This is a genomic window from Microbacterium sp. ISL-59, assembly GCF_018613945.1.
GTDB classification, from domain to species: Bacteria; Actinomycetota; Actinomycetes; order Actinomycetales; family Microbacteriaceae; genus Microbacterium; species Microbacterium oxydans_B.
In genome coordinates, this window is the sequence record NZ_JAGGPG010000004.1 from 407,034 (window position 1) to 462,566 (window position 55,533).

Consider the following 55,533-nt stretch of genomic DNA (forward strand, 5'->3'; position numbering starts at 1 on the left):
TGTTCCTCAACAACCAGGCCACCGCTCCCGGTGCGGCGCCCAAGAGCGACATCATCAACGAGGAGACCGGCGCGATCTCCTTCGGCGATGGCAAGGACGAGGTCGACACGTTCGTCGACTTCATGTGCCCGATCTGCGGCGACTTCGAGAAGCAGTACGGCGAGCAGCTGCAGGCCGCGGCCGCCGATGGCAAGATCACGCTGAACCTGCACCCGATCTCGATCCTCGACCGCTACTCGCAGAACACCAAGTTCTCGACGCGTGCGGCCGCAGCGGTCTACTGCGTGGCCGAAAAGGCGCCGGAAGCGGCCCTGGACTACTTCAACCTGCTCTTCGCGAACCAGCCGGAGGAGAACAGCGCCGGCCTCACCGACGACGAGCTCGCGGCACTCGCTGAGCAGGCCGGCGGGGGAGCCGCGGCCGACTGCATCGCAGATGGCACGTACATGGACTTCGTCGGGGACCAGACCCAGGCGCACGAGATCGCAGGAACGCCGACCATCGAGGTCAACGGCAAGCGCCTCGACCTGCAGGCCGGCGAGATCACCGAGATGGAGAAGCTGCTCGGTTGATCCGACAGCTCCCCGCCCACGTGCGGTCAAGTTGCCGGATGCCGCCGGAGCGTCTAACATAGATCTTTGGTGCTTTGTGCCTTGATTCGGCGTGTCCGTCGGCGCAGCACCACAATCCAATCACCCACCGCAGATCGACCGATCTGCAGAAGCGTCAGCGAGGCTATGGCTAAGAAAGACGGTGTCATCGAGATCGAGGGCGTGATCTCCGAGGCTCTGCCCAACGCGATGTTCCGCGTTGAGCTCAGCAACGGACACAAGGTCCTTGCAACGATCTCCGGCAAGATGCGGCAGAACTACATCCGTATCATCCCCGAGGACCGTGTGGTCGTGGAGCTCAGCCCCTACGACCTGACCCGCGGCCGTATCGTCTACCGCTACCGCTGATCGGTCGAGAAGTAACGGCCTGCCCCGGTTCGGGGCGGTACGAAGACAGCGAACAGGAAAAATCATGAAGGTCAACCCCAGCGTCAAGCCCATCTGCGATCACTGCAAAGTGATCCGCCGTCACGGCCGCGTCATGGTGATCTGCAAGAGCAACCCGCGTCACAAGCAGCGCCAGGGCTGAGTCCCCGGCGGGACCGCCGATCCGATCGACGGGCCCGAGCTGCGCGGCATCGCTCACGCACATCTCATAACTGAACACACAACGGCAGGATCAGAACCCGCGCGAGCGGGGGACACCTCGGGGCGGAGGCCCGGGCACCGATCCTGTTCCACACCTCCACAACACCCAGGAGAACCGCATGGCACGTCTTGCCGGCGTTGACATCCCGCGCGACAAGCGCGTGGTGATCGCCCTTACCTACATCTACGGCGTCGGCCGTACCCGCTCGGTCGAGATCCTCAAGGCGACGGATATCGACGAGAGCATCCGCGTGAAGGACCTCAGCGACGACCAGCTGATCCTCCTCCGCGACCACATCGAAGGCAACTACAAGGTGGAGGGTGACCTGCGCCGCGAGGTTGCAGCAGACATCCGCCGCAAGGTCGAGATCGGCTCCTACGAGGGCATCCGCCATCGTCGTGGTCTCCCGGTCCGTGGTCAGCGCACCAAGACCAACGCCCGTACCCGCAAGGGCCCGAAGCGCACCGTCGCAGGCAAGAAGAAGGCCCGCTAAGCGCGGCCCCAGGGACTAGGAGAACACTTTCATGGCTGCACCCAAGGCCGCCGCGCGCAAGCCGCGCCGCAAGGAAAAGAAGAACATCGCGCTGGGCCAGGCCCACATCAAGTCGACGTTCAACAACACGATCGTCTCGATCACCGACCCGTCCGGCGCTGTCATCGCGTGGGCATCGTCGGGTGGCGTGGGCTTCAAGGGCTCCCGCAAGTCGACCCCGTACGCCGCAGGTCTTGCTGCCGAGTCCGCTGCCCGCCAGGCCGCGGAGCACGGCGTCAAGAAGGTCGACGTCCTCGTGAAGGGTCCGGGCTCCGGCCGCGAGACCGCGATCCGCTCGCTGCAGGCCGCAGGCCTCGAGGTGGGTTCGATCCAGGACGTCACGCCCCAGGCGCACAACGGCTGCCGTCCGCCGAAGCGCCGCCGCGTCTGATACGCGCCTCGAGCCGCTCGGCCCATTCGTGGTCCGAGCGGCTCGACGCCCGCGTACGGGCATCGACTTCCACAACTCAAAACCTCACCCCACCACATGTCATATAGCGGGCATGTGATCGAAAGGAACACAGAGTGCTTATTGCACAGCGTCCCACACTGACCGAGGAAAAGATCGTCGAGAACCGTAGCCGGTTCATCATCGAGCCTCTGGAGCCCGGCTTCGGTTACACGATCGGCAACGCGCTGCGCCGCAGCCTGCTGTCGTCGATCCCCGGTGCTGCTGTCACCAGCGTTCGCATCGACGGCGTGCTGCACGAGTTCAGCACCATCCCCGGCGTGAAGGAGGATGTCACCGAGATCATCCTCAACATCAAGCAGCTGGTCGTCTCCTCGGAGCGCGACGAGCCCATCACGGCGTACCTGCGCAAGACCGGTTCGGGCGAGGTCACCGCCGCCGACATCTCGGCTCCGGCCGGTGTCGAGGTGCAGAACCCCGAGCTCGTCATCGCGACGCTGAACGAGACCGCGAAGTTCGAGCTCGAGCTCACCATCGAGCGTGGCCGTGGCTACGTCTCGGCGACGCAGAACCGCAACGAGTACGCCGAGGCCGGTCAGATCCCGATCGACTCGATCTACTCGCCGGTCCTCAAGGTCAGCTACCGCGTCGAGGCGACTCGTGCCGGAGAGCGCACCGACTTCGACAAGCTCGTCCTCGACGTCGAGACCAAGTCGGCGATCAGCCCCCGCGACGCCGTCGCTTCGGCTGCCAAGACGCTCACCGAGCTGTTCGGTCTCGCCCGCGAGCTGAACGTCGAGGCCGAGGGCATCGAGATCGGCCCGGCGCCGGTGGAGGCTGTGAACTCCAGCGAGCTGTCGATGCCGATCGAAGACCTCGACCTGTCGGTCCGCTCGTACAACTGCCTGAAGCGTGAGGGCATCAACACTGTTTCGGAGCTCGTCGCCCTGTCGGAGACGCAGCTCATGAACATCCGCAATTTCGGCCAGAAGTCGGTCGACGAGGTGCGCGACAAGCTCATCTCGCTCGGTCTGTCGCTCAAGGATTCGGTGCCCGGTTTCGACGGCGCCCACTTCTACGGCGGCAGCGAAGACGAGTCCTTCTGAAACCCGACCTTTCTGACCAGGAGTTAGACGATTATGCCCAAGCCCACTAAGGGTCCCCGCCTCGGAGGCGGCCCCGCACACGAGCGCCTCATGCTTGCCAACCTCGCGGCGGCGCTCTACACCCACAAGTCGATCAAGACGACCGAGACCAAGGCCAAGCGCCTTCGTCCGCTCGCCGAGCGTCTGATCACCTTCGCCAAGCGTGGCGACCTGCACGCGCGTCGTCGCGTGCTGTCGGTCATCGGTGACAAGGAAGTCGTGCACATCCTGTTCTCCGAGATCGCACCGCTCGTCGCCGAGCGCGAGGGTGGCTACACCCGCATCACGAAGGTCGGCAACCGCAAGGGCGACAACGCTCCGATGGCCGTGATCGAGCTCGTTCTCGAGCCCGTCACCCCGAAGGCGAAGTCGACCAAGAAGGCTGCTGCTGCGCCCAAGGCCGAGAAGGCTGAGAAGGCGGAGAAGCCCGCCGAGGTCGTCGAGGAGGCTCCTGCTGAGGAGGCTCCCGCCGAGGACGCTGCCGAGGCCGGCGCCGAGTCGCAGGCCGAGGGCGAAGCAGCCGAGGCTGCCGCCGAGGACGCTGTCGAGAAGAAGTCCGAGTAAGCACTTCGCTCACGAAGAAGCCCGCCGCCCCGTTTCGGGGTGGCGGGCTTCTTCGTTTCCCGGATGCCGGTGGTCGCACCGGGGGATGTCAGGGGGACGGGGGAGTGACCGAGACGACGATCGAGGTCATCGCGTCGCTGTCGTTGAAGTAGCGATGCGGCTGGCGGGAATCGAAGGTGATCGACTCGCTGCCCACGATCACATACGTCTGCCCGGCGATCTCGACGGTGAGTTCGCCGCTGATCACGAAGACGCACTCGGTCGACGGGTGACCCCAGGGGTGCGTGGAGCTCGCGGCTCCCGGAGGGATGTCGGCGGTGAGGACCTCGAGGTCTCCGCGCCCCGGGGTGAGGCGCTCGTAGACGAAGCCGGCGTCGGACCCGCTGAGCCGATGCCGGGCTCCCGGGCGACTGACGGAGACGTTCGGCGCATCGGGATCACTGAACAGCGTGGCTATCGAGGCTTCGAACACCTGGGCGAGCTTCCGCAGCGAGCCGAGACTCGGATCGGCTGAGCCGCTCTCGATCTGGCTGAGCATGCTGACCGAGAGACCGGACAGGTCGGAGAGCTGCCGCAGGGTGAGACCCTTCGCGGCCCTGAGGGACTTGAGGCGTTCGCCGAGCACGAGATTCATCGATCCTTTCGATCGAACGGATGACTGTTGCATGTTCGATTTCAATGTGATTGTATCTTTTAATCGGATTGAAAATCTCGATCAGATTGAAATCCGTTCCCCGAACGCGCGAGCAACCGGATCAACTTCCCAGAACTCTACTGCGTCCTGCCTCATGATCACAGGAAGATCGACGATGACTTCATCCTTCGCGAAACCCCTCGCCCTGGCCTCATCTCTCGCCGTGGCCGCACTCGTGCTCGCCGGTTGTTCAGCTTCATCGAACAACGCAGCCTCGGGCGGCGGTGAGACCCTCACGGTCGACACCTCGTTCGTGCTGAAGACCCTCGACCCGGGACTCGTCTACGAGCAGACCGGCAACATCATCGTGCACGCGCTGTACGACACGCTCGTGACGTACGAAGGCTCCGACGTCACGACCGTCGTGCCGGAACTCGCCAGTGAGTGGGTGCAGTCCGACGACGGCACGACCTGGACCTTCACCCTGAACCCGGATGCCACGTTCGCCGACGGCTCCGCCGTGACCGCGGACGATGTCGTGTTCAGCCTCACCCGCCTGCAGAACCTCAAGGGATCCTCTTCCCAGACCGTCGAGGGACTGACCTTCGCGGCGGACGGCGACGACACCGTCGTCGTGACCAGCCCGACCCCGAACCCGAACGTCCCGGTCGTCCTCGCGATGCCGGCAGCGAGCATCCTGAACGCCGAGGAGGCGGAGAAGCTCGGAGCGACCGACGCGGCCGATGCAGCCTCCGCGGACACGGTCGGCACGCAGCTCGACGAGGCCAGCCTCGGTTCGGGTCCGTACAAGATCAAGAGCTACGACTCGAGCTCGAAGGTCGTGCTCGAGGTGAACGAGGACTACTGGGGCGACGCCCCGGCGTACTCGCGCGTGGTCGTGCAGAACGTCGACGTGCAGAACCAGAAGCTCACGATCTCCCGCGCCAAGGCCGATGAGATCGCCCTCGACCTCTCGGGCCCGCAGGCCGCCGAGCTCTCCGACGACCTCCAGGTCTCCGGGGTCGCCGACACGTCGTACTTCCTCAGCGTGAACCAGGACCCCGCCGTCTCGGAGATCACCTCCAACCCGGCGTTCCTCGCGGCGCTGCGTGCCAGCGTCGACGGCGCAGGCATCGCTGAGATCTTCGGTGAGGGTGCGACGGCCGCGGCCGGTCTCGTCCCGCCCGCATTCGGTGGCGCGCTCGACGAGTCCGAGGTACAGCCGCAGGACATCGAGAAGGCGAAGTCGCTTCTCGAGGAGGCGGGCATCTCCTCGCCGAAGGTGAACCTCGTCTACCCGGCGATCACGTACCGCGGCGTCGACCTCGGCACCATCGTCACGAAGGTGCAGCAGGACGCGAAGAAGGCCGGCATCGAGATCGAGCTGCAGCCCGAGCCGATCAACGTCTTCCTGCAGTCGCAGTCCGAGGGCAAGAACGAGATCAACTTCTCGCCGAACAGCCTGAACTACCCGGCCGCGGACTCGCTCGTGAACAACATGGCACCCGGTGCGTCGACCTCGACGCGTGCGGGATGGACCGTGGAGCGCGCCGACCCGCGGGCCGTCGAAGCCAGCGACGCCGTGAACGCCGAGGTGACGCCGGAAGGGCGTGCCGAGGCCATGATCGCCTGGCAGAAGGTCATGAACGAGACTTCGCCCTTCGTGGTTCTCGCGAACAACGCCGGCATCGTCGTCGCCACCTCGAACCTGGTCGGTGCCTCATACACGCCGGCAGGCTGGACGGTCGACCTCGCGGCCATCTCCGCGAAGTAGTCCGCCGCGGTCGGCCGCCTGTCCCTCCTGTCGGGCGGCCGACCTCCGGTTCTCACCACCTCACCGAAGGCGAACGAGCAATGCCAGCCCTCCTACAGATGATCGGCCGCCGGCTGATCAGCGCGATCATCCTCCTCTGGGGGGTCACCCTCGTGACGTTCGCGCTCATGACCATCGTCCCCGGGGACCCGGCCGCCGCGAACCTGTCGCAGCAGGCCTACGACGACCCCGAGCTGCGCGCCGCGTTCGAGCAGAAGTGGGGGTTGGACCAGCCCATCTGGGTGCAGTACGGCCGCTACATCGCGAACCTCTTCCAGGGTGATCTCGGTATCTCGCAGCAGACCCACCGCCCGATCACCCAGGACCTCGCGCAGTACATCCCCGCGACGCTCGAGGTGGCGCTCCCCGCCATGATCCTCGCGATCATCATCGCCGTGGCACTCGGCATGATCGCCGCCACCCGCAAGGGCTCGGCCATCGACGGCGGCATCCGCGGCGTGTCCCTCGTCGGGCTCTCGACCCCGCCGTTCTGGCTCGCCCTGGTCGCTCTGTACGTCTTCTTCTACGCGCTCGGACTCGTCCCCAACGGCGGGCGACTGAGCAACGAGTACGACCCGCCGCCCACCGTCACCGGCATGTACTCGCTGGACGCCGTGTTCGCCGGGCAGTGGGACGTGTTCGCCGACGCCGTCTGGCACCTCATCCTCCCCGTCGGCATCCTCACCGCGCTCACCGTCTCGGGCCTGCTGCGCTTCGTGCGCTCCGCCATGATCGAGGTGCTGGACGCCGAGTACATCCGCGCCGCCACCGCGAAGGGCCTGCCGGCGCGGACTATCACCTGGCGGCACGTCTTCAAAGCAGGTCTGCTTCCCGTGCTCACCGTGACCGGGCTGATGTTCGCGTCCCTGCTCGGTGGCGCCGTGCTCGTCGAGCAGGTGCTCTCGTGGCCGGGGCTCGGGCAGTACGCCTACAAGAGCGCGCTGTCGCTCGATCTGCAGGCGATCCTCGGCGTGACGCTGTTCATCGCCGTCGTCTACACCTTGATCAACCTCCTGGTCGACGTGCTCTACACGATCGTGGACCCCCGGATCGGAGCGAAATGACCATCCTGTCCTCCGACCGGCTCGCCGTCGCGAAGGAGCCGCGTCGCCGCGGATTCCGTCGCAGCCGCCGGTTCACCCCGCGCACGTCGTTCTGGACGCCCGTGACCGTGATCTCCTTCGGCGTGATCGCCGCATGGATCCTCGCGGCGCTCCTCGCCCCGGTCATCGCGCCGTACGATCCGCTCGAGACGAGCGGTCCGTTCCTGGACGCACCGTCCGCCGCGCACTGGATGGGGACGGACGACCTCGGTCGCGACGTGCTGAGCCGTGTCATCTACGGCGCCCAGCTCTCGCTGCCGCTCGCCCTCGCGATCGTCGTGTTCTCGCTCCTGGTCGGCGGGAGCGTCGGCCTCGCGGCGGGATACTTCGGCAAGGCGGCGGACAACGTCCTGATGCGCGTGGCCGACCTCGTGCTGGCGTTCCCGCAGATCATCCTCGCCATGGCGGTCGCCGCGGCCTTCGGGCCGAGCGTCGGCAATGCCGTGCTCGCCCTCGTGATCGTCTCCTGGCCGCTGTACGCGCGGATCATCCGCAGCTCGGTGCTCAGCGTGCGCGAGCAGGAGTACGTCTTCTCCGGTCGGCTGCTCGGGTCGACGACCCTGAAGTCCATCGTCAAGGACGTGATCCCCAACAGCGCCGGCCCGGCGCTCGTGATGGCGACGATCGAGCTCGGCAACGCCATCCTCATGCTCGCCGCGCTGTCGTTCCTGGGCCTCGGCCCCCGGCCCCCGGCTGCGGAATGGGGCGCGATGATCGCCCTCGGCTCGCAGAACCTCGGGAACTGGTGGATCAGCCTGTTCCCCGGCCTCGCGATCCTCACGATCGTGATGGCCTTCAACTTGCTGGGAGACGCCGTTCAGGACTACCTGGATCCCCGCTCACGGAATGCGAGGAAGCGATGAGTGACGCGACGCTGCTCTCGATCGAGGACCTCTCCGTCGTCATGCCGACGCCGGAGGGCGAGATCGAGCTCGTGCACGACACGAGCATCCGGATCGGACAGGGTGAGGTCGTCGGCCTCGCCGGCGAGAGCGGCTCGGGAAAGAGCATGACGGCCTCAGCGGTCATGGGCATCCTTCCCGAGGGCGCGACCGCCTCCGGCCGGGTCCTGTTCGAGGGGCGGGACCTGCTGACCCTCAGCACCCGGGAGCTCAACGAGGTGCGCGGAAACCGCATCTCGATCGTGTTCCAGGATCCGACCGCGGCACTGCACCCGCTGCTGCGGATCGGCACGCAGATCACCGAGCACCTCATCCACCACACCGGTGTGAGCCAGAAGCAGGCGCAGGCGCGAGCGATCGAGCTGCTCGATCTCGTGCGCATCCGCGACCCGCACCAGGCGATCACGGCGTATCCGCACCAGTTCTCCGGAGGCATGCGCCAGCGTGCGGCCATCGCGATCGCGCTCGCGTGCGAGCCCCGCCTGCTGATCGCCGACGAGCCCACCACCGCGCTCGACGTCACGGTGCAGGCCGGCATCCTCCGCCTGTTCGACCGCCTGGCGCGCGAGACGGGGGTGTCGATGCTGTTCATCACGCACGACCTCGGGGTGATGAGCGCGATCGCCGACCGGACCTACATCTTCAAGGACGGCACCGTCGTCGAGCACGGTCCGACCACCGAGATCCTCAACACGCCGTCGCACGAGTACACCCGCGCGCTGATCGCATCCAGGGCGCAGTCACTGGCCGCGCAGCGCACCCACCGAGGAGGCGCACGATGAGCGCGTTGGAGATCGATGACGTCGTCGTCACGCACCGCCGGCGCGGAGCCCCGCCCGTGCACGCGGTGAAGGGCGTCTCGCTGACCGTGGAGCGAGGGCAGATCGTCGGACTCGTGGGGGAGTCGGGATGCGGCAAGTCGTCGCTGGCCCGGGTCGCCGTCGGCATCGACCGTCCGACCTCGGGCGCGGTGCGCTTCGACGGAGAGCCGCTGCATCCGCTCACGATGCGCCGCCGCCCGAGTCGCGACCGCGGGCTGCAGATGGTGTTCCAGAACCCGTACGCCTCGCTGAGTCCCCGTCGCTCGATCGGAGCGCAGCTGCTGGACGGTGCCCCCGATGCGCTGGAGCGATCCGCCCGTGCCGCCGAGGTCTCGCGACTGCTGCGACTGGTCGGGCTCGACGAGTCGGCCGCCTCTCGCTACCCCACGCAGTTCTCGGGTGGCCAACGGCAACGGCTCGCGATCGCCCGTGCGCTCGCCGCCCAGCCCAGCGTGGTCGTCGCCGATGAGCCGGTCACGGCCCTCGACGCCTTCTCGTCGGCGCAGATCGTCGAGTTGCTGCAGGGCCTCGTCCGCGAGCTCGGCATGGCGATGCTGTTCATCTCGCACGACCTGTCGTTGGTGCGGGCCATCGCCGACGAGACCGCGGTGATGTACGCGGGTGAGATCATCGAGCGCGGTCCCAGCGAACAGCTGTGGCAGCACGCGCAGCACCCGTACACGCAGCGCCTCATCGATGCCATCCCGGAGATCGGCCCGACGAAGCGGCTGCCGGGCAGAGAAGAAGACCTCGCGGAGGCCGTCGCGGCCCCCGCCACGGGAGGAGAAGCATGATCACCATCGCCGAGGACCGCCGCGTCCTCCTCACCGGAGCCCGCATCTTCGACGGGCGCTCCGAGCACCTGCGGGACGGGCTCGACGTCGTCGTCGACGCCGACGGAGTGATCGCGGGGCTCGGCGCCACCGGCACCCTCGATGCCGGCGACGCACGCGTGATCGACCTGGCCGGACGGGTCCTCAGCCCGGGGCTGATCAACATGCACGTGCACCTGGGGCTCGCGCTTCCCGGGACGGCCGGGGCGGAGATCGCCTCCAAAGGCGACCCCGACCTGCTGCTGGTGATGGCCGACAGCGCCCGACGCACCCTGCATGCCGGCGTCACCACCGCGCGGCTGGTCGGCGAGAGCCGCTACCTCGACTTCGCCCTGCGCCGCGGCATCGATGCCGGGATCGTCGCGGGCCCCCGGCTGTACACCGCCGGACACGCGCTGTGCTGCACCGGTGGGCACGGGTGGGAGTCCGACGCACTGGAGGGCGACGGCGCCGACGACCTGCGTCGACTGACGCGCCTCCAGATCCGTCACGGCGCCGACCTGATCAAGGTCTGCATCTCCGGCGGGATCGCGGGAGAGCACGAGCAGATCGACACCCCGCAGCTGACCGACGACGAGATGGCCGCCGTCATCCAGACCGCGCATGACTGGGGCCGCAAGGTCACCGCGCACGTCGGACCGTCCGAGACGCTGCGGCGTGCCATCGAGCTCGGCCTGGACTGCGTCGAGCACGGCTACGAGCTGACCCGTGAGGTCACCGACCTGATGAGCGAGCGCGGCGTCTGGTACGTGCCGACGATCACGGTCAGCCGCTGCGAGGAGTTCTTCGACGCGCAGGGCGTGCCCACCTGGATGAAGGAGCGCGCGCTCGGTGCGGGGCCGCGTCACTGGGAGAGCCTCGAGAACGCGATCGCGAGCGGGGTGCGCATCGCCATGGGCACCGACATGCCTCCCGCCGCGGACTTCGACGGCACGACCGCGACGGTGCGCGAGATGGAGTTCATGGTCGACGCGGGAATGACCTCGCTGGACGTCATGCGCTCGGCCACCTCGTCCGCGGCAGAACTGCTCGGCGTCGACGATCTCGGTGTCGTCGAAGTCGGTGCGCGCGCGGACTTCATCGCCACGGACGCGGACCCGACAGCGGATGTTGCCGCGCTGCGCGGAATCGACTGGGTCATGCAGGGCGGCGCCGTGCTGCGGGACGACCGGGCCGGACGGTGAACACCCCGACCTCGGGCACCTCGACCTCGGGTACCTCGACCGTGCGCATCGCCGACGAGTACGTCGCGACACTCGCCGACCACGAGCCGGCCGCCGCGCAGGCGCTGGGCGTCACCGCGCAGGATCGACTGCCCGATCTCAGCGCCGACTGGGCGGTCGAACGTCGAGCGCTCGCCGTGCGCACGCGCGACGCCCTGGCGACCGTCGAGCCGACGACGGAGGATGCAGCGCTGCACGCCGCTCTTCGCGAACGCATGGACAGCGACATCGCCCTGTTCGACACCGGCTTCACCGCACGGCTGCTCGCACCGCTGGCGACACCGGTGCATCTGGTGCGCGAGGCGTTCGACGACGTCACCGTCACGGATGACGCCGCCGGCGACGAGATCATCACTCGCCTGTCGGGGGTGCCCCGGGCGCTGACCCAGCTCGACGACCGCCTGAAGTGGGCGCGCGCGGCGGGGGAGCGCGGCGAATTCATCGGCACCGGCATCGCCGCGGAACGGCAGGTGCGTGAAGTCGCGAATCAGATCGCGGGCTGGATCGACCCCGACGGAGTCGACTACTTCCGCTCCCTCCGCGCGACAGATCTGTCCGCCTCCCGCCGCATCGCCCTGGATCGTGCGGCACTCGCGGCGACCGAAGCGATGGCGGGCTTCGAGCGGATGCTGCGCGACGAACTGCTTCCGCACGCGCCGCAGCAGGATGCCGTCGGCGAGGGCGTCTACCGCGCCACCGCCCAGAGCTTCCTCGGCACCGAACTCGACCTCGACGAGGTGTACGACTACGGCTGGCACGAACTCGATCGACTGTGGCGGCAGGCACGCGGCGTCGCGGGAGAGATCCTCGGCACCGGCGCGCCGGCAGACGTCTCGGTCGCTGCGCGCACGCTCGCGCAGGACCCGGGGCACCGCGTCGATGCGGATGACGTCGTCGGCTGGCTGCGCGATCGCCTGGACTGGACCCTGGATCGGGTCGACGGCACGGCCTTCGCGCTGCCCGCGGACGTGCGCGATGTCGACATCGTCGTTCCGCGGGCCGCGAAGGGCGTCGTCTACTACACGCCCGGAGCGCCCGACGGCTCGGTGCGCAGCAAGATCGTCTGGACGATCCCCGCCGGAGCGACGTCGGTGCCGACCTGGCAGGAGCTCACGAGTCTCCACCATGAGGGCGTCCCCGGGCACCACCTCGAGCATGCGGTGAACCGGGCCAATGCGTCCCTGCACCCCTGGCAGCGCTACCTGTGCGAGATCCACGGGTATGCCGAGGGCTGGGCGCATTACTCGGAGGCGCTGTCGGACGAGCTGGGTCTGCTGCGCGATGCCCCGGAACGGCTGGGGATGCTGCTCGGACAGCTGTGGCGCACGGTGCGCATCGTCGCCGACATCGGGTTGCACACCGACCGGCCGCTGCGACGCAACGAAGTCACCGACCAGACGGGGTGGACGCCGGCGATCCCCCGCGACTTCCTGGTGCACTACGGCCTCGTCGATCCCGTGACCGCACGGTTCGAGGTGGACCGCTACCTCGGCTGGCCGGGTCAGGCCCTGGCATTCAAGGTCGGCGCGAAGCTCTGGGCCGAGGCGCGCACGGCGAGCACCGCATCCACACTCGACTTCCACACCCGGGCCCTCGCGCTCGGACCGATGGGGCTCGCGCCGCTGCGCGAGCGTCTGCTGCAGGATCTGACGAAGGAACACGCATGACCACCACCGCCGAGCTCGAGAGCTTCATCGTCGCGCTGTACGAGGACCTCGCCGACCGCGCCGCGTTCGACGCGCGCCTCGCCGATGACGTGACGGTGTGGGAGACCCCCTGGCCGACGCTCATGCACGGCATCGCCGAACTCGACGAGCTGCGGGGTCCTGCTGCCGACCCCGACGAGCGCCGGCGGACGCTGCCGAGCGTCGTGCCGACCGGCATCGTCACGAGCGACTTCGGTGACACCGGGGTGATCCGGTACGTGCTGGAGGTGCGCCCTGCGGCGGGCGGGCCGCTGGTCGAAGTGGTGCGCGTCACGGATGTGGTGCGCCGAGACGCGGACGGATGGCGCATCGTGCACCACCACGCCCAGGACATGCCGGTCGAGTGAGTCGGACGAGTCGGAGCAAGGAGAGACAGATGGACCGCAACACCGTCGACTGGCACGGGTACATTCCCGCGATCACCACCCCGTTCACGCGCGAGGGGGAGCTGGATCCCGTCGCGTTCGAGGGGCAGATGCAGTGGCTGGCCGCGCAGGGGATGCACGGCGTCATCCTCGCCGGCACCTCCGGCGAGTGGTTCAGCATGACCGAGGCCGAACGCGCTGAGCTCTTCACCCTCGGCGGTCGTTTCCGCGCGGACATGCGCGTGATCGGCGGCTGCAACGCGTTCACGGCGGCTGAGGCGATCCGGCATGCGCACGCGGCGGAGGAGGCCGGGCTCGACGGCATCCTCGTGACGCCCCCGCCCTACATGGTGCCGACCCGCGAGGAGATCGTGGCCTTCTACCAGGAGGTCTCCGACGGCACCTCGCTCCCCGTCACCGTGTACAACTGGCCGCGTGGCTGCATCGTCGACCTGAGCCCGGACCTCCTGAGCGAACTGGCGGACATCGAGAACGTCGTGGCGATCAAGAACTCGACCGGCGACTTCCGGGCTTTCCTCGACGCCATGTATCTCGTGGAGGATCGCGTGCGCTACTTCGGCGTTCCGACCAACGCGCTGGGAGCAGACCTCGCAACCCTCGGCCACGGTGACGGTCTCATGGGCTCCGGAGCCCCGCTCGGCAACGACCACCCCGGCTTCTGGGATGCGCTCGCCGCGGGGGATCGGGCGCGGGCGATCGAACTCGGCGCTCGCGATCGCGTGGTCATGACCAGCTGGTTCGGGCCGGACTACGGTGCGCAGTTCGGAAACCAGCAGGCGATCATGAAGACTGCTCTGCGCCTGCAGGGCGTTCCGGCCGGTTTCGTCCGCCGCCCCTTGCTCGAACTCTCGACCGAGCAGGTCGAGCGTGTCCGCACCACGCTGGAGGGGCTCGGCATCGCGACCGTGCCGTTGTCGTGACCATGCGGTACGACGCGGTCGTCATCGGCGGTGGCCTGCTCGGCGGGGCACTGACCTGGATGCTGGCACGCGAGGGCGCCTCCGTACTGCTGCTGGAGAAAGACCAGTTGAACCAGCACGCCTCCGGCCAGAACGCCGGCAGCCTGCACTTCCAGCTCGAGTATCGGATGGTCGAGAACGGGTGGGAGTCGGCGCGCACCGCCGCCGCAGCCATGCCCCTGCATCTGGATGCCGCCGAGGCCTGGACGCGGCTGGGAGATGAGCTGGGCGAATCGGTCGGCGTCGTGCAGCGCGGCGGCTTCATGCTCGCCGAGACGGCCGAGCAGGTCGCGGTGCTCGAGCGCAAGGTCGGTCTCGAGCAGGAGTGGGGGCTGGATGTCACCCTTCTCGACGGCGATGAGGCGCGGCGCATCGCGCCGTACCTGTCGGAGTCCGTGCTCGCCGCCGCCTTCTGCCCGATCGAGGGCAAGGCCGAGACTCGCACCGCGGGGCCCGCGCTCGTGCGGGGTGCCGTGAAGCTCGGCGCAGAAGTCCGCACACACACCCGCGTGACCGGGCTCGAGCGCGACGCGCACGGCTGGAAGGTGACCGCCGCCGGTCCGGACTCGACGCTGAGCATCCACGCCGACACGGTGATGATCGCAGCGGGGGTGTGGACCACGGAACTGGGCGCGCTCGCCGGGGCCGACCTGCCGACCATCCCGCTCGCCCTCATGATGAGCGTGAGCGCGCCGGTCGAACCGTTCATCGGACACCTGATCCAGCACGCCGGCGCCAAGCTCTCGCTCAAGCAGACGCAGAACGGCACGGTGCTGATCGGCGGGGGCTGGCCCGCGGCACTCAGCCGCAGCGCGGGCTCGCCGGATCTGGAGACGCGTCCTCGCCTGCTCCCGGAATCCATCGTGGGCAATGCCCGCGCGGCGATCGGAGTGGTGCCGGGCACAGCTCGACTGCCCATCGTGCGTTCCTGGGCGGGGACCACGACGATCACCCCGGATCAGCTGCCCCTCGTGGGAGAGGTGCCCGGATGCCCGGGGATGTTCGTGGCCACCGGGGGATCGGCCTTCACACTCGGGCCGAGCTTCGCCCGTTCCCTCTGCGACCTGGCTGCCGGTCGCACACCTCACATCGACCTGCGGCCCTACGCCCCGGACAGATTCGGAGTCATGGCATGAACGACCAGCCCCTCGCCGATCGCGCGGTGCCGCGGCGGCTGGACGTGTCCTTCGTCGTGGACGGACGCTCCGTGCGCGCTGCGGCGGGGGAGACCGTGGCGGCGGCGATGCTGGCCGAGGGCGAGCGGTGCTTCGCCCGGCGGGGCGGCGAGCAGCGCGCGCCGCTGTGCAACATGGGCACCTGCTTCGAGTGCGCGATCACGGTCGACGGCGTGCCGATGACCCGCACCTGCCTGACAACCGTCCGCGACGGCATGAACGTGCGGACCGACGCATGAGCGCCGACCTCTACGACCTCGCGATCGTCGGGGCAGGACCGGCCGGTCTGGCCGCAGCGCTCGAGGCGCACGCACAGGGCCTGCGGACGCTCGTGATCGACGAGCAGCGCGCGGCGGGGGGACAGATCTTCCGTCAGCCGCCGACCGAGTTCGACGAGCCGGTGCGGTCTCCGGTCGGATACCCCTGGGCGGCGGATCTGCTCGCGGATGCGGCCGGGGCCACCGGCGTCGACTGGTGGTTCGAGTCGACGGTGTTCGGTGTGCTCGACGCGCGCTCGACCGGCCGCGACGACTTCGAGGTGCTCGTCACGGGCCCTCAGGGTTCGCGGCGCGCGCACGCCCGAAGGCTGCTCGTCGCCACCGGCGCCTACGACATGCCGGTGGCGATCCCCGGCTGGACGATGCCGGGCGTGCTGATGGCCGGCGCGGCACAGGGACTCCTGAAGGCGCAGCATGTGCGGGCAGCGGGTCCGGTCGTGCTGGCAGGCTCGCATCCGCTGATGCTGATCGTGGCCGCCCAGCTGGTCCGTTCGGGGGCCGACGTGGCCGAGGTGGTCTTCGCCCGCGGACTGCCCTCCCTGCGCGAGCTGTTCCTCGCCGCTCCGGCCGTGCCAGGGCATGTGCGTCTGCTGGCCGAGCTCGCCGGCTGCGTGCTCACCCTCGTGCGACACGGCGTCCGGATCACGACGTCGGCGGTCCCCACCGCGATCATCGGCGACGGCGGTGTGACCGGCATCCGACTGGCGAAGGCCGACCGAGCGTGGCGCGTGCGCGGCCCCGAGCGCGAGGTTCCGGCGCGGACCGTCGTCCTCGGATACGGGTTCCAGGCCTCCACCGAGCTCGCGCGTCAGCTCGGATGCCCGGTGCGGTGGGACTCGGCCGCCGGCGGGTGGCTCGTGGATGTCGACGGCACCTTCGAGACGGGCGTTCCCGGGGTCTTCGTCGCGGGTGAGCCCACGGGTGTCTCCGGGGCCGAGCAGTCACGGGCGGAGGGGGCCGCGGCGGCGGCAGCGATCGCCGCCGGTCTCGGCAGGCCCGTGGACGCCGTGCGCGCTCGGGCGATCGAACGGGACCTGCGCCGCTCCCGACGGTTCGCCGCGGTCGTGCAGCGGATGTTCGCGCCCGAGCGCCCCGGCCTCACGGCACTCGCGACGCCGGCGACGACGGTCTGCCGATGCGAGGCGATTCCGCGGTCCGACGTCGACGGGTTCCTCGAGGCGAACCGGCATGCCGACACCGTGGATGCGGTCAAGCTGAGCTGCCGCACGGGTATGGGCCCCTGCCAGGGGCGCTACTGCGAGACGACTGTGGCCGGTGCGGTCGCCGCCGCGCGCGGCGGGGCGGTCTCCGACGCCGGTCGCTTCGCCGCCCAGCTGCCCGTCAAGCCGGTGTCCCTGCAGACGTACGCCGACCTCTTCGACGCGGACTGAGCGAGGTCGGCGCCCGGGTGGGCGCCGACCGGCGTCAGCGGATCCGCAGATCCTTGCGGAGGATCTTCCCGGAGCTCGACTTCGGGATCACGTCGATGAACTCGACCTGTCGCACCTTCTCGTGCGGGGCGACATGGGCGGCGACGTGCGCCATGACGGCATCCGCGTCGAGGTCGGCGTCCGGCTGCCGCACCACGAACGCCTTCGGCACCTCCTGGCCGTCGTCGTCGAGGGCGCCGATAACGGCGGCGTCGGCGATGGCAGGGTGTTCGAGCAGCACCGCCTCCAGTACGGCGGGGGCGACCTGGTACCCCTTGTACTTGATGAGCTCCTTGAGCCGGTCGACGATGCGATAGATGCCGTCGTGGGTGACGGTCGCGACATCGCCGGTGTGCAGCCAGCCGTCGGCGTCGAGCATCTCGGCTGTGGCATCCGGACGGTTGAGATACCCGACCATGACCTGCGGCCCGCGCACCCACAGCTCGCCCGGCTCGCTGGCACCCTCGGCGGGCACGGCCACGTCTTCGCCCGATTCCGGGTCGACCAGTCGTGCCTCGGTGTTCGGCACGAGCGGGCCGATGGCCGAGCGGTCGATGTCGCCGCGGGTCTCGGAGGTGAGGTTCACGGCCGGGCTGGTCTCGGTCATGCCGTACCCCTGGGTGACGATGCAGTCGAGCCGGCTCGCCACCGCAGACGCCAGCGCCCCGTCGAGGGGAGCGGCTCCGGAGAAGATGACCTTCACCGCCGAGAGGTCGTACTGGTCGACGATCGGATGCTTCGCCAGTGCGACCGCGATCGGGGGCGCGACGAACACCCAGGTCGTCCGATGCTCGGCGATGATGCGGAGGAACTCGGGCAGATCGAACTTCGGCATCGTGACGAGTCCCGCGCGCTGTCGGAGCGCGAAGTTCAGCAGCACGGTCATCCCGTAGATGTGGAAGAAGGGAAGCACCGCGAGGAGGCGGTCGCTCGCGCCGACGCCGAGAACGGGTCGGCACTGCGACACGTTGGCCACGAGGTTCCGATGCGTGAGCATCACGCCCTTCGGTCGTCCGGTCGTGCCGGAGGAGTAGGGCAGGACGGCCAGGTGCGTCGCGGGATCGAACGACACCTCGGGTGCGGGATGCCCCTCACCCAGCAGCGCCGGCAGCGACGGATGGCCCTCCACTCCGTCGAGGACGATCACGTGATCGGCCGCGAAGCCGAGCTTCTTCGCAGCCGCCAGAGCCCCGGGGAGCAGCGGTGAGACGGTCACGAGCCACGTCGCCCCCGCATCGGTGAGCTGATTCGCGATCTCATCTGCGGTGTAGAGGGAGTTGATGGTCGTCGCGGTCGCCCCCGCGCGGAGGATGCCGTGGAACACCGTCGCGAACGCGGGGATGTTCGGGCACAGCACGCCGACCGTGGTCCCCACACCCACCCCGCGGGCGGCGAGGGCTCCCGCGAAGAGGTCGATCTGCCCGACGAGCTGCCGGTAGCTGGTGGTCGCTCCGCTCACCCCGTCGATCAGTGCGATCGAGTCGAGCTCGGTCTCGTCGAGCCCGCCGAAGAGGAACTCGTGGATGGAGACCTCGGGGATCTCCACATCGGGATAGGCGCTGCGAACCATGAGATCTCCTTCGATCCGGGGGTGTCGACGTCGTCGTCGAATGCGATCCAGTGTCGCACATAACGGCACCGGGTCCCAGGGTTCGGGAGAGGTCAGACGGCGCCGTTCAGCCGGTACCGCGTGCTCGGTCGACCCTTCGTCGTGTAGTCGAGCGTGCGGATCGCTCGACCGGCGCTCGCGAGGTGCTCGAGGTAGCGTCGCGCGCTGACCCGGGAGATGTCGAGGTCCTCGCCGATCTCGGTCGCCGAGGCATCCGGGCGTGCCGCGAGTGCCGCGACCACGCGATCGAGCGTCTCCGCACTGAGCCCCTTCGGAACGCCGAACCGCTGACGGAACGCGATGATCGCGTCCGCGGCCTCGACGCGGCGGACGACGTCGTGCAGCTCGGTGTGATCCCGCAGCAGCAGAGTCGCCCCGATGCCGCCGCCGCCGTCGGCGTCGCTGCCGGTGCTCCGGGCGACGAGCACATGCGAGCCGACGATCACGGGCCGCCCGGCCGCCTCGCCCTCGCGGAGCACGGTCGTCAACTCCTCGCCCAGCACCTCCGCGGCCGGCGCCCCGTCGAGGTCTGCGGCATCCCGGCCGAGGAAGCGGGCAGCGGCGTCGTTGACCAGCGTGATCCGTCCTGTTCCGTCGACCGTGACCACGCCTTCGCTGAGGCCGTGCAGCGTGGTCTCCTGGTTCTTCACGAGCGCGGCGATCTGATGGGGCTCGAGCCCGTAGATCCGACGACGGATGATCGAGGTCACCCACGCCGAGCCGAACACCCCGAACACGGCGGCGGCGAGCATCGCCGAGATCAGCCAGGCGAGGTTCGCGGTGAACTCCTCATTGAGCTCCGACTCGAGGATCCCGACCGACGCGGTGCCGATGACGGTGCCGTCGTCGTCGCGGATCGGGACCTTGACCCGCCAGGACGTGCCGAGCGTGCCGGTCTGCGTGCCCACGTAGACCTCACCCGAAAGAGGGATCGAGGGGTCGGTGGAGACCTTCTCCCCGATGCGGTCCGGATTCGGGTGCGAGTAGCGGATGCCGTCTTCGTCGGCCACGACGACATACGCGAGATCGGACGCCTCGCGGATGACCTCGGCGATCGGCTGGATGGTGGTCGACGGCTCTGGATCGTCGAATGCATCGAGGACGGTCGGCAGCGCCGCCACCGACTGGGCCACTGCCTGCATCCGGTCCTTGTAGGCCTCGCGAAGAGCCTGCTCCTGGAACGCTCCGGCCACGATCCCGGTCGCGAGGGTCACCAGGAACACGATCAGCGCCTGGAGCAGGAGCAGCTGCACGCGGAGCGTCATCTTCGAGGCCACCTGATCATTGTCGCGCCTGCGCGAGGACCCCGCGAGCGGGGGAGGACACCGTCTCCGACCAATAGTTCCGAAACTCCGACCAATGGTTTCCGAAGCTTGAGCGGCGGCACGCGAGCTTCCACTGTTGACCCCACAGCAGCACGAACGCTCAAGGAGGAGCGCATATGAAGAACGCACGCATCGCCACCCTGACCGCACTCGCGGCGGTGGCGGCATTCACACTGACCTCGTGCGCCGGAGGCAGCGCAGCGAACGACGGCGGCGGTGAGGCCGAGGCCGCCGCCGTCACCGACGTCTCGATCGTCGTCCCCGCAGACCCCGGCGGAGGCTGGGACCAGACCGGCCGTGCCGTGTCGCAGGTGCTCACCGAGGAAGACATCGTCAGCTCGGCTCCCGTGACCAACGTCGGCGGCGCCGGCGGAACGGTCGGCCTGGCCCAGCTCGCGAACGAGAAGGACCCGAACACCCTCATGGTGATGGGGCTCGTGATGGTCGGCGCCGTCGAGACGAACGCCTCGGCGGTGCGGATCGAAGACACCACGCCGATCGCCCGCCTCACGGACGAGCCGCTCGTCGTGGTCGTCCCGGCGGATTCGAAGTACGACACCCTCGAGGATCTGGTGGAGGACGTGGTCGACAACGGGCAGTCGGTCACGATCACGGGAGGCTCGGCGGGAGGGGCCGATCACATCCTCGCCGGGCTGATGCTCGAGGAGGCGGGCCTCGACGGCGCGGAGATCGCGGAGAAGTTGAACTACACCCCGAACTCCGGCGGTGGCGAGGCGGTCCCGCTGCTCATCGGCGGCAAGGTCGCGGCGGGCATCTCCGGCGTCGGCGAGTTCGCGCAGCACATCGAGAGCGGCGACCTTCGGGCGCTGGCGGTCTCGAGCGAGGAGCCGGTCTCCCAGCTCCCGGACGTGCCGACCATCACCGAAGAGGGCTACGACGTGGTGCTCACCAACTGGCGCGGGGTGATCGCGCCCGGGGGCATCTCCGACGGCGAGAAGGACGAGCTGGTGCGCGTGATCACCGAGCTGCACGACTCCGAGGCCTGGACCGATCAGTTGGAGACCAAGGGCTGGACGGATGCATTCCTGGTCGGCGCGGAGTTCGATGAGTTCCTCACCGGGGACATCGAAGAGGTCACCGCGACGCTGAAGAACATCGGTCTGGTGCAGTGACATGACGGTCCCCGCATCGTCGGGGACCGAGGAGCGGGGCGTGCGAGACGGCCATGACGGCCGGCTCGCACGCCGTGCTCCCTCCGTCCCCATCGGCGAGCTCGTGTTCGCCGGCATCATGGTCGCCCTCGGCGTCTTCGCTGTGGTCGGCATCTTCCTGATCCATGTCCCGGTCGGCATGAAGGCCGGGCCGACGGTCTTCCCGATCTTCGTCTCGGTGATCCTGCTCGCCTCCGCGGTCGCCGTCCTGATCGGCGTGCTGCGGGGGGAACGCGGCGGGGCGGAGGACGAGGAAGACGTCGATCAGAGCCTCCCGACCGACTGGGTCACCCTCGCCAAACTGGCGGGACTCGTCGTCGCGCACCTGCTCCTGATCGAGCCGCTGGGATGGGCGCCCGCGGCCGCCCTGCTGTTCGGCGGAGTCGCGTGGTCGCTCGCCGCCAAGCGGTGGTGGATGGCGTTCCTCATCGGCATCGTCGTAGCCCTCGTGATCCAGATCGTCTTCGGCGGTCTGCTCGGTCTGTCACTGCCGTGGGGTCCTGCTCTCGGCTGGCTCGGAAGGATGTTCTGATGGACAGCTGGACCCTGCTCCTGGAGGGCTTCGCGACGGCGCTGCAGCCGCAGTACCTCGCGTTCGCCTTCCTCGGCGTCTTCGTCGGCACCGCGGTCGGAGTGCTCCCGGGCATCGGCCCCGCGATGACGGTGGCGCTGCTGCTTCCCCTCACCTATACGCTCGATCCCGCCGCGGCGCTCATCACCTTCGCCGGCATCTACTACGGCGGCATGTACGGCGGCTCGACGACGAGCATCCTCCTCAACACTCCAGGTGAGTCGGCGTCGATCGTCACGGCGATCGAGGGCAACAAGATGGCCAGGATGGGGCGCGGCGCAGCGGCGCTCGCCACCGCGGCCATCGGATCGTTCATCGCCGGCACCCTGGCGACGCTCGGGCTGACGTTGCTGGCGCCGCTGCTCGCGCAGTTCGCGGTGAACCTCGGGCCCGCCGACTACGTCGCGCTCATCGTGATCGCGTTCATCACGGTCGGCGCGCTGATCGGCAGCTCGATCTCGCGCGGCATGCTCTCGCTCGGTGTCGGCCTGTTCCTCGGACTCGTCGGAACCGACTGGCTCTCCGGGCAGCAGCGGTACACGCTCGGGCTCCCGGCCCTGTCCGACGGCGTCGACATCGTCCTGGTCGCGGTCGGCCTGTTCGCGGTCGGGGAGACGTTCTACATCGCCGCGCGGTTGCGGCACGGCGGCGTCGATGTGATCCCCGTGACCCGCGGATGGCGGTCGTGGATGACCAAGGCCGACTGGCGCCGTTCGTGGAAACCCTGGTTGCGAGGAACCGCGATCGGCTTCCCGATCGGCACCATCCCGGCCGGCGGCGCGGATGTCGCGACCTTCCTGTCGTATGCGACCGAGCGCAAGCTGTCGAAGCACCGCGACGAGTTCGGACGCGGTGCGATCGAGGGCGTCGCAGGCCCCGAGTCGGCGAACAACGCGGCCGCCGCCGGTGTGCTGGTGCCGCTGCTCACGCTGGGCCTGCCGACGACGGCCACCGCGGCGATCATCCTCACGGCGTTCCAGTCGTACGGCATCCAGCCGGGGCCGCTGCTGTTCGAGAGCCAGTCGAACCTGGTGTGGGCGCTCATCGCGAGCCTGTACATCGGCAACGTCATCCTGATCGTGCTCAACCTGCCGCTCGTGGGCATGTGGGTGAAGCTGCTGCAGATCCCGCGGCCGTACCTGTACGCGGGCATCCTGCTGTTCGCGGTCTTCGGGGCGTATGCGCTGCACAGCTCGCCGACCGACATCGTGATCCTGTTGATAGTCGGCATCCTCGGCTACTTCATGCGGCGATACGGCTACCCCGTGGCACCGCTGGTGGTCGGGATGATCCTGGGGCCGATGGCCGAGGAGCAGCTGCGCAAGGCGCTGCAGCTGAGCCAGGGCGATCTGAGCACGCTGGTCATGCAGCCGTTCGCGGCGATCGCCTACGGGGTGCTCGCGCTCCTGATCGTCGGCGGGCTGTGGCTGCGTCGACGGCAGCGCCGGTACGAGCAGGCGCTGACGGAGTCGATCGCGGTGCCCATCAAGGCCGACTCGGAGGTCTGAGTCCGAGGCGGTGGGTTCGAGAGGGGAGGAGGCCGCGAGTAGGCTGATCCGGTGAGTGACGTACAGGCCCCCGCGCGAGGGCCTCGCGCCTACGCAGCATTCATCGGGATCGGCCTTCTCGCCGGTCTCCTCTCCGGACTCTTCGGCGTCGGCGGCGGCACGGTGATCGTCCCGCTGCTGGTGCTCCTGCTGCACTTCGACCAGCGCCTCGCGGCGGGCACATCGCTCGCGGCGATCGTGCCGACCGCGAGCGTCGGCGTCATCTCTTACGCCGCGACCGGTTCGGTGGCCTGGATCCCCGCCATCATCCTGGCGGCGGGCGCCGTGGTGGGTGCGCAGATCGGCACCCGCCTGCTGCCGCGCATCTCGCAGACCGCGCTGCGGTGGGGCTTCGTCGGCTTCCTCGTCGTGGTGATCGTCAGCCTGTTCCTCGTGATCCCCTCGCGGGACGCCGCCTTCGAACTCTCCTGGCTGACGGGCATCGCGCTCGTCGGGGTGGGCGTCGGCACGGGCATCCTCGCCGGGCTGATCGGTGTCGGCGGCGGCGTGATCGTGGTCCCGGTGCTGATGCTGGCCTTCGGCACGAGCGACCTCGTCGCCAAGGGCACCTCGCTGCTGATGATGATCCCGACGGCGATCTCCGGCACGGTCGGCAACCTCCGCAACCGCAACGTCGATCTGCTCGCAGCGGCTCTCATCGGCGTTTCAGCCTGTACGACGACCGCCCTCGGAGCGTGGCTGGCGACGATCGTCGACCCGACGCTGGGCAACATGCTGTTCGCGGCATACCTCGTCGTGATCGCGGTGCAGATGGCGATCAAGGCAGTCCGAGGGCGCAAGCGCGGCTGAACATCCCGTGGATGAAAGGATCTTCATCCACGACTCATCTGCGCATCATGATCGACGGGCATCATGGGGTCATGACCACCCCACGCCGCCTTCTCGTCACCGGAGCGCTGATCGCGATCCCGGTCGCCTTCGCGGTCGGGAGCGTCGTGCTGGCGCAGATGCCGCCGTCGCCGCAGATCCCCACCGAGCCCGTGTCGGTCCAGCTCGCGCCGCCGGTGCCGAGTGAGAAACCTGCGCCCGCGCCCGCACCGGCTCCTGTCGTTCCTGCTCCGGCACCCGCACCGCCGCCTGCGCCTGCACCCGCGCCGGCCCCACCGGCCGGTGACGACGATGATGACGGCGGCAGCGGCGGCGACGACGATGACTGACGCCCCCACCCTGCCCCTCGACCTCGGCGAGCCCGTCATTCCGGCTCGTTCGGAGACGCGCGTGGTGCCGCAGGGGCACGCCGCCTCCGGTGCTCCGCTGCGCACACTACGCCGGCGCACCCTGCCCGCCCGCTGGCGGATCACGCTGTGGATCATCCTCAGCACCGCCATCACGCTCCTCGCCGTCGGAATGATCGGCCGTAGCATCTTCCTCGCGGGGGTGGAGCAGTCGGCCAACGCCGAGATCGAACAGGAGGCCGCCGAGTTCTCCCGATTCGCGGAGGATGCCGCGGCAAGCGGCCACACCACGGCTGAGGAGCTGGTCGGCGAGTACGTCGACCGACAGTCCGTGCACGAGGACGAGGTCGTCATCGCCACCGTAGACGGGGCGGTGGTCGCGGTCGCGAACGGCCGTGTGGAGGCGACGGATCCCTCCACGCTCTCGGCCATGCCCGGCGCGGAGGAGCTCGTGACCGCGCTGCTCGGCGAGACCGCGACCTCCGGTGCGATGGACTCCCCGGACGCGGGCCCGTTGCGTTGGGGCCGCCTGGACTTCACGACCGGTGATCGCGACGGCGCCGTGCTGATCGTGCAGTACACGCAGGAAGCCAGGTCGCAGGTCGATGCCGGTTTCGCCACTATCGCGTGGGTGGCGCTGATCGGCATCCTGCTCAGTTCCGGTGTCGCCTGGCTCGTGGCCGGCCAGATCCTCGCACCCGTGCGAGAGGTCTACCGGGTGGCCCGCGATATCGGCGAGCATGACCTCTCCGCGCGAGTGCCGGTCGAGGGGACCGACGACATCGCCGCCGTGGCCACGACCTTCAACCAGATGCTCGACCGTCTCGAAGCCGTGCACGCCACGCAGCAGCGATTCGTCGATGACGCAGGGCATGAGCTGCGCACCCCGATCACGATCGTGCGCGGGCAGCTGGAGCTGCTCAGTGAAGACCCGGAGGAGCGCGCGGCGACCCTGCGACTCGTGAGCGACGAACTCGACCGGATGAGCCGGATCGTCACCGACCTCCTCGTGCTCGCCCGTGCGGAGCAGCCCGACTTCGTGCGGGTCGCGAACTGCGACATCGCCGCCCTCACACTCGACATCGAGGCGAAGGCACAGAACCTCGGCGATCGCCGGTGGCAGCTCATGGAGGTGGCGGAGGGCACGGCGGCTCTCGATCCTCAGCGGGTCACCCAGGCCGTGCTCCAGCTCGCGGCGAACGCGGTGCAGGTCACCGAGGTGGGCGACCGCATCCTCATCGGCTCGCGCTTCGACGGCGACGGGACAGAGCGCCGGTTGCGGTTGTGGGTGCGCGACTCCGGGCCCGGAGTCGCGGCTGCGGATGCCGAGCGCATCTTCGAGCGCTTCGCCCGTGGTGACAGCTCCGGCGCGCGTCGCGGGTCGGGGCTCGGACTCGCGATCGTGCGGGCGATCACCGACGGACACGGCGGTTCGGCCTGGGTCGACAGCGTGTTCGGCGAGGGCGCCACCTTCGGTATCGACCTTCCGGCACCCACCAGCGCGCGGCTCGACGCCGCGGCAGAGAGGAGCGAGTGAGATGCGCAGCATCCTCATCGCCGAAGATGACCCGCACATCACCTCGTTCGTCCGCCGGGGCCTGCGGGCGGCCGGCTACGAGACCGCCGAGGCGGCCGACGGGCACACCGCGCTGCTGATGGCTCGCAGCGGCATGTTCGACCTCGTGCTGCTCGACATCGGGCTCGGCGGCATGGATGGCTTCGACGTGCTGGCCAACCTGCGCGGCGAAGGCGTCGCGACACCCGTCATCATCCTCACCGCCCGCGACTCGGTCATCGACACGGTGCGGGGCCTGGAGAGCGGGGCCAACGACTACGTCACCAAGCCGTTCCAGTTCGCCGAGCTCATCGCCCGTGTGCGGCTGAGGATCGGCGACGGCGAAGGTCGTGCGGGCGGTCCGGTGCTCACCCACGGCGACGTGCGGGTCGATGTGCGGGCCCGCACGGTCGCGGTCGACGGAGACATGCGCGAGCTCACCTCGCGGGAGTTCGCCCTGCTCGAGGTGTTCCTGCAGAACGCCGGTCAGGTGCTGTCACGCGACCAGCTGATCGGGCACGTCTGGGGGATGGACTTCGATCCGGCCTCCAACGTGGTCGACGTGTACGTGCGGGCTCTGCGCGGCAAGATCGGCGTCGACCGCATCGAGACCGTGCGCGGGGCGGGATACCGATTCCGATGAGCGATCACACCGACACCACGAGCCGGGCGGCCGAGACGACGACGGTCGAGCGCACGCGCTTCGCGACGATGCCGCCCGAGCGACAGGGGCTGCCCGTCGGACGCCGATCCGTGCGCCCTCGACTCGGACGCGCGAGCATCCTCCGCCTGGTCGCACTCGGACTCGTGCTGGTCGCCGGGGCCGGGATGGTCCTGGCCGCGCTGACTCGGTCATCAGGAGACAGCGCGCCGACTCTGCCGATCGCGGTGACCCTCACCGTCTTCCTGCTCGCCGTGTGGGCCTGGACCTCGACGCGGCTCGACGACACGCTCGTCGCCTTCCTCGCGGCGATCGCCTTGATCGTCACCGGGGTGCTGCCGGCGAGCGACTTCTTCGCCTCCCTCGGCGACGAGACCATCTGGCTGCTCATCGGAGCGTTCGTGATCGCCTCGGCCGTGTCGTCATCGGGGCTCGCCCTGCGCGGCGCCTCGCACCTGCTGCGGTTCGCACGGGGGCCGCGGAGCCTGTTCCACCTCACGACGGTCGCGCTCACGCTCACCGCCTTCGCCGTGCCCGCGACGTCCGGGCGTGCGGCGCTCGCCATACCGGTGTACACCGCGGTCTCGGCCGTGCTTCCCGGACGCGAGCGGGTTATCCGCGCCCTCGCCCTGCTGATGCCGACCGTGGTGCTGCTCTCGGCCGTCGCTTCCCTGCTCGGCGCGGGAGCGCACATCGTCACGGACCAGCTCCTGCGGGCTGCGGGTGAGGAGGGCTTCACGTTCCTCAGCTGGCTCTGGCTCGGGGTGCCGCTCGCCGTGGTCTCCTCGCATCTGGCCTGCGAGATCATCCTCTGGCGCTTCACCCGCCGTGCCGACCGCGCAATCCCCCTGCGCATGGATGCCGCGGAGATCGGCCGTTCCGCGTCGACCGCAGTGACCGGGCCGCTCAGCATCCTGGAGCGGCGAGCGGTGCTGCTGCTGGGTGCGGTGATCCTCCTCTGGGCCACTGAGCCGCTGCACCACCTGTCGCCTGCCCTGGTCGCGCTCCTCGGGGCCGTCGCCGCCGTGACACCCGGGATCGGCTGCCTGACCTTCCCCGCCGCGATCAAGCGCGTGCCGTGGTCGCTGCTGCTGTTCCTCGCGGCGACCCTCGCGCTGGCCTCTGCGCTCACCACGACGGGTGCTGCCGCGTGGCTGAGCTCGTCGGCGCTCGCCCCGCTGCGTGGACTTGGAGCTGCCGGGGCCGTCGCCTTCATGCTCGTGGTCATCGCGATCTCGACCGCGGCGCATCTGCTGATTCCGTCCCGGTCGGCACGCTCCGCCGCGATCATCCCCGTCGTGATCGCGCTCGCTCCCGCACTCGGCGTCTCCCCGATGGCCGCAGCCTTCGCCTCGACCGCCGCGGCCGGGTTCTGCCATACGCTCCCCAGTTCGGCGAAGCCGGTGGCGATGTTCGCCGACCCCGACATCGTCAGCGGAGGATTCACCCCGCACGATCTGCGCCGGCTCTCGGCGCTCCTGGCTCCGGCGATGTTCGTGCTGGTCGCGGTGTTCGCCCTGTGGGTCTGGCCGTCGATGGGGTTGCCGCTGCTGCTCTGATCCGGAGCGTCCTCACCCCGTCACATCCGCTTCACTCCGCGTGCGCCGCCGGTGCACCGGTGCTCGTCGTGCCCGCATGCCGGGCATTCGTCGCCCGTTCGGGCGCAGAAGGAGGAATCATGTCGATCCACACCCCGCAGCGCATCCTGGTCGCACCGAGTGGGTTCAAGGAGAGCCTGAGCGCCGAGGCCGTCGCCCAGGCGATCGCCGCCGGCGTGCGTCGGGTCATCCCCGGAGTGCAGGTCGACGAGTACCCGGTGCCGGATGGCGGGGAGGGCACCGCCGCCGCGCTCGCCGCCGCCACCGGAGGGGAGCTCATCGCGGCACGGGTCACCGGTCCCGTCGGTGACCCGGTCGATGCGCACTGGGCACGGCTCGGTCAGCATGCCGACGGGACCGCCGTCGTCGAGATGGCATCCGCCGCAGGCCTCAGGCTCGTGCCCCGTGACCGCCGCGACCCCGGGGAGACCACCACTCGCGGAGTCGGTGAGCTGATCGCGGCGGCTCTGGACGCCGGGGTCGAGCGGATCGTGGTCGGCTGCGGCGACTCCGGTACGAGCGACGGCGGTGCCGGGGCGCTCGAAGCGCTCGGCGTACGCATCCTCGATAGCGACGGCGTGCCCCTCGCCGCGGGCGGTCGACACCTTCGAGATGCGGCGAGCCTCGATCTCGCAGGGTTGCACGCTCGCATCGGAGAGGTCGAGATCGTCCTCGCCTGCAACATCCACAACGTACTGTGCGGCCCGCGCGGGGTGGCCCGGGTGTTCGGCCCGCAGAAGGGCGCGACGGCGGAGCAGGTGGACGAGCTCGCGACGGCCTTGGACGTCTGGGCAGGATTGCTCGAGGAGCAGAGCCCGTTCGGAGCGTCGATGGATGTGCGCACCGGCGGCGGCACGGGGGCGTCGGGTGGACTCGGGGCAGGGTTGGCTGCGGTGCTCGGTGCGCGTCTCGCCCCGCGCTTCGAGGTGCTGCTCGACAGCGGCCTGCTGCCCGAACCGCTCGACGAGCTGATGGCGGTGGCCGACCTCGTCATCACCGCCGAAGGCGCCATCGACTTCCAGACCCCTCGGGGCAAGGTGCCGGCCGAGATCGCGATGCGCGCACGGATCGCCGGCGTCCCGGTGCTCGGCATCGCCGGATCTCTCGGTGTGGGCGCCCCGACCGTGCACGACATCGGGATCGACGCGATCGCCTCGATCATCACCGTGCCGATGCCGCTCGAACAGGCGGTGGAGCACGGCGACGCCCTGCTGCGCGACGCCGCCGAGCGCTGCATGCGCATGGTTCTGCTCGGATCGGCGATGTCAGCGCGCGCGGCCTGAGCCCGGCGGAGCCTGGCACGCAGCCGGGCCTCGGTAGGATCGAGGGGTGGCAGTGAACCAAGAACTGGTCGGCCGGGAGTTCCCGCCGACGGCCCCCTACCTCGTCGGCCGCGAGAAGGTGCGCGAGTTCGCGCGCGCCGTCTTCGCCGATGCTCCGCAGCACACCGACGTCGAGGCGGCCCGCGCGGCCGGCTTCTCCGACGTCGTGGCGCCGCCGACTTTCGCGATGGTCATCCAGGACCTCACGCTCCAGCAGCTGCTGGCGCAGGAGGACTCCGGGATCGTGCTCGCCCGCACGATCCACGCCGAGCAGCGCTTCACCTACACGCGCCCGATCGCGGCGGGCGACGAGCTCACCGCGCAGCTGCGCGTCACCGGCATCCGGATGATGGGCGGCAACGCCATGATCACCAGCGAGGCCGCGATCACCGACGCCGCGGGCGACCATGTCGTCACGGCGACGAGTGTGCTGCTGGTGGGCGCCGAGAGCACGGACGAAGGGAAGGCCGCCTAATGGGCTACACCGTCGGAGACGTGGTCGCCGAGCGCACCGTGCATCTCACCCGCGAGTCGCTCGTGCGCTATGCGGGAGCATCCGGAGACTTCAACCCCATCCACTACCGTGACGATGTCGCCGCATCCGTCGGGCTTCCCGGCGTGCTCGCGCACGGCATGCTGACGATGGGCATCGCCTCGTCGGTGGTCGTCGCCGCCCTCGACCCGGCCACGAAGATCCTCGACTATGGGGTGCGCTTCACCAAGCCGGTCGTCGTCGACCCGGTCGATGGTGCCGACATCACCGTCGTCGCCACGGTCGGCGCGGTCGATGAAGAGGTCGCGCGCATCGACCTCAAGGTCACGTTCGGCGAGACCACGGTGCTCGTCAAGGCGCAGCTGCGCGTCGCTGTCTGATGCGGGCGCTCTGATGCGGGAGATCGAGCCGGTCCGCCTGGCCGAGCTGACCACGCTGCGCACGGGCGCCGCGCCCGAGCGGATGCAGGAGGCGACGACGACCGCCGGTCTGATCGAGGCGCTGCGCGACACCTGGGCCCGCGGTGACGAGTGGTTCGTCCTCGGTGGCGGTTCCAACCTGTTCGTCGGTGACGAGCCCTTCGAAGGCACCGTCATCCGCGTGCGCACCGAGGGGATCGAAGAGATTTCTTCGCCGCACCCCGGTCGCATCCGGCTGCGCGCGCAGGCCGGGCACTCGTGGGACGACCTGGTCGCCTACGCCGTCGCCCATGGCTACGCGGGTCTCGAGGCCATGAGCGGGATCCCCGGCACGGTCGGCGCGTCCCCCGTGCAGAACATCGGCGCGTACGGGCAGGAGATCCAGGAGACACTGGTCGAGGTCGAGCTGATCGACGAGTCGACCGGCGAGATCTCGACCGTTCCCGCGGCCGAGCTCGGACTGGGTTTCCGCACCTCGGTCCTCAAGCACCACCACGGCAGTGTGCCGCTGCGGCGCGCCGTGATCCTCTCTGTCACCGTCGACCTGGCGATCGCCGGAGAGCGTGTGGTTCGCGGCGAGCAGTTGCGTCGCGCACTCGGGCTGACCGACGACACGCCGGTTCCGCTGAGCTGGGTGCGCGAGCGCATCCTCTCGACCCGCGCGTCGAAGGGCATGCTGCTCGACGATGCCGACCCCGACACCCACGGCGTCGGCTCGTTCTTCCAGAACGCGATCGTGACGGCCGCGGTGGCCAGTGCGCTGCCGCCGGAGTGCCCGCGTTGGCCGGTGGCCCCCGACCTGGATGCCGTGACCGTGATCCCGCTCGCGTCCTACGACGGGCAGGTGCCGCTGTCGAAGCCGACGACCGTCTCCGACGTCAAGGTCAGTGCGGCCTGGCTGATCGAGCAGGCCGGCATCCGCAAGGGGTTCAAGCTGCCGCGCTCGCGCGCCGCCGTCTCGACCAAGCATGCGCTGGCGCTCACCAACCGCGGCGGCGCGACCGCGGGCGAGGTCGCCGAGCTCGCGCGGTTCATCCAGAGCCGGGTGCACGCGGAGTTCGGTCTCGTGCTTCAGCCGGAGCCGGTGCTGGTCGGCGTCGACCTGTAGGGCGATCGACCTCTAGGGGTCGGCGGTCGCGGCTACACTCGCGGCATGACCGGACTCATCCCGTACCTGCTGTTTCCCGGCAATGCCGCAGAGGCGCTGCGTCACTACCGGGCCGTGTTCGGCGGTGAACTGCAGTTGCTCGACTACGCCACGGCGGGCCGGCGCGACGGGCCCGGCGATGCCGTCGCGCACGGCCAGCTGAGCGGACCGGTCGAGCTCGCCGGGGCCGATGCCGGAGCCGACGACGACGCCGTGCAGATGAGCGGCATGTTCCTCTCGCTCCTCGGCACCGCGGATGCGCTGACCCTCACCGCGTGGTACGACAAGCTCGCCGCCGACGGCCGCGTGATCGATCCGCTGCAGAAGCGCCCGTGGGGAGACTTCGACGGCACGCTCGTCGACCGCTACGGCATCCGCTGGCTGATCGGCTTCCACCCCGAGGACTGAGGTGTCCCGCTGCCGAAGTAGGGACGAGACGACGGCAGGAAGATCAACACGACCGCCGCGGTGGTGAGGGCGAGGGTCGCGAGGCCGACCGGGAACTCCCAGGTCGTGGCCGTTGCCGCCGGAACGTAGAGCGCGAGCGGGAGCGGGAACAGCAGGGTCGCGTATCGGGCCCACGACTTTCGTCTTGTGACGAGCACCGTGATGGTCGCGTAGACGACCACCGGGACGAAGGGGAGCACACTGAGCAACTGTCGCCACTCTCCTCCCCAGTACCAGAGGAAGGGAGCGACCACGAGGGAGAGGAAGAAGACCAGCACGGTCACCGTGATCAGGATGGCGAAAGCCACCCGCAGAGTCACCGGCATCCGACCATCACGCTGCTCGCCGTTCGTCATACCTCCAGTATCGCTGGCGCTCGCCTCAGGGCAGCGACAGCCAATCGGCGTGAGCCTGAGCTCCCTCGTGTAGATGACGAAGATCCCTCCCGTCTGCAGAGGGGAGGGATCTTCGTCGGTTCAGCGGGTCAGGCGAACAGTCGCTGCAGGCGCTGCACGCCCTCGAGCAGCTGGTCGTCGCCCAGGGCGTACGACATGCGGATGTAGCCCGAAGGGCCGAAGGCCTCGCCGGGGACGACCGCGACCTCGGCCTGGTCGAGGATGAGGTCGGCGAGCTCGAGCGAGGTGGTCGGCGTCACGCCGCCCCAGGTGCGGCCGAGCAGACCCTGCACGTCGGGGTACACGTAGAACGCGCCGAGCGGGTTCGGCACGACGAGGCCGTCGATCTTCGACAGCTCCGACACGATGAGCTTGCGCCTGCGATCGAAGGCCTGACGGAACTGTTCGGCCTCGTCCTGCGGTCCGTTGAGGGCGGCGATGGCGGCCTTCTGTGCGACGTTGTTCACGTTGCTCGACAGGTGCGACTGCAGGTTGCCGGCGACCTTGATGGCGTCGGCCGGGCCGACCATCCAGCCCACGCGCCAGCCGGTCATGGCGTAGGTCTTGGCGACGCCGTTGACGAGGATCGTCTGCCCGGCGACCTCGGGGACGGCCTCGACGATCGAGGTGGCCTTGACGCCCTCGTAGGTGAGGTTCTGGTAGATCTCGTCGCTGATGATCCAGATGCCGTGCTCGAGTGCCCACTCACCGATGGCGCGGGTCTCTTCGTCGGTGTAGACCGAGCCGGTGGGGTTCGACGGCGACACGAACACGAGTGCGGTGGTGCGTGCGGTGCGAGCGGCCTCGAGCTGCTCGACCGTGACCTTGTACTCCTGGTCGGCACCGGCGAACACCTCGACGGGCGTGCCGTCGGCGAGGCGGATGGCCTCGGGGTAGGTGGTCCAGTACGGCGCGGGCAGCAGGACCTCATCGCCCGGGTTCACCACGGCCTGGAAGGCCTGGTAGACGGACTGCTTTCCGCCGTTGGTGACGATGACCTGGCTGGGGGAGACCTCGAGGCCGGAGTCGCGCAGCGTCTTCGCGGCGATCGCCTCGCGCAGCGCCGGAAGGCCCGGAGCCGGCGTGTACCGGTAGCTCGCCGGGTCGGCCAGAGCAACGGCTGCGGCATCCACGATGAACTGCGGCGTCGCGAAGTCGGGCTCGCCGGCGGCGTACGAGATGACGTCCTTGCCTTCGGCCTTGAGGGCCTTGGCCTTGGCGTCGACCTTGAGAGTCGCGGACTCGGCGATGGCGGACAGCTTGCGGGAGAGAGGAGCGCGTTCGGTCACGATTACGAGCGTACTCGGCTCGATGCGGCCGGAGAGGTGTGGGATACCGCCAAGATCCGAGGTTCTTTCGGGTTCGGCAGGTCAGCCGGCGACGAGTCCGTGCGCCTGAGCGACGGCCGGGAGCGTGATGCGTCCGCCCTGCACGTTCAGGCCCGCAGCCAGCGCCGCGTCTTCGGAGGCCGCGCGCTCCCAGCCCTTGCCGGCGATCGCCGAGACGTAAGGGAGGGTCGCGTTCGTCAGTGCGCGGGTCGCGGTCTCGGGAACAGCCCCCGGCATGTTCGCGACGCAGTAGTAGATCGAGTCGTGGACGGCAAAGGTCGGGTCGTCGTGCGTGGTCGGGCGCGAGCCCTCGAAGCATCCGCCCTGGTCGATCGCGATGTCGACGAGCACGGAGCCCGGCTTCATGGCGGCGACCATGTCGTCTGTCACCAGCTTGGGGGCCGCGGCTCCCGGGATCAGCACGGACCCGATCACGAGGTCGGCCGTCTTGAGCTCTTCGGCGATGTCGTAGCGACTCGAGGCGCGGGTCTCCAGCGCTCCGCCGTAGCGGTGCTCGAGTTCGCGCAGACGCGGCAGCGAGACGTCGACCACCGTCACCTTCGATCCGAGGCCGAGCGCGTTCGCGGCGGCGTGCTCTCCGGCGACGCCGCCTCCGATCACGACGGTCTTGGCGCGCGGAGTGCCGGCGATGCCGCCGAGCAGCATGCCGCGTCCGCCCTGGGAGCGCAGCAGCGAGTACGAGCCCATGACGACCGAGAGCCGCCCGGCGATCTCGCTCATCGGCACGAGCAGCGGCAGGCTGCGGTCGGTCAGCTGCACGGTCTCGTAGGCGACGGCGGTGGTTCCGGCATCCACGAGCGCCGTGGTCAGCGCGCGGTCAGCGGCGAGGTGCAGGTAGGTGAAGAGGGTGAGGTCCTCTCGCAGGAACCCGTACTCCTGCGCGATCGGTTCCTTGACCTTGATGACGAGGTCGGCGTCGCCCCAGGCGTCGGCGGCGGTCGCCACGATCTCAGCGCCGGCTGCGTGGTAGTCATCGTCCGTGATGCGCGAGCCGAGGCCCGCGCCGGACTGCACGAGCACCCGATGGCCCTCGTGCACCAGCCGGTCGGCGCCGGCGGGCGTGAGGGACACGCGGTTCTCGTTGTTCTTGACCTCGGTGGGGACGCCGATCTTCATTGATCCTCCTGGGTTGATGCGGTGCGGCACCAGGATCGCAGAAACATCGATGGAACAACAGAATCACTGAAGATGATTCGTGAAGACGCGCCATCGTGAATAATGCTTCGTATGGAGACGACTTCAGGAGCCTCGGAGCCGAACAGTGTTCGGGCACCCGCCCTCGATGCGATCGATGCGCGGATCGTGCAGTTGATGACCGCCGACGGGCGCATGACGAACGCCGAGCTCGCCGGTCGACTCGGCGTCGCCCCCTCGACCGCGCACACCCGGCTGCGGGCTCTCGTCGACCGCGGCGTGATCACGGGGTTCCACGCGAGTGTGGACGAGCGGATGCTGGGTGCCGGGCTCCAGGCCGTGATCGGCGTCACGCTGCGCCCGAGCGGACGGCGCGAGAGCATCGTGGAGTTCGCGGACCGTGTGCGGGTGCTGCCGCAGGTGATCCAGGTCTTCTTCCTCGGCGGCGACGATGACTTCCTGCTGCACATCGCGGTCGCCGACTCGTCCGAGATGCGCGAGTTCGTGCTCGAGCATCTCTCGGCACAGAGCAGCGTCGCCTCCACTCGCACGAGCATCGTGTTCGATTATCACCGCAACTCGGTGGCGGCGTCTTTCCGCTGAGTCCGCTCGGGCTTCAGGCTCCGTACGAAGCGGGGAGCGCGCAGTAGTCGGCGAACCGTCGCACCGGCTGCGCGGGATCGCTCACGTCGACGATCGACCCGGCGACCGTGTGCGGCGGCTCGTCGCCGGCCAGCTGCCACACCGCGTAATTCCACATGCCCCTCGTGCGCTCGCCGAGCAGACCGGCCGGCCCCGAGACGAGCAGGATTCCGTCGTTGGTGGGGTCTTCGCGGAACGTGGTGACCACCGCACGCACACCGGATTCATCGCCCTCGGCCGAGTGCTCGCGGACGACCTGCTGCCCCGCCTTGGTCAGCGCCGCTGCGAGGTCGTCGGCCGCCCGTCGCGAGCGCTCGGCATCCGCCCCGGCGACCGCGAGCAGCCGACGGCCGCGAGGGTAGAAGTGCAGGAACTCGGTGGCGATGTCCGCCCAGACGTCGGTCATGTCTCCAGGCTACGCCTCGCCCGTTGCGCCGGCCCCGGAAACGGAAGAGCCCCCGGGCCGCGGTATCCGCCGCAGCCCGGGGGCTCTTCCGCGCGTTCAGTCCTCGTCGATCAGGAACCGGCTGTAGGCGCCGAGGGTGAGGAAGGTCGGGAACTCCTCCTGCAGGGCGACCTCGCGGAAGATCTCCGCCGCGTCGTCGTAGCGGTCGCCGTGGCTGCGGGTCGCCTGTGCGAGCACCTGGGTGATCAGTCCCTCGATGTACTCGGCCGTGATCGGGGTGCCGTCCTGCGTCGATCGGTCCTGATGGATCCACTGCCACACCTGCGAGCGGCTGATCTCGGCGGTCGCGGCATCCTCCATCAGGTTGTCGATCGCCACGGCGCCGAGTCCGCGCAGCCAGGCCTCCAGGTAGCGGATGGCGACCGAGACGTTGTCCCTCACGCCCTGCGCCGTGATCGGCCGACCGATGTGCAGGTCGAGCAGGTCGCGTGCCTCGACGTGCACGTCGTCGCGCTGGCGGTCGACCTGGTTGGGGCGGTCGCCCAGCACGGCGTCGAACTCCGCCTGAGCCGTGGGGATCAGGTCGGGGTGCGCGACCCACGTGCCGTCGAAGCCGTCGCCGGCCTCGCGCTTCTTGTCGGCCGTGACCTTCTCGATCGCGCGCGCCGTCACCTCGGGGTCGCGGCGGTTCGGGATGAACGCGCTCATGCCGCCGATCGCGAAGGCTCCCCGCTTGTGGCAGGTCTGCACGAGCAGGTCGGTGTACGCCCGCATGAACGGCACGGTCATCGTGACCTCGCTGCGGTCGGGAAGCACGAAGCGTGCTCCACGGCCGCGGTAGTTCTTGATGATCGAGAAGATGTAGTCCCAGCGGCCGGCGTTCAACCCCGCGCAGTGATCGCGCAGCTCGTAGAGGATCTCGTCCATCTCGAACGCGGCCGGGAGGGTCTCGATCAGCACCGTCGCGCGGATCGTGCCGTGCGGGATGCCGATGTACTCCTCGCTGAACGAGAACACGTCATCCCAGAGCTTCGCCTCCTCGCTCGACTCGATCTTGGCGATGTAGAAGTACGGTCCGCGACCGCCGTCGATCAGCGCCTGGGCGTTGTGCAGGAAGTAGAGGCCGAAGTCGACGAGGGAGCCGGATGCCGAGGTGCGACGACCGGCGCGATCGATGAACGCGATGTGCTTCTCCGGCAGGTGCCACCCGCGCGGACGCATCACGATCGTGGGCGTGCGCTCCGCCGTGACGCGGTACTCCTTGCCTTCCGGCGAGGTGAACGACAGCTCGCCGCGGATCGCGTCACGGAGCGACAGCTGCCCCTCGATGACGTTCTTCCAGGTCGGGCTCGTGGCATCCTCCTGGTCGGCGAGCCACACTCGCGCGCCGGAGTTCAGAGCGTTGATCGTCATCTTCGGGTCGGTCGGGCCGGTGATCTCGACGCGACGGTCCTCGAGCCCGGGACCGGCGCCGGCGACCCGCCAGTCGCGGTCCTCACGGATGTGCGCGGTGTCGTCACGGAAGCGGGGGTCGTGCCCGTTGCCGATCTCGAAACGGCGGCGCATCCGGTCGGCGAGCCGGTCGTGACGGCGGGAGGCGAACCGGTGGTGCAGCTCGGTGAGGAAGGCGATCGCCTCGGGGGTGAGGATCTCCTCGTAGCGGTCGCGGATGGGGCCGGTGACCTCGATCGCCGGACCCTGCTGGGTCGTCTGGATCGGAGCCGTGATCGGGGGAGCGGTGGGAGTGGTCATGATCGTGTGTCCTTTGCGTTGCGTTGCGTTGCGTCGCGATGCGAAGAAGGCGGCGGGGATCAGTGGAACTGCGCGGCTTCGGTGGAGCCGGCGAGGGCGAGCGTCGCGCTGTCGGGGTTGAGCGCGGTGGAGATGACGTCGAAGTATCCGGTGCCCGCCTCGCGCTGGTGCTTGGTGGCGGTGTAACCGTCGGCTTCGGCGGCGAACTCGGCTTCCTGCAGCTCGACATAGGCGCTCATGGCGCGATCGGCGTAGCCGCGGGCGAGGTCGAACATCGAGTGGTTCAGGGCGTGGAAGCCGGCGAGCGTGATGAACTGGAACTTGTAGCCCAGGTCAGCCAACTCCTGCTGGAACGTCGCGATCTCGGCGTCGGACAGGTGCTTCTTCCAGTTGAAACTCGGAGAGCAGTTGTAGGCCAGGAGCTTACCGGGGAACTGCGCGTGGATCGCGGCTGCGAAGTTGCGCGCGAGCTCGATGTCCGGCTCGCCCGTCTCCACCCACAGCAGGTCGGCGTAGGGGGCGAACGCCAGACCACGGCTGATGACCGATTCGAGTCCCGGCTCGATCCCGTAGAAACCCTCCGTCGTGCGCTCGCCGGTGGTGAAGTGCTGGTCGCGCTCGTCGACGTCGCTGGTGAGCAGGTCGGCGGCGAGGGCATCCGTGCGGGCGATGATGACGGTCGGGACCCCGGCGACGTCGGCGGCGAGGCGGGCGGCGTTCAGGGTGCGGATGTGCTGCTGGGTGGGCACGAGCACCTTGCCTCCGAGGTGGCCGCACTTCTTCTCGCTGGCCAGCTGGTCCTCCCAGTGGATGCCCGCGGCACCCGACTGGATGAGCGACTGTGCGAGCTCGTAGGCGTTCAGCGGTCCGCCGAAGCCCGCCTCGGCGTCGGCGACGATCGGGGCGAGCCAGTCCTGCGTGATCTCGCCTTCGGCATGCTCGAGCTGGTCCTGGCGGATGAGGGCGTTGTTGATGCGGCGCACGACCGCCGGCACCGAGTTCGCGGGGTACAGCGACTGGTCGGGGTAGGTCTGGCCGGCGAGGTTGCCGTCGGCAGCGACCTGCCACCCCGAGAGGTAGATGGCTTTCAGTCCTGCCCGCACCTGCTGCACGGCCTGACCGCCGGTGTAGGCGCCGAGCGCCCGGACGTAGTCCTCGGTGTGCAGGAGGTTCCAGAGGTTCTCGGCGCCACGGTGGGCGAGGGTCGACTCTTCGCGGACCGAGCCACGGATGCGGATGACGTCTTCTGCCGAGTAGGTGCGCTCGACGCCGTCCCAGCGGGGATCGGTATCCCAGATCTCCTGGAGCTCGGCGGCCGTCTGAACCTGGTCGCCGGCTCGCAGACCGGCGGGGCGGGGCGTCGGGGTGTGGGCGGTGTTCGTCATGGTGTCTCCTCGGTGGATCCGGCGGCTGTGCCGGTGTGGCGTGGTTCCACTGTGCGTGAAGATCGGGACTCTGAACCGCCTGTTTCGAAGAGAAGATCGGTCGAAATTCTGTTTCTGTGACAGAATCTGCCGCATGAGCACCATCGACGCTGCAGAAGAGACCGACGCCCTCACGATCGGTCGCCGCATCCGCCGACTCCGCACGGCGAAGGGCATGACGCTCGACGACCTCGCCTCCGCCGTCGATCGGGCGCCGAGTCAGATGTCGATGATCGAGACCGGCAAGCGCGAACCCAAGCTCACGCAACTGCAGGCGATCGCCCGCGCCCTGGGTGTGACGATCGACGCCCTGCTGGAGGGCGAGCCGCTCGACGAGCGCAGTGCCGTCGAGATCGCCCTGGAGCGCGCGATGAAGGGGCAGACGTTCCAGGCCCTGGGTATCGAGCCGTTCCGCATCGCGAAGAGTCTGCCGACCGATGCGCTGAAGGCCCTGCTCGCGCTGCACGGGGAGATCGACCGGCTCAGGGACGAGCGGGCCGCGACGCCGGAGGAGGCCAGGCGGGCGAACGTCGAGCTGCGGCACCTGATGCGCCGGCAGGACAATCACTTCGCCGACCTCGAGGCCAAGGCCGCAGAGATCCTCGCCGCGGTCGGCCACCCTGGTGGCCCTCTGACGCAGCGCACCGCATCCGAGATCGCGGCCTACCTCGGCTTCACCCTGCACTACGCGCCCGACCTTCCGCAGACCACCCGCAGCGTCGCCGATCTCGCGAACGGGCGGCTCTACCTGTCGAGCAGCGTGCCCGCGAAGGGCGATGCCCGCACCGCGGTGCTGCAGGCGCTGTCGAGCCGCATCCTCGGACACTCCGAACCACGCAGCTACGCCGAGTTCCTGCGGCAGCGCGTCGAGACCAACTACCTGACGGGCGCGCTCCTCATCCCCGAGGCGCATGTCGTCCCCGCGTTGAAGGATGCCAAGCAGCGACGGGCGATCTCGATCGAAGACCTGCGCGATGCGTACTCGGTGTCGTACGAGACCGCCGCGCACCGCTTCACCAACCTCGCGACGCGGCACCTCGACATTCCGGTGCACTTCCTCAAAGTGCACGAGTCGGGCACGATCACCAAGGCGTATGAGAACGACGACGTGAACTTCCCGACCGACCGCCTCGGTGCCATCGAGGGACAGATGTGCTGCCGCCGGTGGACCTCGCGCGTCGTGTTCGATGAGGACGACCGCTTCAATCCCTATTACCAGTACACCGACACCGGCAACGGCACCTACTGGTGCACTGCCAGGGTCGAGTCGTCGAGCGAGGGGCTGCACTCGGTGAGCGTGGGCGTGCGCTTCGACGACACCAAGTGGTTCGTGGGGAGGGACACCTCGCACCGGGGCGTCTCGAAGCACTCGGTGGAAGTGTGCTGCCGTCGGGCTCCCGCCGAGCTGGAGGACCGCTGGCGGGAGAACTCCTGGCCGAACGTGAAGACGCCGCGCACCCTGCTCGCGACGCTGCCGACCGGGGCGTTCCCCGGGGTCGACACCACCGACGTCTACGAGTTCCTCGAGGCGCACGCCCCGCGCTGACCGCGGGCGGCCTTCACGCTGCCGGAGCGCATGCTCCGGCGTTCGTCAAAACTAGTTTGATCTTGCTTAGTCAATCTTGACTATGTTACTTTCAACGAGCCATCAATGACGAACGGCCGAGAAGGGACCCTCATGGCTACTTCCTCTGCGGAAACCCGATTCCGCATCACTGCCACCCTGACGTGCGTTCTCGCCGCCACGCTGACGCTCGGAGCATGCTCCGCGCAGACGCCAGGCGGCGATTCCGCCCCCACGAGTGCGAGCGACACCGACGCCTGCAAGCGCAATCAGGATGCCGGCACCATCACCTACATCTCCGGCTACGGCTACTCCGCCAGCGCCGGTCAGCTCGACGTGTTCCTCGCCGAGGAGCTGGGCTACTTCGACGACCTCTGCCTCGATGTCGAGATCAACGCCTCCGGCGCGAACGGGCAGCAGCTCGTCGCATCCGGTCAGGCGCAGTTCACGGCGCTCGGCTCCGCATCCGATGTGATGCTGGCCGCGGCGAACAGCAAGAACCTCACGGCCGTCGCCACCTACGGCACCACCCCGCCGTTCTCCATCTTCGGCAACGAGAAGCTCGACAGTCTCAAGGATCTCGAGGGCGGATCGCTCGGGTACTTCATCAACCTGACCCCGATCGCCTCTGCCATGCTCGACGAGGCCGGTGTCGACGTCTCGAAGGTCGAGATGGTCAAGATGACCAACTACGACCCGACCGTCGTGGTGCGCGAGCAGGTCGACGCGATCGTCGGCTACGCCTCCAACCAGCCGCAGTCCCTCAAGGCGCAGGACCTGCCGTTCAGCGAATTCCTCCCCTCCGACCTCGGCGTCGAGGGCACGTACAACGTGATGGAGGTCAACTCCCGCTTCCTCGACGAGCACCGTGAGGTCGCCGCCGACTTCATGCGGGCGAGCCTCAAGGCGCTCCAGTACTGCCTCGACGAGTCGGACGCCTGCATCGACAAGCTCGCGAAGCTGGCCGAGAACAACAACCAGGGCGCCGCGTTCCCGCGCGACCAGCTGGCCCGCACGTGGGAGGTCGAGTCCGCGTGGGTGCGTGAGAGCGCCGGCGGAAACCCCGGCGTGCAGAACGAGTCGATGTGGGAGCCGGAGTACGCGCTCGTCGAGAAGTACGGCGACGTCAAGGACCTGCCCGCGATCGCCGACATGATGGACGCCGACCTGGTCGCCGACCTCTACGACGGCGACACCCTGACTTGGCCGGCGAAGTGATGTCGGTCGCGCGGGGAGCAGGCGTCGAGGTCAGAAACGTCACCAAGTCCTTCGGCGTCGACGGCGCTCAGGTCACGGTGCTCGACGATGTGAGCCTGACGATCGGCATGGGCGAGTTCGTGTCGGTGATCGGTCCGAGCGGCTGCGGCAAATCCACGCTGCTCAAGGTGGTCGCCGGCCTCCTCGACGCCGACTCCGGCACCGTCACGATCGACGGCGAGAGCGTCACGGCGGCCTCGCGCGACAAGAAGATCGGCCTCGTGCCGCAGTCACCCGCACTGCTGCCGTGGAAGACGGTGCGCGAGAACGTCGAGCTGCCGGTGCGCATCAACGCCAAGGCGAACTCCGGGCGAGCGCTGCGCGACCCCGAGGAGCTGCTGTCGACGTTCGGGCTCGGACAGGCGATGAAGAAGTATCCCGGTCAGCTCTCGGGCGGCATGCAGCAGCGCGCCGCGATCGCCAGGGCGTTCGTGTTCGACCCGGCCATCATGCTGATGGACGAGCCGTTCTCTGCCCTCGACGAGATGAACCGGGACTTGCAGCGGATCGCGCTGCTGGAGTTCTGGCAGTCGAACCGCAAGGCCGTCATGTTCGTCACGCACTCGGTGCCGGAGGCGATCATGCTCTCCGACCGCATCGTGGTGATGGCCGCCCACCCGGGGCGCATCGCCCAGGTGATCGACGTGAACCTGCCGCGACCACGCGACGAGCAGTCGTATGCCACGGAGGAGTTCCGCGAGATGGAAGCAGTCGTGCGCGATGCGCTGCGCGCGCAGACGGAGAAGGCCCATGTCTGAGCTGACGATGAGAGACACGACCGCGACCCTCGCGACCGCCCGCTTGAGGGCCCAGCCGCATCGGGGCATCCCCGCCTGGCTGCGCTGGGGATCGTGGGGTCCGACTCTGATCACGTTCGTGATCGCCGCGCTGCTCTGGCAGGTCGTGGCCTGGACCAACCCGTATGTGCTCCCGACGCTGGAGGCGATCGGCGGCAGCCTCGTCGATGACGCCGGCATGTACTGGTCGAACTTCCTCGTCACGCTGCTCGAAGTGGTGGTCGGCGCCTCCGCCGGTATCCTCGCCGGTTTCCTGCTGGCGGTGGTCATGGCCGAGTTCCAGATCATCGAGCGGGCTGTGATGCCGCTCGTGATCATCGTGATGGTGACCCCGATCGTGGCGATCGCCCCGGCGCTGGTCGTGGCCTTCGGGTTCGGCATGGTGCCGAAGTTCATCGTGACGGGGCTCGTGGTCTTCTTCCCGATGCTCGTGAACTCGCTGGCCGGTCTCCGCGATGTCGATCAGAAGGCGATGGATGTCTTCAAGACGCTGCACGCCTCGAGGTGGGAGATCTTCCGGGAACTGCGATTCCCCGGCAGCATGCCCTATGTGTTCGCAGGGCTCCGCATCGCCCTGCCGCTCGCGGTGGTCGGCGCCGCGGTCGCCGAGTTCGTCGCGGCAGGCCAGCAGGCCGGTCTCGGCTCGCTCGTCACCACCTCCGCTGCACAGGCGAACCTGCCCGTCACCTGGGCGAGCATCGCCCTGCTCTGTCTGCTCGGTGTGCTCCTGATCATCGTCCTCGCCCTGGTGCGCAAGCGCGTGCTCTGGTGGAGCGACGGCGAGGTCACGGCCAAGGGCTGACACGGCATCCGGATCCCGGGGCGGGCGCTCCACCCGCCCCGGGGTTCCTCCGGCGTGCCCGGAACCACTCCAGAACGACCAGAACCACCCACAAGGAAGGCACCCGCACATGACCGATCAGAACACCGTCAAGCAGCTGCGCCTCGGCCTCTTCGAGAACGCCCAGGCGAATGACTCCGGCACCGCCACCTGGCGTCACCCCGACAACGGGCGCTACCTGTTCGACAAGCTCGAGTACTGGCGCGACACCGCACGCATGGTCGAAGACGCCGGGTTCGACTTCCTGTTCCTCGCGGATGCCTGGGGCTGGGCCGACGTCGCGGGCGAGCGTCCCGACATCTGCTCGACCGAAGGGCTCGACCTGCCGCGGCTCGACCCGGCGATCATCCTCGCCGCCCTCATTCCCGAGACCACGCGTCTGGGCCTCGTGGCCACCGGCTCGACCCTCCTCGAGCCGCCCTACTCGTTCGCTCGCCGGATGGCGACGCTCGACATCCTCTCCGGCGGCCGCATCGGCTGGAACGTCGTCACCACCGGCACGGCCGACACCGCGGTGCAGGGCTTCGGCGTGCCGATGGTCGGTCATGACGAGCGCTACCTGATGGCCGACGACTTCATGCAGGTCGTCTACAAGCTGTGGGAGCAGGCGTGGGAGGAGGGAGCGCTGGAGCGCGACAAGTCCGGCCGCTTCGCCGACCCGTCCAAGGTGCACCGGATCGCGCACGACGGCCCCTACTTCCGTTCGCACGGTTACGGCAACACGTCGCGCTCGCCGCAGGGCACCCCGGTGCTATTCCAGGCAGGGGCGTCGCCCGCCGGCCGTGAGTTCGGCGGCAAGCACGGCGAGGCGATCTTCGTCGGCAGCGGCTCCGTCGAGCAGCTCCGCGCACACTCCTCGGCGATCCGCGAGGAGGCCGTGAAGAACGGACGCGGAGCCGACGAGGTCAAGATCATGTCGGCGTTCGCCGCGATCGTCGGCAGCACGGAGGAAGAGGCGCAGCGCAAGTACGCCGAGGTCGCCGACGCGCAGAACCCGGATGTCACGGTCGCCTCGTACGCCTGGTTCACCGGCCTCGACCTGTCGGCGTACGCGCCGAACACGCCGATGTCCGAGCTGAGCACCGAGCTCTCGCAGACGCAGGTCGCCCGCTTCGCCGACAAGACCGTCGGCGACGTGCTCGGCGACTGGCACGCGCACGGTGTCGGCGCCCGCCCTATCGTGGGCACCCCCGAGCAGGTGGCTGACCGGATGATCGAGCTCGCCGACGGGGCCGACCTCGACGGGTTCCTCTTCGCCCCCGTCATCCCGCCGGCATCGACCGTCGACTTCATCGAGCATGTGCTGCCGATCCTCAAGGAGCGCGGCGCGATCGTCGAACCCTCGTCGGAGCCGCAGTCGCTGCGCGAGCGTCTGATCGGCACGCCGACCCCGGCACTCGCCGGTTCGCACACCGGATCGCAGTACCGGCGGACGATGTCGCGTGTCTGACACCCTCACCGGTGTCGCCGTCGTGGGGAGCGCGAACCTCGACCTCGTGGTCGAGGTTCCGCGCCCCCCACGCGTCGGCGAGACCCTCCTCGGGCGAGCCGGCGGACGCTTCTCCGGCGGCAAGGGCCTGAATCAGGCCGTGGCATCCGCCCGTAGCGGGGCGCCCACGGGATTCTGCGCCGTGGTGGGAGCGGATGAGGCAGCCGACCTGCTGCAGCAGACGCTGACGGAGGCCGGAGTGGTGGCCGCTCTCCGCCGCAGCGATACCGCACCGACCGGGGTGGCCCACGTGCTCGCCCTCGATGGCGGGGACAACAGCATCATCGTCGCGGCCGGCGCCAACGGCGACCTCACACCGGAAGACGCGGTCACCGGGATCGCGGGAGCTGCGGTCGTGCTCGCGCAGCTCGAGGTGCCGGTAGAGAGCGTCGCTGCCGCACTGCGCGCGGCTCGAGCTGCCGGCGCACTGACGATCCTCAACGCCGCCCCCGCGCATGCCGCGACGATCAGGATGCTCGGCGATGTCGATGTCCTGGTCGTGAACGAGACCGAGTGCGTCGAGCTCGGCGGCATCGACCGACTTCACGAGGCCGGCGCGCAGACGGTCGTCCTCACACAGGGTGCCGGGGGAGTGACGCTTCACCGCTCGGGAAGAGGTCCCGTGCACGTCGCCGCCTTCCGGATCGACCCGGTGGACACGACGGGGGCAGGCGATGCCTTCTGCGGTGCGCTCGCCGCTGCGCTCTCCCAGGGAGAGGGGATCGAGGAAGCTCTGGTCCGCGCCTGCGCCGCCGGAGCCGTCGTGGCTCAGCACCGCGGGGCGACCACGCCGGCGCTGACGCCCGGATCGATCGCGACACTCGTCGCGTCGCGCTGAGTCGCTACTGCGTGGGGGCCGCGGCGGGTGCGGCCTCTTCCGTCTCGCCGGCGAACGTGTACTCCCCGCCGCGCAGACGCTCCAGAAGGTCGAGCAGCCACTGCTTCTCGGCCGTGAGCCGCGCCGTGGACAGGTCGAAGATCTCCCGCACGTACTTCGGGGTGGTCTCGGAGCGCAGCGTGTCCTGCACGTCGAAGCCGTTCTGCGTGATGATGGCGTCGCTCTTGATGAGGCGGTGCTCGAGACCGGCGATGACCTCCTGCCGACTCAGCACGAACATGAACGAGGCCACCGTCATGATCGCCTGGGTGTCGAAGGCCGCCACGTTCCAGAGGTTCTCGCGCAGCATCCGCTGCAACTCGACCTCGCCGGACGGCGTGATCCGGTAGGTCGTGCGTGCCGGGCGCTTGCCTTCCGCCTCGGTGCCGCTCTCGGCGATGTAGCCGTCGACCTCCAGGGCGCGCAGCGCGTTGTAGATGGATCCGGGCTGGATGTGCGCCCATTCATCGACGTGCCATGTCATGAGCTCGCGGCGGAGGAAGTACCCGTGCACGGGCTGGAACTGCTTCACGGCGCCGAGGACGACGAGGCGGGTGGTCGACATGCCCCTCATGCTAACGGCTGCGATCTCAGATTTCGGTTGTTTGCATGATCAAAGTTGCCTACAATCAAAACTAGTCAAAGTTGACTAACGAAAGGAAGCCGAAATGACGTCTGCCGTGACCGACGCCCTGCCCCGCGACCTGGCCCTCCGCCGGGCGTTCTCGGTGTACCCGACCGGTGTCGTCGCCCTCGCCGCGCACCTCGACGACCGTGCCGTCGGGATGGCGGTCAACTCCTTCACGTCGATCTCGCTCGAGCCCGCCCTCGTCGCCATCAGCGCAGCGCGGACCTCGAAGACCTGGCCGCTGCTCCGCGAGGTGCCCGAGCTCGGCATGAGCGTGCTGGCCGCGCATCACGAGCCGCTCAGTCGCTCGCTCTCGGCGCGTGAGGGCGATCGCTTCGGCGGGCATGACTGGCAGCGCACCGAGGGCGGCGCCGTGCTGATCTCGGATGCCGCGCTCTGGCTCACCTGCCGCCTGCACAGCACCTTCGACGGCGGGGACCACGAGATCGCCCTGTATGAGATCGCCGACATCACGCTGTTCGACGACGTGGAGCCGCTGGTCTTCCATCAGAGCCGCTATCGGTCGATCGCCGGGTCTGCGAGCGCGTGAGCACTTCGCCGTCCGCGATCGTCGTCGGCGTGGTCGTGCCCGGTGACGGGCGGGGGCGCGAGCTCGGCTTCCCGACGGCGAACCTGGCGCTGGACGGCAGCGACCTGCCCGCCGATGGGATCTACGCGGCGTGGACGCGTATCGACGACGAACCGGAGGTCTGGCCCGCGAGCGTCAGCGTCGGGACGAATCCGACCTTCGCCGGCGACCGGGAGAGGCGGGTCGAGGTGCATCTGCACGATGTGAACCTCGATCTGTACGGCCGGACGCTGGCGGTGACGCTCGTCGCCCGGCTGCGGCCCACGCTGCACTTCGAGGGGGTCGATGCGCTGGTCTCGCAGAGCGCGGACGATGTCCGCCGCTGTCGACGGCTGCTGGCCGGTCGCGGACCGGCTGGGGTTGCCTGAGAGCGACGGTCGCCGCAGATCGAGTACTGTTTTACATTTCACTCCTGTGGTACTTTCTCCGCATCACCGACGATCCGGAGGAACATCCATGCTCGCCCGCAAGAAGACCGCTCTCCTCACATCCACCGTCGTGGCCCTCACCCTGTCGCTGACAGGGGTGTCCTCGGCGTACGGCGCCACCGGCTACGCCACATCCGAAGTCGCGGCCGCGACGAGCGTCGGCGTGCGGGCTGCGGGGGACGAGGCCGCTCTCGATCCTCGCCTCGCGTCGTCGACCGACCTGGAGCTGCTGCTGCTCATCATGACGGGGCGCGGAGTCCTCGCCGATGCGCACCCCGAACTGATCGCCGAGCTCGGCATCACCGTGTCCACGCAGACCGAGGCAGACGGGATGGCTGCCATCGCCGCGCAGTTCCTCGCCGCGTCCCCCGCATTCTCCGCGACCCGGGCGCCCGCGATCAGGAGCACCGACCCGGCCGTGAGGGACCAGGGCATCTCCGGATTCATGACGGACTTCATGGCCTATGTGATGTCGCACTGCCGGCCCTCGTGCACCGTGTGACCAGTCGGCTCCGACCGCAGCGGACGCTCACTCCGTCGAGCGACCGCGGGGCAGTTCGTGTCGAGCGCCGTCCTCACTGCGGCGACGCCCCGGTGGCGGCGCCGCCTTGTCGGGGCATACGGGTCGGGGGACGCTCCAGCGTGCCGTTGTTCCGCGGTCCGTCCGCTGATCCAGCGTGAACGTGCCGCCATGCAGCGCGGCGCGCTCCGCGAGGTTCTCGGTCCCGCCGGGGTCACCGAGGGACTCGGCGATGCCGTCACCGTCATCCTGCACCGAGACGACCACCTCCTTCTCCGAGACGGCGACGCTGACGGCGCAGCTGCTGGCCTGCGCATGGTGGGCGACGTTGGCGAGCGCCTCGCGGATGACGGCGACCACATCATCGGCGAGCTTCCCGGTGACGACCGGATCGACCGGACCCACGAAGGTGACCGTCGGCGCGGACGGCAGCGCCGGAGTGAGCTCCGTGATCACATCGAGCGCCCGTCGGCGCACGGGACGATCCTTGCTCTTCACCCGGCGCGTCCGGAGCGAGAATATCCCCGAACGGATGTCGGTGATGGCCGCATCGATCTCCGCGACGTGCTGCTCGAGTTCTTCGGCGTGAGCGGGGTCGGTGGCGGCGAACGCCTGCAGGCTCATCCCCGTCGCGAACAGCCGCTGGATGACGTTGTCATGCAGGTCGCGGGCGATGCGGTTGCGCTCTTCGATGATGTCGAGGTGCTGCCGATCCTCTCGAGCCCAGGCGAGCGAGGTCGCGAGACCCGCCTGGGCGACGAAATCGGAGATCGCGTCGATCTCGTTCGGAGAGAAGTCGCTGCCGGATGCCGCTCGCGTGACGCACAGGGCTCCGATCGCATGCCCGGCGGCCACCAGGGGGACGGCCACCGTGGGTCCCGCGGCATCCTGGTCTCCTGCCAGGCTGGTGTGGGTGGCCTCGTCGGTGAGGCTCCCGCTCACCACGCCTCCACTGGCGATGGCGTGCGCGGCGACCGAGCTCGCCGCCGGGAGGACGCCGTGTTCGTACGCGGCGGACAGCGGACCTCGAGCAGCGTCGATGCGGAGGTGGTCGGCATCCACGTGGACGACGATCGTCACGAGGTCGCAGGCGACCACGTGGGTGACGCGTTCCGCCATGACGTCGAGGATGTCCTCGCGCTGAGGGGTCAGGAGCACGGCGCTCACATCCGAGAGCGCTCGATTCAGGCGCTGCTGGCGACGAGCCTCCTCGGCCTCGCGCGCGTTGTGGACGGTGATTCCCGCGGTCACGGCCATCGACTCGATGAGCTCCTCATCCTCGATCGTGAAGACACCGGTGCGGCGGTTCGACAGCACGAGGACGCCACACACCTCGCCGTGGCTTCGGACCGGAACCCCGAGGAACCCCTCCATGACAGGGTGATGCGGAGGGAACCCTGCGGATCGAGGGTCATCGCTCATCTGGTTCAGACGGATCGTGCGGCCGCTGTCGACCACCGCGCGGAACAGCGTCCCAGGTTCCGGCGGATCGGCGATCGCGACCGCAGTCCGCTGATCGATGCCCACGTGGATGAAACGCTCGACGGTGCCGGCCGCATCGATCACGATCAAGGCGCCGTAGCGGGCTTCGATGAGGTCGGCGGCGGCCCGGACGATGCGGGTGAGAACCCGGTCGGCGTCGAGCTGGCCCGCCGTGTCCGGCGAGAAGCCGACCAGACCGCGGAGCTGACGGCGGGTGGCGAGAAGTCGAGGTGCGCGTGTCGCGGGAGCGTCGTCCCCGTCATCCTGCTGGGGGCCGGGCGTAATATGCGTCTGTCGGCATCTGTCCTGCATCCCTCCACCTTCCCCGGAGACCGACCGGTCTGCAACGCTCAGCCGGTATATGGCAGGCGCGTCGCCGGCGGGGATCCCGATACCGGAGGTCCGCACACCCGATCGAGCCGGGACCATGGTCCCGGTCGTGGCCGCGCAACGCCCGTTACGGTGCCAGAGACGTGCCCCGGCAGACCGGATGCGCGAGCGGGTACAGGAGAGTGTCGGGCATGATCGCAGTGTTCCTGGTCGACGATCATGAGATGGTGCGCCGGGGCGTTGCGGGTGTGATCCAGGCCACTCCGGATCTCGAGGTCGTCGGCGAGGCGGGGGGCTGTCGGGAGGCGACGAGGCGGATCGCGGCCACGCTTCCCGATGTCGTGGTCCTCGATGTACACCTGCCGGACGGCAGCGGGATCGACCTGTGCCGGGCCATCCGGCAGCGGCACCCGGGCATGCGGTGCCTGATCCTCACGGCCTACGACGACGACGACGCGGTGATCGCGGCCGTGATGGCCGGGGCGGACGGGCACCTGCTCAAGACGGTGCGCGCTGCGGACCTTCCGGAAGCCGTGCGCGCCGTCGCTGCGGGCCGTCGGCTGCTCGATCCCGCCACGGTGCGTCGGGCGACGGGCCAGGTCGCCTCGGGATCCACGGATTCCGCTGATCCGCGGTTCGCGTCCTTGAGCATGCGCGAACGGCAGATCCTCGCTCTCATCGCCGACGCCCTGACGAACCGGCAGATCGCGGACCGCCTCGGCCTCGCCGAGAAGACGATCAAGAACTACGTCACCTCGATGCTCGGGAAGCTGGGTTTCACGCACCGGACGCAGGCGGCGGTCTTCGAACTCTCGCGGATGCACGACGAAGGCTGACGAGCTGATGGCCCTGCCTCGGCGTTCGAGTGCCGGCGCGGTGGCGTGCGCGGACCGAAGCCCTCCCGGCGGGAGGTCGAGGGACGAATGGCCCTACGGTGCTGCCTTCTTCTGAGTGAGGGTGGCAGAGGACGATCCGGAGCAGGGAGAAGGGACGAGACGGTGAGTAGGGCGATGCACAGCGACTCCGTGAGGCTGCGGAACGTCTGGGCGGAGCGCGGTGCGAACGACGATGGGGGCGTTCGTCCGGTGATGGGGACTGCGTGGGTGGCTTGTGGGGGAGCCGTCCGAGCGGTCGCGGGGCTGTGCGCGTGGCTGTGGGAGCTGCGCGGATGGCTGTCCGGGGTTGCGGACGGCGGGGGAGCCGTTCGGGGGATGCGGACGGTTGTGGGAGCCGTCCGGGGATGAACGGATGGCCGTGGGGGCTGTTCGGGCGGCGAGGGGCGGGTGGGCCGCCCGCCCCTCGCTGGTCACCCGCGGGTCGTGCGCGGCTCAGTCCCGGGCTGTCTGCAGGAGGGTCCACAGCTCGGCGCGTGCCGGGAATGCCGAGAGGTCGATGTCGAGCAGGCCCCCGGCCTGAGCGATGCGGGACCGCAGGGTGTGCCGATGCACCCCGAGGGCTGATGCGGCGGGTTCGGCCCTCGCATCGTGCTCCAACCAGGTGCGCAGCGAGCGCTCCAGCTCGGCCCCGGTGCGGGCATCGTGCTCGCGCAGTGGCGCGAGACGCGACTCCGCGACGAGACGCGCTTCATCGGTCGCCAGCGCGGTGAGGATGCTGGAGCCCACCGTCTCGGAGTATCGGGCGACCCCGTGCGTTCCCTGTTGGCGAAGAGCAGTCAGAGCCTGCGCGTGCGCGCGGGCGAACGAGTCGTAGCCGTCGGGATCGGAGACGCCGATGCGGATGCCGAAGCGCGTGGCGACCTCGTCGAAGAGGCCTTCCTCGCCGGCGGAGACGCACATGGTCACGCCGTCCTCGGACTCGGCGAGGAAGACGGGAGTGCCGTGCTCGGAGCGATGCCGCTCCCACCATTCGCCCAGCGGGCCGGCAGGGGCATCCGCGGCGACGGCCACGATCACCGGAGCAGGGGGCAGGCCGCCGAGCACTCTTCTCGCCAGCGTGGGATCGTCGGCGAGCAGGGAGCCGAGGAGCTGGGCGTGCAGGCGCCGCCGGCTCCGTGCGAGCTGTTCGCTCTGCTCCATCGCGAGCCCCGCCATGGCGATCACCGACGTCACGACCGACCGCGCCTCCGGGTCGAGCGCGTCGAGCGCCAGAGCGATCACTCCCCGCAGGTGCCCGCCGCGGCCCACGGTGAACAGCATGAATGCGTGATCTCCGAGAGTGAGCGACTGACTCGCTTCCAGCCCGCGCGTGAGGATCTCCATCACCCGCTCGCTCAGGGCGTCGAGTAGCTCGGCATGGAGGCGGTCGCGCGGGTGGGCGGCGACGACCGCCCCCGCCGCATCGAACATTCCGGCCCAGACGTCGAGTCGTCGTCCGAGTTCCGCGATGGTCGCCTCGAGCCCGCTGGGCCGGAGAGCCGCCAGGGCGAGGGCGCGCTGGGTGTCGAGCGCCCAGGACCGTCGGGCGTAAGCCTGGGCGGCGATCGCCTCGGAGTGCGCGCGGGCGACCGCGATGAACGGCGTGCGGTACGGCACCGCGAACAGCGGCATCCCGTGCGCGGCGCACGAGGCGACGAGCTCCTCCGGAATGCCGGACCGATGCACCTCCGTGCCGAAGCCGAGCCCGAGGACCCCCCGTTCGGCGAGGCGTCCCACGTAGGTGTCGATGTCGACGGCCTCGTCGAACTGCGTGCCCGTGGTCAGCAATGCGAGGTCCTCGGAGAGGAAGGGGGTCGGGTCGGCCAGGTCGGAACTGTGCACCCAGCGCAGCGGGCGGTCGAGAGCCCCCTCCGGCAGGTCTTCTTCGAGGGGTACGAGTGCGAGCCCGAGGTCCCGACGGCGGAGCAGCGCCCGCAGCGTCGGCTGGTCGGGTTCGGTGGTGGCCATGATGAACCTCTCGGCTGTACAGTCTGGCGAACGCTTCGCCTAGATTGTACAAGGTGGCTAGTGCGAGGGGCTCTGCTGCCGCCGTACGCTCGCGAACATGGCACTCCTCGACACCGCAGCACCCGCAGTCCCTCTCGGCGGACCCGACCTCCCGCAGGAGCGTCGCCTGGTCACGGACCTTCCCGGCCCTCGCTCGGCCGAGATCCTCGCACGCAAGGCGGATGCCGTCGCGGCCGGGGTCGGGCACACCGTCCCGATCGCGGCCGTGGCTGCCGGTGGCGGAGTGATCGTCGACGCGGACGGCAACTCGCTGATCGACCTGGGCTCCGGCATCGCCGTGACCACGGTCGGCAACGCGCACCCCAAGGTCGCCGCAGCCGTGGCCGCCCAGGCCGCGCAGTTCACGCACACCTGCTTCATGATCTCGCCGTACGAGTCGTATGTCGGCGTCGCCGAGGCGCTCAACCGCATCACCCCCGGTGACTTCGCGAAGAAGAGCGCCCTGTTCAACTCCGGGGCAGAAGCTGTCGAGAACGCGATCAAGATCGCCCGCAAGCACACCGGTCGTCAGGCGGTCGTCGCCTTCGACCACGGCTACCACGGCCGCACGAACCTCACCATGGCGCTCACCGCCAAGTCGATGCCGTACAAGAGCGGCTTCGGTCCGTTCGCCCCCGAGGTCTACCGCGCACCGATGTCGTACCCGTTCCGCGACGGGCTCGATGGCGGCGACGCTGCGGCTCGCGTCATCCTGCAGCTCGAGAAGCAGATCGGCGCCGACAACCTGGCCGCTGTCATCATCGAGCCCATCCAGGGCGAGGGTGGCTTCATCGTCCCGGCCGACGGCTTCCTGCCGGCGATCGTCGATTGGTGCCGCGCGAACGGCGTCGTCTTCATCGCCGATGAGGTGCAGACCGGCTTCGCCCGCACCGGGCACATGTTCGCGAGCGAGATCTTCGGCATCGAGCCCGACCTGATCACCACGGCCAAGGGCATCGCCGGCGGCCTCCCGCTCGCGGCCGTCACCGGCCGCGCCGAGATCATGGACGCCTCGCACTCCGGTGGCCTCGGAGGCACCTACGGCGGCAACCCGATCGCCTGCGCCGCCGCCCTCGCCTCGATCGACGTGTTCGAGAACGACGGCGTGATCGAGCGCGCCCGTGAGATGGGCGCGATCCTCACGCAGCGTCTCACCTCGATCCAGCAGAACGACCCGCGCGTCGGCGACGTCCGCGGCCACGGCGCGATGATCGCCGCCGAGTTCGTCGATCCCGAGACCCAGGCTCCGGATGCCGCTCTCACGGCCGCGGTCGCCAAGGCCTGCATCGCTCAGGGTGTCATCGTCCTCACCTGCGGAACCTACGGGAACGTCATCCGCTTCCTTCCCCCGCTCTCGATCGGCGACGATCTGCTGAACGAGGGACTCGACATCGTCGCCGCGGCGCTCGCCGCGGCGTGACACCCCTGTCCGGTCGCGACCCCGATCGGGGGATTTCGGGTCGCGACCGGCACTGTTTCACCCAACGAAGGAGTTGCAGATGGCTGAGATCACTCGCGACGTACTGATCATCGGTGCCGGAGCCGCAGGGCTCACGGCGGCGAACGACCTCCGCAAGGCCGGCCTGTCGGTCGCCGTGCTGGAGGCCCGTGACCGCGTCGGCGGGCGCCTGTGGACCGACGTGATCGAGGGCGCCATGCTCGAGATCGGCGGCCAGTGGGTGTCGCCCGACCAGGCCGCGCTCAAGGACACGATCGAAGAGCTGGGGCTCGAGACCTACAGCCGCTACCGCGAAGGCGACAGCGTCTATGTCGGCCCCGACGGGAAGGCACACCGCTTCACGGGCGAGATGTTCCCGGTGGCGCCGGAGACCGAGGCCGAGATCGCCCGGGTCACCGAGATCCTCGACGCACTCGTCGCCGAGATCGACCCGGACCGTCCCTGGGCCCACCCCAGCGCCGAGGACTGGGACACGATCACCTGGGACGCCTGGCTGCGCTCGCAGACCGACGACGACGAAGCCGTGCGCAACCTGGCCTTCGCCACCGGCTCGGCGATGCTCACCAAGCCCACGCACTCCTTCTCCCTGCTGCAGTCGCTGCTGATGGCCGCGTCCGCCGGTTCCTACTCGAACCTCGTCGATGCCGACTTCATCCTCGACAAGCGAGTGGTCGGCGGTCTGCAGCAGGTTCCGCTGCGGCTCGCTGAGCGCCTGGGTGACGACGTACTGCTGAACCAGCCCGTGCGCGGTCTGGAATGGTCAGACACCGGCGTCATCGCCACCACCGACGAGCACACCGTGCGCGCCCGCCACGCGATCCTCGCGCATGCGCCGGTGCTCTACAGCCGCATCGCGTTCGATCCTCCGCTGCCACGCCGACAGCACCAGTTGCACCAGCATCTGTCGATGGGCTTCGTCATCAAGGTGCACGCCGTGTACGACCGGCCGTTCTGGCGTGAGCAGGGCCTCAGCGGCACCGCGTTCAGCCCGTACGAGCTCTCGCACGAGGCCTACGACAACACCAACCACGGCGACGAGCGCGGCACCCTGGTCGGCTTCGTCTCCGACGCCAACGCCGACGGCGTGTTCGAACTATCGGCTGAGGAGCGCAA

The 55,533-nt window shown here is 69.2% G+C and carries 57 protein-coding genes (2 of these 57 running past the window's edge); 45 read left to right on the plus strand and 12 right to left on the minus strand.

Features of this window, described 5'->3' with window-relative positions:
• From J7E45_RS15565 to rplQ, 7 genes are all read left to right on the plus strand, one after another.
• Positions 1-572, plus strand: the 3' portion of a protein-coding gene (locus J7E45_RS15565; RefSeq protein ID WP_091029557.1) for a thioredoxin domain-containing protein. It extends 91 nt beyond the left edge of the window; the window shows 572 of its 663 coding nt (coding positions 92-663); its start codon lies beyond the left edge, outside the window; the stop codon is at positions 570-572.
• 165 nt (positions 573-737) lie between these two features.
• Entirely contained in the window at positions 738-959 is a 222-nt protein-coding gene (gene infA / locus J7E45_RS15570) for a translation initiation factor IF-1 (RefSeq protein WP_017201569.1), read from the plus strand.
• A gap of 64 nt (positions 960-1,023) precedes the next feature.
• Positions 1,024-1,140, plus strand: coding sequence for a 50S ribosomal protein L36 (gene rpmJ, locus J7E45_RS15575; RefSeq protein ID WP_005050492.1), 117 nt, complete (start codon positions 1,024-1,026; stop codon positions 1,138-1,140).
• A gap of 178 nt (positions 1,141-1,318) precedes the next feature.
• A complete protein-coding gene (gene rpsM / locus J7E45_RS15580; protein WP_091029560.1) occupies positions 1,319-1,693 on the plus strand; it encodes a 30S ribosomal protein S13 in 375 nt (124 codons plus the stop codon).
• 31 nt (positions 1,694-1,724) lie between these two features.
• On the plus strand, positions 1,725-2,123 hold the full coding sequence (rpsK, locus tag J7E45_RS15585; RefSeq protein WP_091029563.1) for a 30S ribosomal protein S11: 399 nt from the start codon (positions 1,725-1,727) through the stop codon (positions 2,121-2,123).
• A 134-nt stretch (positions 2,124-2,257) separates the two neighbouring features.
• Positions 2,258-3,247 (plus strand): DNA-directed RNA polymerase subunit alpha, encoded by a 990-nt coding sequence (locus J7E45_RS15590; protein ID WP_029260932.1) that lies wholly within the window; start codon positions 2,258-2,260, stop codon positions 3,245-3,247.
• Between the two features lie 33 nt (positions 3,248-3,280).
• Positions 3,281-3,850 carry a 50S ribosomal protein L17 gene (rplQ, locus tag J7E45_RS15595; protein ID WP_167634390.1) on the plus strand — a complete coding sequence of 190 codons (570 nt, stop codon included), beginning with the start codon at positions 3,281-3,283 and terminating at the stop codon, positions 3,848-3,850.
• An 88-nt stretch (positions 3,851-3,938) separates the two neighbouring features.
• Here rplQ and J7E45_RS15600 read toward each other — a convergent pair whose 3' ends face one another.
• Positions 3,939-4,484 (minus strand): cupin domain-containing protein, encoded by a 546-nt coding sequence (locus J7E45_RS15600; protein ID WP_208617611.1) that lies wholly within the window; start codon positions 4,482-4,484, stop codon positions 3,939-3,941.
• Positions 4,485-4,659: 175 nt separating this feature from the next.
• On the opposite strand from J7E45_RS15600, the gene J7E45_RS15605 reads away from it, so the two are divergent.
• The 12 genes from J7E45_RS15605 to J7E45_RS15660 all read left to right on the plus strand — a co-directional run bounded on the left by J7E45_RS15605 (position 4,660) and on the right by J7E45_RS15660 (position 17,074).
• The gene (locus tag J7E45_RS15605; RefSeq protein ID WP_167634388.1) at positions 4,660-6,258 is read left to right on the plus strand and encodes an ABC transporter substrate-binding protein; all 1,599 of its coding nucleotides are present in this window, start codon (positions 4,660-4,662) and stop codon (positions 6,256-6,258) included.
• 80 nt (positions 6,259-6,338) lie between these two features.
• Positions 6,339-7,361, plus strand: a complete 1,023-nt coding sequence (locus J7E45_RS15610) for an ABC transporter permease (protein ID WP_091029574.1) — start codon at positions 6,339-6,341, stop codon at positions 7,359-7,361.
• Complete coding sequence (locus J7E45_RS15615; RefSeq protein WP_167634386.1) at positions 7,358-8,263, plus strand: ABC transporter permease; 906 nt, start codon at positions 7,358-7,360, stop codon at positions 8,261-8,263. The genes J7E45_RS15610 and J7E45_RS15615 overlap by 4 nt, the downstream gene beginning before the upstream one ends.
• The gene (locus J7E45_RS15620; RefSeq protein ID WP_215070461.1) at positions 8,260-9,084 is read left to right on the plus strand and encodes an ABC transporter ATP-binding protein; all 825 of its coding nucleotides are present in this window, start codon (positions 8,260-8,262) and stop codon (positions 9,082-9,084) included. The genes J7E45_RS15615 and J7E45_RS15620 overlap by 4 nt, the downstream gene beginning before the upstream one ends.
• Positions 9,081-9,917 carry an ABC transporter ATP-binding protein gene (locus J7E45_RS15625; protein WP_215070464.1) on the plus strand — a complete coding sequence of 279 codons (837 nt, stop codon included), beginning with the start codon at positions 9,081-9,083 and terminating at the stop codon, positions 9,915-9,917. Before J7E45_RS15620 ends, J7E45_RS15625 begins: the two co-directional genes overlap by 4 nt.
• Positions 9,914-11,140: an amidohydrolase family protein gene (locus J7E45_RS15630; protein ID WP_215070465.1), complete on the plus strand. Its 1,227-nt coding sequence runs from the start codon at positions 9,914-9,916 to the stop codon at positions 11,138-11,140. Before J7E45_RS15625 ends, J7E45_RS15630 begins: the two co-directional genes overlap by 4 nt.
• Positions 11,137-12,846, plus strand: a complete 1,710-nt coding sequence (locus J7E45_RS15635; protein WP_215070466.1) for a DUF885 domain-containing protein — start codon at positions 11,137-11,139, stop codon at positions 12,844-12,846. Before J7E45_RS15630 ends, J7E45_RS15635 begins: the two co-directional genes overlap by 4 nt.
• Positions 12,843-13,232, plus strand: a complete 390-nt coding sequence (locus tag J7E45_RS15640) for a nuclear transport factor 2 family protein (RefSeq protein WP_215070467.1) — start codon at positions 12,843-12,845, stop codon at positions 13,230-13,232. The genes J7E45_RS15635 and J7E45_RS15640 overlap by 4 nt, the downstream gene beginning before the upstream one ends.
• A gap of 29 nt (positions 13,233-13,261) precedes the next feature.
• Complete coding sequence (locus J7E45_RS15645) at positions 13,262-14,191, plus strand: dihydrodipicolinate synthase family protein (RefSeq protein ID WP_215070468.1); 930 nt, start codon at positions 13,262-13,264, stop codon at positions 14,189-14,191.
• A gap of 2 nt (positions 14,192-14,193) precedes the next feature.
• Positions 14,194-15,366: an FAD-binding oxidoreductase gene (locus tag J7E45_RS15650; RefSeq protein WP_251054490.1), complete on the plus strand. Its 1,173-nt coding sequence runs from the start codon at positions 14,194-14,196 to the stop codon at positions 15,364-15,366.
• Positions 15,363-15,644 (plus strand): 2Fe-2S iron-sulfur cluster-binding protein, encoded by a 282-nt coding sequence (locus J7E45_RS15655; protein ID WP_105710431.1) that lies wholly within the window; start codon positions 15,363-15,365, stop codon positions 15,642-15,644. Before J7E45_RS15650 ends, J7E45_RS15655 begins: the two co-directional genes overlap by 4 nt.
• Positions 15,641-17,074 carry an FAD-dependent oxidoreductase gene (locus tag J7E45_RS15660; RefSeq protein ID WP_215070470.1) on the plus strand — a complete coding sequence of 478 codons (1,434 nt, stop codon included), beginning with the start codon at positions 15,641-15,643 and terminating at the stop codon, positions 17,072-17,074. Before J7E45_RS15655 ends, J7E45_RS15660 begins: the two co-directional genes overlap by 4 nt.
• A 34-nt stretch (positions 17,075-17,108) precedes the next feature.
• Here the strand turns inward: J7E45_RS15660 and J7E45_RS15665 are convergent, their stop codons facing one another.
• Positions 17,109-18,683 (minus strand): AMP-binding protein, encoded by a 1,575-nt coding sequence (locus J7E45_RS15665; RefSeq protein WP_215070472.1) that lies wholly within the window; start codon positions 18,681-18,683, stop codon positions 17,109-17,111.
• Positions 18,684-18,775: 92 nt separating this feature from the next.
• A complete protein-coding gene (locus J7E45_RS15670; protein WP_091029609.1) occupies positions 18,776-19,999 on the minus strand; it encodes a PAS domain-containing protein in 1,224 nt (407 codons plus the stop codon).
• Positions 20,000-20,163: 164 nt separating this feature from the next.
• Here J7E45_RS15670 and J7E45_RS15675 point away from each other — a divergent pair, with 164 nt between their 5' ends.
• From J7E45_RS15675 to J7E45_RS15735, 13 genes are all read left to right on the plus strand, one after another.
• On the plus strand, positions 20,164-21,180 hold the full coding sequence (locus J7E45_RS15675) for a tripartite tricarboxylate transporter substrate binding protein (protein ID WP_215070474.1): 1,017 nt from the start codon (positions 20,164-20,166) through the stop codon (positions 21,178-21,180).
• 1 nt (position 21,181) lies between these two features.
• Entirely contained in the window at positions 21,182-21,751 is a 570-nt protein-coding gene (locus J7E45_RS15680; protein ID WP_251054310.1) for a tripartite tricarboxylate transporter TctB family protein, read from the plus strand.
• Complete coding sequence (locus tag J7E45_RS15685) at positions 21,751-23,298, plus strand: tripartite tricarboxylate transporter permease (protein ID WP_091029616.1); 1,548 nt, start codon at positions 21,751-21,753, stop codon at positions 23,296-23,298. The genes J7E45_RS15680 and J7E45_RS15685 overlap by 1 nt, the downstream gene beginning before the upstream one ends.
• 51 nt (positions 23,299-23,349) lie before the next feature.
• The gene (locus tag J7E45_RS15690; RefSeq protein WP_215070476.1) at positions 23,350-24,147 is read left to right on the plus strand and encodes a sulfite exporter TauE/SafE family protein; all 798 of its coding nucleotides are present in this window, start codon (positions 23,350-23,352) and stop codon (positions 24,145-24,147) included.
• A gap of 71 nt (positions 24,148-24,218) precedes the next feature.
• Positions 24,219-24,515: a hypothetical protein gene (locus J7E45_RS15695; protein WP_215070478.1), complete on the plus strand. Its 297-nt coding sequence runs from the start codon at positions 24,219-24,221 to the stop codon at positions 24,513-24,515.
• The gene (locus J7E45_RS15700) at positions 24,508-26,070 is read left to right on the plus strand and encodes a cell wall metabolism sensor histidine kinase WalK (protein WP_215070480.1); all 1,563 of its coding nucleotides are present in this window, start codon (positions 24,508-24,510) and stop codon (positions 26,068-26,070) included. The genes J7E45_RS15695 and J7E45_RS15700 overlap by 8 nt, the downstream gene beginning before the upstream one ends.
• A gap of 1 nt (position 26,071) precedes the next feature.
• Positions 26,072-26,731 carry a response regulator transcription factor gene (locus J7E45_RS15705; protein WP_215070482.1) on the plus strand — a complete coding sequence of 220 codons (660 nt, stop codon included), beginning with the start codon at positions 26,072-26,074 and terminating at the stop codon, positions 26,729-26,731.
• Positions 26,728-28,308, plus strand: coding sequence for an SLC13 family permease (locus J7E45_RS15710; RefSeq protein WP_215070484.1), 1,581 nt, complete (start codon positions 26,728-26,730; stop codon positions 28,306-28,308). Before J7E45_RS15705 ends, J7E45_RS15710 begins: the two co-directional genes overlap by 4 nt.
• Positions 28,309-28,427: 119 nt before the next feature.
• A complete protein-coding gene (locus J7E45_RS15715) occupies positions 28,428-29,630 on the plus strand; it encodes a glycerate kinase (protein ID WP_215070486.1) in 1,203 nt (400 codons plus the stop codon).
• A 46-nt stretch (positions 29,631-29,676) separates the two neighbouring features.
• Positions 29,677-30,144 (plus strand): MaoC family dehydratase N-terminal domain-containing protein, encoded by a 468-nt coding sequence (locus J7E45_RS15720; protein ID WP_215070488.1) that lies wholly within the window; start codon positions 29,677-29,679, stop codon positions 30,142-30,144.
• A complete protein-coding gene (locus J7E45_RS15725) occupies positions 30,144-30,542 on the plus strand; it encodes a MaoC/PaaZ C-terminal domain-containing protein (protein WP_091029622.1) in 399 nt (132 codons plus the stop codon). Before J7E45_RS15720 ends, J7E45_RS15725 begins: the two co-directional genes overlap by 1 nt.
• A 13-nt stretch (positions 30,543-30,555) precedes the next feature.
• Positions 30,556-31,689: a UDP-N-acetylmuramate dehydrogenase gene (locus J7E45_RS15730; protein WP_215070490.1), complete on the plus strand. Its 1,134-nt coding sequence runs from the start codon at positions 30,556-30,558 to the stop codon at positions 31,687-31,689.
• Between the two features lie 45 nt (positions 31,690-31,734).
• Complete coding sequence (locus tag J7E45_RS15735; protein ID WP_215070492.1) at positions 31,735-32,136, plus strand: VOC family protein; 402 nt, start codon at positions 31,735-31,737, stop codon at positions 32,134-32,136.
• On the opposite strand, the gene J7E45_RS15740 is transcribed toward J7E45_RS15735, so the two are convergent.
• The 3 genes from J7E45_RS15740 to ald form a co-directional block, all read right to left on the minus strand.
• Positions 32,094-32,531: a hypothetical protein gene (locus J7E45_RS15740; protein ID WP_215070494.1), complete on the minus strand. Its 438-nt coding sequence runs from the start codon at positions 32,529-32,531 to the stop codon at positions 32,094-32,096. The two genes, J7E45_RS15735 and J7E45_RS15740, sit on opposite strands and share 43 nt — an antisense overlap.
• Positions 32,532-32,659: 128 nt before the next feature.
• Complete coding sequence (locus tag J7E45_RS15745; RefSeq protein ID WP_215070496.1) at positions 32,660-33,859, minus strand: pyridoxal phosphate-dependent aminotransferase; 1,200 nt, start codon at positions 33,857-33,859, stop codon at positions 32,660-32,662.
• Between the two features lie 81 nt (positions 33,860-33,940).
• Entirely contained in the window at positions 33,941-35,035 is a 1,095-nt protein-coding gene (gene ald, locus J7E45_RS15750) for an alanine dehydrogenase (RefSeq protein WP_215070498.1), read from the minus strand.
• A 102-nt stretch (positions 35,036-35,137) separates the two neighbouring features.
• Between ald and J7E45_RS15755 the strand changes: the two genes are divergently transcribed.
• A complete protein-coding gene (locus tag J7E45_RS15755; RefSeq protein ID WP_029260964.1) occupies positions 35,138-35,656 on the plus strand; it encodes an Lrp/AsnC family transcriptional regulator in 519 nt (172 codons plus the stop codon).
• Between the two features lie 13 nt (positions 35,657-35,669).
• Here J7E45_RS15755 and J7E45_RS15760 read toward each other — a convergent pair whose 3' ends face one another.
• From J7E45_RS15760 to aceA, 3 genes are all read right to left on the minus strand, one after another.
• Complete coding sequence (locus J7E45_RS15760; protein WP_215070500.1) at positions 35,670-36,101, minus strand: hypothetical protein; 432 nt, start codon at positions 36,099-36,101, stop codon at positions 35,670-35,672.
• Positions 36,102-36,197: 96 nt separating this feature from the next.
• Positions 36,198-37,853, minus strand: a complete 1,656-nt coding sequence (gene aceB / locus J7E45_RS15765; protein WP_215070501.1) for a malate synthase A — start codon at positions 37,851-37,853, stop codon at positions 36,198-36,200.
• Positions 37,854-37,912: 59 nt separating this feature from the next.
• Positions 37,913-39,238, minus strand: coding sequence for an isocitrate lyase (gene aceA / locus J7E45_RS15770; protein ID WP_215070502.1), 1,326 nt, complete (start codon positions 39,236-39,238; stop codon positions 37,913-37,915).
• Between the two features lie 133 nt (positions 39,239-39,371).
• Between aceA and J7E45_RS15775 the strand changes: the two genes are divergently transcribed.
• From J7E45_RS15775 to J7E45_RS15800, 6 genes are all read left to right on the plus strand, one after another.
• Entirely contained in the window at positions 39,372-40,823 is a 1,452-nt protein-coding gene (locus J7E45_RS15775; RefSeq protein WP_215070503.1) for a helix-turn-helix domain-containing protein, read from the plus strand.
• 132 nt (positions 40,824-40,955) lie between these two features.
• The gene (locus J7E45_RS15780; protein ID WP_251054328.1) at positions 40,956-42,059 is read left to right on the plus strand and encodes an ABC transporter substrate-binding protein; all 1,104 of its coding nucleotides are present in this window, start codon (positions 40,956-40,958) and stop codon (positions 42,057-42,059) included.
• Positions 42,059-42,856, plus strand: a complete 798-nt coding sequence (locus J7E45_RS15785) for an ABC transporter ATP-binding protein (RefSeq protein ID WP_167634350.1) — start codon at positions 42,059-42,061, stop codon at positions 42,854-42,856. The genes J7E45_RS15780 and J7E45_RS15785 overlap by 1 nt, the downstream gene beginning before the upstream one ends.
• Positions 42,849-43,697: an ABC transporter permease gene (locus J7E45_RS15790; protein WP_215070505.1), complete on the plus strand. Its 849-nt coding sequence runs from the start codon at positions 42,849-42,851 to the stop codon at positions 43,695-43,697. The genes J7E45_RS15785 and J7E45_RS15790 overlap by 8 nt, the downstream gene beginning before the upstream one ends.
• Before the next feature lie 109 nt (positions 43,698-43,806).
• Positions 43,807-45,186 carry an NtaA/DmoA family FMN-dependent monooxygenase gene (locus J7E45_RS15795; protein WP_091029668.1) on the plus strand — a complete coding sequence of 460 codons (1,380 nt, stop codon included), beginning with the start codon at positions 43,807-43,809 and terminating at the stop codon, positions 45,184-45,186.
• Positions 45,179-46,063, plus strand: a complete 885-nt coding sequence (locus J7E45_RS15800; RefSeq protein WP_215070506.1) for a ribokinase — start codon at positions 45,179-45,181, stop codon at positions 46,061-46,063. The genes J7E45_RS15795 and J7E45_RS15800 overlap by 8 nt, the downstream gene beginning before the upstream one ends.
• 4 nt (positions 46,064-46,067) lie before the next feature.
• Here J7E45_RS15800 and J7E45_RS15805 read toward each other — a convergent pair whose 3' ends face one another.
• On the minus strand, positions 46,068-46,667 hold the full coding sequence (locus tag J7E45_RS15805; protein ID WP_091029674.1) for a PadR family transcriptional regulator: 600 nt from the start codon (positions 46,665-46,667) through the stop codon (positions 46,068-46,070).
• Between the two features lie 103 nt (positions 46,668-46,770).
• Here J7E45_RS15805 and J7E45_RS15810 point away from each other — a divergent pair, with 103 nt between their 5' ends.
• The 3 genes from J7E45_RS15810 to J7E45_RS15820 all read left to right on the plus strand — a co-directional run bounded on the left by J7E45_RS15810 (position 46,771) and on the right by J7E45_RS15820 (position 48,249).
• Positions 46,771-47,280, plus strand: a complete 510-nt coding sequence (locus J7E45_RS15810; protein WP_215070508.1) for a flavin reductase family protein — start codon at positions 46,771-46,773, stop codon at positions 47,278-47,280.
• A complete protein-coding gene (locus J7E45_RS15815; RefSeq protein WP_215070510.1) occupies positions 47,277-47,687 on the plus strand; it encodes a riboflavin kinase in 411 nt (136 codons plus the stop codon). The genes J7E45_RS15810 and J7E45_RS15815 overlap by 4 nt, the downstream gene beginning before the upstream one ends.
• A gap of 88 nt (positions 47,688-47,775) precedes the next feature.
• Positions 47,776-48,249 carry a hypothetical protein gene (locus tag J7E45_RS15820; RefSeq protein ID WP_215070512.1) on the plus strand — a complete coding sequence of 158 codons (474 nt, stop codon included), beginning with the start codon at positions 47,776-47,778 and terminating at the stop codon, positions 48,247-48,249.
• A gap of 27 nt (positions 48,250-48,276) precedes the next feature.
• Here the strand turns inward: J7E45_RS15820 and J7E45_RS15825 are convergent, their stop codons facing one another.
• Positions 48,277-50,061 (minus strand): GAF domain-containing protein, encoded by a 1,785-nt coding sequence (locus J7E45_RS15825; protein ID WP_215070514.1) that lies wholly within the window; start codon positions 50,059-50,061, stop codon positions 48,277-48,279.
• A gap of 209 nt (positions 50,062-50,270) precedes the next feature.
• Between J7E45_RS15825 and J7E45_RS15830 the strand changes: the two genes are divergently transcribed.
• Positions 50,271-50,915: a response regulator transcription factor gene (locus J7E45_RS15830; protein WP_215070516.1), complete on the plus strand. Its 645-nt coding sequence runs from the start codon at positions 50,271-50,273 to the stop codon at positions 50,913-50,915.
• Between the two features lie 492 nt (positions 50,916-51,407).
• Here J7E45_RS15830 and J7E45_RS15835 read toward each other — a convergent pair whose 3' ends face one another.
• Complete coding sequence (locus J7E45_RS15835) at positions 51,408-52,922, minus strand: PucR family transcriptional regulator (RefSeq protein ID WP_167634340.1); 1,515 nt, start codon at positions 52,920-52,922, stop codon at positions 51,408-51,410.
• A gap of 97 nt (positions 52,923-53,019) precedes the next feature.
• On the opposite strand from J7E45_RS15835, the gene gabT reads away from it, so the two are divergent.
• The gene (gene gabT / locus J7E45_RS15840; protein ID WP_215070518.1) at positions 53,020-54,381 is read left to right on the plus strand and encodes a 4-aminobutyrate--2-oxoglutarate transaminase; all 1,362 of its coding nucleotides are present in this window, start codon (positions 53,020-53,022) and stop codon (positions 54,379-54,381) included.
• A gap of 79 nt (positions 54,382-54,460) precedes the next feature.
• Positions 54,461-55,533, plus strand: partial view of an NAD(P)/FAD-dependent oxidoreductase gene (locus tag J7E45_RS15845; RefSeq protein WP_215070520.1) — the 5' portion only. It continues 310 nt past the right edge of the window; only the first 1,073 of its 1,383 coding nucleotides appear in the window; it begins with the start codon at positions 54,461-54,463; its stop codon lies off the right edge, out of view.

Bases quoted from the DNA above. Each gene is read 5' to 3' on its own strand.
- infA (WP_017201569.1), top strand. From the start codon at position 738: ATGGCTAAGAAAGACGGTGTCATCGAGATCGAGGGCGTGATCTCCGAG.
- rpmJ (WP_005050492.1), top strand. From the start codon at position 1,024: ATGAAGGTCAACCCCAGCGTCAAGCCCATCTGCGATCACTGCAAAGTG.
- rpsM (WP_091029560.1), top strand. From the start codon at position 1,319: ATGGCACGTCTTGCCGGCGTTGACATCCCGCGCGACAAGCGCGTGGTG.
- rpsK (WP_091029563.1), top strand. From the start codon at position 1,725: ATGGCTGCACCCAAGGCCGCCGCGCGCAAGCCGCGCCGCAAGGAAAAG.
- rplQ (WP_167634390.1), top strand. From the start codon at position 3,281: ATGCCCAAGCCCACTAAGGGTCCCCGCCTCGGAGGCGGCCCCGCACAC.
- J7E45_RS15600 (WP_208617611.1), bottom strand. From the start codon at position 4,484: ATGAATCTCGTGCTCGGCGAACGCCTCAAGTCCCTCAGGGCCGCGAAG.
- J7E45_RS15605 (WP_167634388.1), top strand. From the start codon at position 4,660: ATGACTTCATCCTTCGCGAAACCCCTCGCCCTGGCCTCATCTCTCGCC.
- J7E45_RS15610 (WP_091029574.1), top strand. From the start codon at position 6,339: ATGCCAGCCCTCCTACAGATGATCGGCCGCCGGCTGATCAGCGCGATC.
- J7E45_RS15615 (WP_167634386.1), top strand. From the start codon at position 7,358: ATGACCATCCTGTCCTCCGACCGGCTCGCCGTCGCGAAGGAGCCGCGT.
- J7E45_RS15620 (WP_215070461.1), top strand. From the start codon at position 8,260: ATGAGTGACGCGACGCTGCTCTCGATCGAGGACCTCTCCGTCGTCATG.
- J7E45_RS15625 (WP_215070464.1), top strand. From the start codon at position 9,081: ATGAGCGCGTTGGAGATCGATGACGTCGTCGTCACGCACCGCCGGCGC.
- J7E45_RS15630 (WP_215070465.1), top strand. From the start codon at position 9,914: ATGATCACCATCGCCGAGGACCGCCGCGTCCTCCTCACCGGAGCCCGC.
- J7E45_RS15640 (WP_215070467.1), top strand. From the start codon at position 12,843: ATGACCACCACCGCCGAGCTCGAGAGCTTCATCGTCGCGCTGTACGAG.
- J7E45_RS15645 (WP_215070468.1), top strand. From the start codon at position 13,262: ATGGACCGCAACACCGTCGACTGGCACGGGTACATTCCCGCGATCACC.
- J7E45_RS15650 (WP_251054490.1), top strand. From the start codon at position 14,194: ATGCGGTACGACGCGGTCGTCATCGGCGGTGGCCTGCTCGGCGGGGCA.
- J7E45_RS15655 (WP_105710431.1), top strand. From the start codon at position 15,363: ATGAACGACCAGCCCCTCGCCGATCGCGCGGTGCCGCGGCGGCTGGAC.
- J7E45_RS15660 (WP_215070470.1), top strand. From the start codon at position 15,641: ATGAGCGCCGACCTCTACGACCTCGCGATCGTCGGGGCAGGACCGGCC.
- J7E45_RS15665 (WP_215070472.1), bottom strand. From the start codon at position 18,683: ATGGTTCGCAGCGCCTATCCCGATGTGGAGATCCCCGAGGTCTCCATC.
- J7E45_RS15675 (WP_215070474.1), top strand. From the start codon at position 20,164: ATGAAGAACGCACGCATCGCCACCCTGACCGCACTCGCGGCGGTGGCG.
- J7E45_RS15680 (WP_251054310.1), top strand. From the start codon at position 21,182: ATGACGGTCCCCGCATCGTCGGGGACCGAGGAGCGGGGCGTGCGAGAC.
- J7E45_RS15685 (WP_091029616.1), top strand. From the start codon at position 21,751: ATGGACAGCTGGACCCTGCTCCTGGAGGGCTTCGCGACGGCGCTGCAG.
- J7E45_RS15695 (WP_215070478.1), top strand. From the start codon at position 24,219: ATGACCACCCCACGCCGCCTTCTCGTCACCGGAGCGCTGATCGCGATC.
- J7E45_RS15700 (WP_215070480.1), top strand. From the start codon at position 24,508: ATGACTGACGCCCCCACCCTGCCCCTCGACCTCGGCGAGCCCGTCATT.
- J7E45_RS15705 (WP_215070482.1), top strand. From the start codon at position 26,072: ATGCGCAGCATCCTCATCGCCGAAGATGACCCGCACATCACCTCGTTC.
- J7E45_RS15710 (WP_215070484.1), top strand. From the start codon at position 26,728: ATGAGCGATCACACCGACACCACGAGCCGGGCGGCCGAGACGACGACG.
- J7E45_RS15715 (WP_215070486.1), top strand. From the start codon at position 28,428: ATGTCGATCCACACCCCGCAGCGCATCCTGGTCGCACCGAGTGGGTTC.
- J7E45_RS15725 (WP_091029622.1), top strand. From the start codon at position 30,144: ATGGGCTACACCGTCGGAGACGTGGTCGCCGAGCGCACCGTGCATCTC.
- J7E45_RS15730 (WP_215070490.1), top strand. From the start codon at position 30,556: ATGCGGGAGATCGAGCCGGTCCGCCTGGCCGAGCTGACCACGCTGCGC.
- J7E45_RS15735 (WP_215070492.1), top strand. From the start codon at position 31,735: ATGACCGGACTCATCCCGTACCTGCTGTTTCCCGGCAATGCCGCAGAG.
- J7E45_RS15740 (WP_215070494.1), bottom strand. From the start codon at position 32,531: ATGACGAACGGCGAGCAGCGTGATGGTCGGATGCCGGTGACTCTGCGG.
- ald (WP_215070498.1), bottom strand. From the start codon at position 35,035: ATGAAGATCGGCGTCCCCACCGAGGTCAAGAACAACGAGAACCGCGTG.
- J7E45_RS15755 (WP_029260964.1), top strand. From the start codon at position 35,138: ATGCTTCGTATGGAGACGACTTCAGGAGCCTCGGAGCCGAACAGTGTT.
- J7E45_RS15760 (WP_215070500.1), bottom strand. From the start codon at position 36,101: ATGACCGACGTCTGGGCGGACATCGCCACCGAGTTCCTGCACTTCTAC.
- aceB (WP_215070501.1), bottom strand. From the start codon at position 37,853: ATGACCACTCCCACCGCTCCCCCGATCACGGCTCCGATCCAGACGACC.
- aceA (WP_215070502.1), bottom strand. From the start codon at position 39,238: ATGACGAACACCGCCCACACCCCGACGCCCCGCCCCGCCGGTCTGCGA.
- J7E45_RS15775 (WP_215070503.1), top strand. From the start codon at position 39,372: ATGAGCACCATCGACGCTGCAGAAGAGACCGACGCCCTCACGATCGGT.
- J7E45_RS15780 (WP_251054328.1), top strand. From the start codon at position 40,956: ATGGCTACTTCCTCTGCGGAAACCCGATTCCGCATCACTGCCACCCTG.
- J7E45_RS15785 (WP_167634350.1), top strand. From the start codon at position 42,059: ATGTCGGTCGCGCGGGGAGCAGGCGTCGAGGTCAGAAACGTCACCAAG.
- J7E45_RS15790 (WP_215070505.1), top strand. From the start codon at position 42,849: ATGTCTGAGCTGACGATGAGAGACACGACCGCGACCCTCGCGACCGCC.
- J7E45_RS15795 (WP_091029668.1), top strand. From the start codon at position 43,807: ATGACCGATCAGAACACCGTCAAGCAGCTGCGCCTCGGCCTCTTCGAG.
- J7E45_RS15805 (WP_091029674.1), bottom strand. From the start codon at position 46,667: ATGTCGACCACCCGCCTCGTCGTCCTCGGCGCCGTGAAGCAGTTCCAG.
- J7E45_RS15810 (WP_215070508.1), top strand. From the start codon at position 46,771: ATGACGTCTGCCGTGACCGACGCCCTGCCCCGCGACCTGGCCCTCCGC.
- J7E45_RS15820 (WP_215070512.1), top strand. From the start codon at position 47,776: ATGCTCGCCCGCAAGAAGACCGCTCTCCTCACATCCACCGTCGTGGCC.
- J7E45_RS15825 (WP_215070514.1), bottom strand. From the start codon at position 50,061: ATGCAGGACAGATGCCGACAGACGCATATTACGCCCGGCCCCCAGCAG.
- J7E45_RS15830 (WP_215070516.1), top strand. From the start codon at position 50,271: ATGATCGCAGTGTTCCTGGTCGACGATCATGAGATGGTGCGCCGGGGC.
- J7E45_RS15835 (WP_167634340.1), bottom strand. From the start codon at position 52,922: ATGGCCACCACCGAACCCGACCAGCCGACGCTGCGGGCGCTGCTCCGC.
- gabT (WP_215070518.1), top strand. From the start codon at position 53,020: ATGGCACTCCTCGACACCGCAGCACCCGCAGTCCCTCTCGGCGGACCC.